This window comes from Citrobacter sp. FP75, assembly GCF_018342065.1.
Lineage (GTDB): Bacteria > Pseudomonadota > Gammaproteobacteria > Enterobacterales > Enterobacteriaceae > Citrobacter.
Map to the genome: position 1 here is coordinate 403,257 of NZ_JAFDOE010000002.1, position 57,671 is coordinate 460,927.

The 57,671-nt window shown below is 52.6% G+C and carries 53 protein-coding genes and 1 tRNA gene (2 of these 54 cut by a window edge); 37 read left to right on the forward strand and 17 right to left on the reverse strand.

The window, feature by feature from the left end:
• Nucleotides 1–454: the 5' portion of a MurR/RpiR family transcriptional regulator gene (locus tag JQ822_RS09600; protein WP_213133543.1), read on the reverse strand. It extends 275 nt beyond the left edge of the window; the window shows 454 of its 729 coding nt (coding positions 1–454); it begins with the start codon at nt 452–454; the stop codon falls past the left edge of the window.
• A gap of 52 nt (nt 455–506) precedes the next feature.
• Between JQ822_RS09600 and yqfB the strand changes: the two genes are divergently transcribed.
• Complete coding sequence (yqfB, locus tag JQ822_RS09605; protein WP_213133544.1) at nt 507–818, forward strand: N(4)-acetylcytidine aminohydrolase; 312 nt, start codon at nt 507–509, stop codon at nt 816–818.
• A 163-nt stretch (nt 819–981) separates the two neighbouring features.
• Entirely contained in the window at nt 982–1,641 is a 660-nt protein-coding gene (gene trhA, locus JQ822_RS09610; protein ID WP_213133278.1) for a PAQR family membrane homeostasis protein TrhA, read from the forward strand.
• Nucleotides 1,642–1,720: 79 nt separating this feature from the next.
• On the opposite strand, the gene ygfZ is transcribed toward trhA, so the two are convergent.
• Nucleotides 1,721–2,701 carry a tRNA-modifying protein YgfZ gene (gene ygfZ / locus JQ822_RS09615; protein WP_213133279.1) on the reverse strand — a complete coding sequence of 327 codons (981 nt, stop codon included), beginning with the start codon at nt 2,699–2,701 and terminating at the stop codon, nt 1,721–1,723.
• Between the two features lie 256 nt (nt 2,702–2,957).
• On the opposite strand from ygfZ, the gene sdhE reads away from it, so the two are divergent.
• On the forward strand, nt 2,958–3,224 hold the full coding sequence (sdhE, locus tag JQ822_RS09620; protein WP_096755798.1) for an FAD assembly factor SdhE: 267 nt from the start codon (nt 2,958–2,960) through the stop codon (nt 3,222–3,224).
• A complete protein-coding gene (locus JQ822_RS09625; protein WP_213133280.1) occupies nt 3,205–3,612 on the forward strand; it encodes a protein YgfX in 408 nt (135 codons plus the stop codon). The genes sdhE and JQ822_RS09625 overlap by 20 nt, the downstream gene beginning before the upstream one ends.
• A 45-nt stretch (nt 3,613–3,657) precedes the next feature.
• Here the strand turns inward: JQ822_RS09625 and fldB are convergent, their stop codons facing one another.
• Nucleotides 3,658–4,179 (reverse strand): flavodoxin FldB, encoded by a 522-nt coding sequence (fldB, locus tag JQ822_RS09630; protein WP_045447250.1) that lies wholly within the window; start codon nt 4,177–4,179, stop codon nt 3,658–3,660.
• Nucleotides 4,180–4,293: 114 nt separating this feature from the next.
• Here fldB and xerD point away from each other — a divergent pair, with 114 nt between their 5' ends.
• The 5 genes from xerD to lysS all read left to right on the forward strand — a co-directional run bounded on the left by xerD (nt 4,294) and on the right by lysS (nt 10,381).
• Entirely contained in the window at nt 4,294–5,190 is an 897-nt protein-coding gene (gene xerD / locus JQ822_RS09635; RefSeq protein WP_213133281.1) for a site-specific tyrosine recombinase XerD, read from the forward strand.
• Nucleotides 5,191–5,213: 23 nt separating this feature from the next.
• Nucleotides 5,214–5,927 (forward strand): bifunctional protein-disulfide isomerase/oxidoreductase DsbC, encoded by a 714-nt coding sequence (gene dsbC, locus JQ822_RS09640; protein ID WP_213133282.1) that lies wholly within the window; start codon nt 5,214–5,216, stop codon nt 5,925–5,927.
• Nucleotides 5,928–5,932: 5 nt separating this feature from the next.
• Nucleotides 5,933–7,666 (forward strand): single-stranded-DNA-specific exonuclease RecJ, encoded by a 1,734-nt coding sequence (gene recJ / locus JQ822_RS09645; protein WP_213133283.1) that lies wholly within the window; start codon nt 5,933–5,935, stop codon nt 7,664–7,666.
• Nucleotides 7,667–7,755: 89 nt separating this feature from the next.
• Nucleotides 7,756–8,854, forward strand: a protein-coding gene (prfB, locus tag JQ822_RS09650) for a peptide chain release factor 2 (RefSeq protein ID WP_213133284.1) whose coding sequence is annotated in 2 segments (ribosomal slippage) — nt 7,756–7,830 and nt 7,832–8,854 — 1,098 coding nt in all. Because the reading frame shifts where the segments join, the coding sequence is not laid out codon by codon here.
• A 9-nt stretch (nt 8,855–8,863) separates the two neighbouring features.
• On the forward strand, nt 8,864–10,381 hold the full coding sequence (gene lysS, locus JQ822_RS09655) for a lysine--tRNA ligase (RefSeq protein ID WP_213133285.1): 1,518 nt from the start codon (nt 8,864–8,866) through the stop codon (nt 10,379–10,381).
• Nucleotides 10,382–10,425: 44 nt separating this feature from the next.
• On the opposite strand, the gene idi is transcribed toward lysS, so the two are convergent.
• On the reverse strand, nt 10,426–10,974 hold the full coding sequence (gene idi / locus JQ822_RS09660; RefSeq protein ID WP_213133286.1) for an isopentenyl-diphosphate Delta-isomerase: 549 nt from the start codon (nt 10,972–10,974) through the stop codon (nt 10,426–10,428).
• A gap of 166 nt (nt 10,975–11,140) precedes the next feature.
• Between idi and actS the strand changes: the two genes are divergently transcribed.
• From actS to JQ822_RS24635, 4 genes are all read left to right on the forward strand, one after another.
• Nucleotides 11,141–11,899 (forward strand): amidase activator ActS, encoded by a 759-nt coding sequence (gene actS, locus JQ822_RS09665; RefSeq protein WP_213133287.1) that lies wholly within the window; start codon nt 11,141–11,143, stop codon nt 11,897–11,899.
• Between the two features lie 79 nt (nt 11,900–11,978).
• Nucleotides 11,979–12,052, forward strand: a tRNA-Gly gene (locus JQ822_RS09670).
• A 371-nt stretch (nt 12,053–12,423) separates the two neighbouring features.
• Nucleotides 12,424–12,660: a hypothetical protein gene (locus JQ822_RS09675; RefSeq protein ID WP_213133288.1), complete on the forward strand. Its 237-nt coding sequence runs from the start codon at nt 12,424–12,426 to the stop codon at nt 12,658–12,660.
• Nucleotides 12,661–12,734: 74 nt separating this feature from the next.
• On the forward strand, nt 12,735–12,863 hold the full coding sequence (locus JQ822_RS24635; protein WP_446715009.1) for a phage baseplate protein: 129 nt from the start codon (nt 12,735–12,737) through the stop codon (nt 12,861–12,863).
• 435 nt (nt 12,864–13,298) lie between these two features.
• Here JQ822_RS24635 and waaZ read toward each other — a convergent pair whose 3' ends face one another.
• A complete protein-coding gene (gene waaZ / locus JQ822_RS09680) occupies nt 13,299–14,057 on the reverse strand; it encodes a 3-deoxy-D-manno-oct-2-ulosonate III transferase WaaZ (protein ID WP_213133289.1) in 759 nt (252 codons plus the stop codon).
• Nucleotides 14,058–15,080: 1,023 nt separating this feature from the next.
• Nucleotides 15,081–18,620: an inverse autotransporter beta domain-containing protein gene (locus JQ822_RS09685; RefSeq protein WP_213133290.1), complete on the reverse strand. Its 3,540-nt coding sequence runs from the start codon at nt 18,618–18,620 to the stop codon at nt 15,081–15,083.
• An 820-nt stretch (nt 18,621–19,440) separates the two neighbouring features.
• Here JQ822_RS09685 and pgaA point away from each other — a divergent pair.
• From pgaA to JQ822_RS09715, 6 genes are all read left to right on the forward strand, one after another.
• Nucleotides 19,441–21,903 carry a poly-beta-1,6 N-acetyl-D-glucosamine export porin PgaA gene (pgaA, locus tag JQ822_RS09690; RefSeq protein ID WP_213133291.1) on the forward strand — a complete coding sequence of 821 codons (2,463 nt, stop codon included), beginning with the start codon at nt 19,441–19,443 and terminating at the stop codon, nt 21,901–21,903.
• 9 nt (nt 21,904–21,912) lie between these two features.
• Entirely contained in the window at nt 21,913–23,934 is a 2,022-nt protein-coding gene (gene pgaB / locus JQ822_RS09695) for a poly-beta-1,6-N-acetyl-D-glucosamine N-deacetylase PgaB (protein WP_213133292.1), read from the forward strand.
• The gene (pgaC, locus tag JQ822_RS09700) at nt 23,931–25,265 is read left to right on the forward strand and encodes a poly-beta-1,6-N-acetyl-D-glucosamine synthase (RefSeq protein WP_213133293.1); all 1,335 of its coding nucleotides are present in this window, start codon (nt 23,931–23,933) and stop codon (nt 25,263–25,265) included. The genes pgaB and pgaC overlap by 4 nt, the downstream gene beginning before the upstream one ends.
• Nucleotides 25,262–25,768: a poly-beta-1,6-N-acetyl-D-glucosamine biosynthesis protein PgaD gene (gene pgaD / locus JQ822_RS09705; protein WP_213133294.1), complete on the forward strand. Its 507-nt coding sequence runs from the start codon at nt 25,262–25,264 to the stop codon at nt 25,766–25,768. The genes pgaC and pgaD overlap by 4 nt, the downstream gene beginning before the upstream one ends.
• An 85-nt stretch (nt 25,769–25,853) precedes the next feature.
• A complete protein-coding gene (yjdI, locus tag JQ822_RS09710; RefSeq protein ID WP_135324427.1) occupies nt 25,854–26,084 on the forward strand; it encodes a 4Fe-4S mono-cluster protein YjdI in 231 nt (76 codons plus the stop codon).
• Nucleotides 26,085–26,095: 11 nt separating this feature from the next.
• Nucleotides 26,096–26,368 carry a GNAT family N-acetyltransferase gene (locus tag JQ822_RS09715; protein ID WP_016157396.1) on the forward strand — a complete coding sequence of 91 codons (273 nt, stop codon included), beginning with the start codon at nt 26,096–26,098 and terminating at the stop codon, nt 26,366–26,368.
• A 42-nt stretch (nt 26,369–26,410) separates the two neighbouring features.
• Here the strand turns inward: JQ822_RS09715 and JQ822_RS09720 are convergent, their stop codons facing one another.
• Nucleotides 26,411–27,340: a LysR substrate-binding domain-containing protein gene (locus JQ822_RS09720; RefSeq protein WP_135324429.1), complete on the reverse strand. Its 930-nt coding sequence runs from the start codon at nt 27,338–27,340 to the stop codon at nt 26,411–26,413.
• 393 nt (nt 27,341–27,733) lie between these two features.
• Between JQ822_RS09720 and JQ822_RS09725 the strand changes: the two genes are divergently transcribed.
• From JQ822_RS09725 to JQ822_RS09755, 7 genes are all read left to right on the forward strand, one after another.
• On the forward strand, nt 27,734–28,339 hold the full coding sequence (locus tag JQ822_RS09725) for an ankyrin repeat domain-containing protein (RefSeq protein ID WP_213133295.1): 606 nt from the start codon (nt 27,734–27,736) through the stop codon (nt 28,337–28,339).
• Nucleotides 28,340–28,354: 15 nt separating this feature from the next.
• A complete protein-coding gene (locus JQ822_RS09730) occupies nt 28,355–29,254 on the forward strand; it encodes a DUF2877 domain-containing protein (RefSeq protein WP_342344237.1) in 900 nt (299 codons plus the stop codon).
• A complete protein-coding gene (gene fdrA / locus JQ822_RS09735) occupies nt 29,232–30,779 on the forward strand; it encodes an acyl-CoA synthetase FdrA (RefSeq protein WP_213133297.1) in 1,548 nt (515 codons plus the stop codon). The genes JQ822_RS09730 and fdrA overlap by 23 nt, the downstream gene beginning before the upstream one ends.
• The gene (locus JQ822_RS09740; protein ID WP_213133298.1) at nt 30,779–32,197 is read left to right on the forward strand and encodes a DUF1116 domain-containing protein; all 1,419 of its coding nucleotides are present in this window, start codon (nt 30,779–30,781) and stop codon (nt 32,195–32,197) included. The genes fdrA and JQ822_RS09740 overlap by 1 nt, the downstream gene beginning before the upstream one ends.
• A gap of 117 nt (nt 32,198–32,314) precedes the next feature.
• A complete protein-coding gene (locus tag JQ822_RS09745; RefSeq protein ID WP_213133299.1) occupies nt 32,315–33,865 on the forward strand; it encodes a xanthine permease in 1,551 nt (516 codons plus the stop codon).
• Nucleotides 33,866–33,891: 26 nt separating this feature from the next.
• Nucleotides 33,892–34,842, forward strand: coding sequence for a carbamate kinase family protein (locus JQ822_RS09750; protein ID WP_213133300.1), 951 nt, complete (start codon nt 33,892–33,894; stop codon nt 34,840–34,842).
• A 12-nt stretch (nt 34,843–34,854) separates the two neighbouring features.
• Nucleotides 34,855–36,237, forward strand: a complete 1,383-nt coding sequence (locus JQ822_RS09755; RefSeq protein ID WP_213133301.1) for an amidohydrolase family protein — start codon at nt 34,855–34,857, stop codon at nt 36,235–36,237.
• A 42-nt stretch (nt 36,238–36,279) separates the two neighbouring features.
• Here JQ822_RS09755 and JQ822_RS09760 read toward each other — a convergent pair whose 3' ends face one another.
• Entirely contained in the window at nt 36,280–37,152 is an 873-nt protein-coding gene (locus JQ822_RS09760) for a nickel/cobalt efflux protein RcnA (RefSeq protein WP_213133302.1), read from the reverse strand.
• 119 nt (nt 37,153–37,271) lie between these two features.
• Here JQ822_RS09760 and rcnR point away from each other — a divergent pair, with 119 nt between their 5' ends.
• Entirely contained in the window at nt 37,272–37,544 is a 273-nt protein-coding gene (rcnR, locus tag JQ822_RS09765) for a Ni(II)/Co(II)-binding transcriptional repressor RcnR (protein WP_003825567.1), read from the forward strand.
• Between the two features lie 776 nt (nt 37,545–38,320).
• Here the strand turns inward: rcnR and JQ822_RS09770 are convergent.
• On the reverse strand, nt 38,321–39,550 hold the full coding sequence (locus JQ822_RS09770) for an amino acid permease (RefSeq protein ID WP_213133303.1): 1,230 nt from the start codon (nt 39,548–39,550) through the stop codon (nt 38,321–38,323).
• A 141-nt stretch (nt 39,551–39,691) separates the two neighbouring features.
• Nucleotides 39,692–40,147, reverse strand: coding sequence for a multidrug/biocide efflux PACE transporter (locus JQ822_RS09775; RefSeq protein ID WP_135324440.1), 456 nt, complete (start codon nt 40,145–40,147; stop codon nt 39,692–39,694).
• A 101-nt stretch (nt 40,148–40,248) separates the two neighbouring features.
• Between JQ822_RS09775 and JQ822_RS09780 the strand changes: the two genes are divergently transcribed.
• The 5 genes from JQ822_RS09780 (at nt 40,249) to JQ822_RS09800 (ending at nt 45,489) form a co-directional block, all read left to right on the forward strand.
• Nucleotides 40,249–41,133, forward strand: coding sequence for a LysR family transcriptional regulator (locus JQ822_RS09780; RefSeq protein WP_213133304.1), 885 nt, complete (start codon nt 40,249–40,251; stop codon nt 41,131–41,133).
• A gap of 103 nt (nt 41,134–41,236) precedes the next feature.
• Nucleotides 41,237–42,415: an acetyl-CoA C-acetyltransferase gene (locus JQ822_RS09785; protein WP_213133545.1), complete on the forward strand. Its 1,179-nt coding sequence runs from the start codon at nt 41,237–41,239 to the stop codon at nt 42,413–42,415.
• A 484-nt stretch (nt 42,416–42,899) separates the two neighbouring features.
• Nucleotides 42,900–43,736: a 5-dehydro-4-deoxy-D-glucuronate isomerase gene (gene kduI / locus JQ822_RS09790; RefSeq protein ID WP_213133305.1), complete on the forward strand. Its 837-nt coding sequence runs from the start codon at nt 42,900–42,902 to the stop codon at nt 43,734–43,736.
• Nucleotides 43,737–43,793: 57 nt separating this feature from the next.
• Complete coding sequence (gene kduD / locus JQ822_RS09795) at nt 43,794–44,555, forward strand: 2-dehydro-3-deoxy-D-gluconate 5-dehydrogenase KduD (protein WP_096755831.1); 762 nt, start codon at nt 43,794–43,796, stop codon at nt 44,553–44,555.
• A 241-nt stretch (nt 44,556–44,796) separates the two neighbouring features.
• Nucleotides 44,797–45,489 carry an aspartate/glutamate racemase gene (locus tag JQ822_RS09800; protein ID WP_213133546.1) on the forward strand — a complete coding sequence of 231 codons (693 nt, stop codon included), beginning with the start codon at nt 44,797–44,799 and terminating at the stop codon, nt 45,487–45,489.
• On the opposite strand, the gene JQ822_RS09805 is transcribed toward JQ822_RS09800, so the two are convergent.
• Nucleotides 45,476–46,411, reverse strand: a complete 936-nt coding sequence (locus tag JQ822_RS09805) for a LysR family transcriptional regulator (RefSeq protein ID WP_213133306.1) — start codon at nt 46,409–46,411, stop codon at nt 45,476–45,478. The genes JQ822_RS09800 and JQ822_RS09805 overlap by 14 nt on opposite strands.
• A 119-nt stretch (nt 46,412–46,530) precedes the next feature.
• Between JQ822_RS09805 and lysA the strand changes: the two genes are divergently transcribed.
• Entirely contained in the window at nt 46,531–47,787 is a 1,257-nt protein-coding gene (lysA, locus tag JQ822_RS09810) for a diaminopimelate decarboxylase (RefSeq protein ID WP_213133307.1), read from the forward strand.
• Nucleotides 47,788–47,849: 62 nt separating this feature from the next.
• Here lysA and galR read toward each other — a convergent pair whose 3' ends face one another.
• Together galR and JQ822_RS24360 are read right to left on the reverse strand one after the other, a co-directional pair.
• The gene (galR, locus tag JQ822_RS09815) at nt 47,850–48,878 is read right to left on the reverse strand and encodes an HTH-type transcriptional regulator GalR (RefSeq protein WP_213133308.1); all 1,029 of its coding nucleotides are present in this window, start codon (nt 48,876–48,878) and stop codon (nt 47,850–47,852) included.
• 78 nt (nt 48,879–48,956) lie between these two features.
• Nucleotides 48,957–49,418 (reverse strand): hypothetical protein, encoded by a 462-nt coding sequence (locus JQ822_RS24360; RefSeq protein ID WP_244848833.1) that lies wholly within the window; start codon nt 49,416–49,418, stop codon nt 48,957–48,959.
• A 62-nt stretch (nt 49,419–49,480) separates the two neighbouring features.
• Here JQ822_RS24360 and aas point away from each other — a divergent pair, with 62 nt between their 5' ends.
• Together aas and lplT are read left to right on the forward strand one after the other, a co-directional pair.
• Nucleotides 49,481–51,640 carry a bifunctional acyl-ACP--phospholipid O-acyltransferase/long-chain-fatty-acid--ACP ligase gene (aas, locus tag JQ822_RS09825; protein ID WP_213133309.1) on the forward strand — a complete coding sequence of 720 codons (2,160 nt, stop codon included), beginning with the start codon at nt 49,481–49,483 and terminating at the stop codon, nt 51,638–51,640.
• On the forward strand, nt 51,633–52,826 hold the full coding sequence (gene lplT / locus JQ822_RS09830; protein ID WP_213133310.1) for a lysophospholipid transporter LplT: 1,194 nt from the start codon (nt 51,633–51,635) through the stop codon (nt 52,824–52,826). The genes aas and lplT overlap by 8 nt, the downstream gene beginning before the upstream one ends.
• 76 nt (nt 52,827–52,902) lie before the next feature.
• Here lplT and JQ822_RS09835 read toward each other — a convergent pair whose 3' ends face one another.
• From JQ822_RS09835 to mutH, 4 genes are all read right to left on the reverse strand, one after another.
• Complete coding sequence (locus JQ822_RS09835) at nt 52,903–53,943, reverse strand: NADP(H)-dependent aldo-keto reductase (RefSeq protein WP_213133311.1); 1,041 nt, start codon at nt 53,941–53,943, stop codon at nt 52,903–52,905.
• A 106-nt stretch (nt 53,944–54,049) separates the two neighbouring features.
• Nucleotides 54,050–54,268: a lipoprotein YgdR gene (gene ygdR / locus JQ822_RS09840; protein ID WP_000758660.1), complete on the reverse strand. Its 219-nt coding sequence runs from the start codon at nt 54,266–54,268 to the stop codon at nt 54,050–54,052.
• 144 nt (nt 54,269–54,412) lie between these two features.
• Entirely contained in the window at nt 54,413–55,126 is a 714-nt protein-coding gene (locus tag JQ822_RS09845; RefSeq protein WP_213133312.1) for a TerC family protein, read from the reverse strand.
• A 74-nt stretch (nt 55,127–55,200) separates the two neighbouring features.
• Nucleotides 55,201–55,896, reverse strand: coding sequence for a DNA mismatch repair endonuclease MutH (mutH, locus tag JQ822_RS09850; protein ID WP_213133313.1), 696 nt, complete (start codon nt 55,894–55,896; stop codon nt 55,201–55,203).
• A 684-nt stretch (nt 55,897–56,580) separates the two neighbouring features.
• Between mutH and rppH the strand changes: the two genes are divergently transcribed.
• Together rppH and ptsP are read left to right on the forward strand one after the other, a co-directional pair.
• Nucleotides 56,581–57,111 (forward strand): RNA pyrophosphohydrolase, encoded by a 531-nt coding sequence (gene rppH / locus JQ822_RS09855; RefSeq protein ID WP_135324454.1) that lies wholly within the window; start codon nt 56,581–56,583, stop codon nt 57,109–57,111.
• Nucleotides 57,112–57,123: 12 nt separating this feature from the next.
• Nucleotides 57,124–57,671: the 5' end (the start) of a phosphoenolpyruvate--protein phosphotransferase gene (gene ptsP / locus JQ822_RS09860; protein ID WP_213133314.1), read on the forward strand. The gene runs 1,699 nt beyond the window's last position; 548 of the gene's 2,247 nt are visible here — the first part of the coding sequence; it begins with the start codon at nt 57,124–57,126; its stop codon lies beyond the right edge, outside the window.

A 57,671-nucleotide genomic window follows, 5' to 3' on the forward strand; every position in this document is an offset into this window, starting at 1 on the left:
TGGTTACCGGGAAATAGGGATCATCAATATGATTGCTGAATTTTCCGACGTTTGAGAAAAAACGTGCGCCGTATTTAGCCAAAGACCCGGATGTGCCCGCGCCGACGAATATAATACGCTCGGAAGATAATATAATATCAACAGCCTGATCGAGCAGTTTATCGAACTCGTCGTTATTGACGCCTTTAAAGAAGCTGATAATTTCGCTGGCACCGAAATTAGCCTGTTGCGGTTCATTCTGCTCTAAATATAATTTAAAGCGTATGCGAAACTCAGAGTAGCCTTCACAGTTAAGCTTGCGGCAAAAGCGCAGCACGGTGGTGGTGGAAACTCCTACGGCATCAGCCAGTTCGCGAATGGTCATATACATGACTTTGTCACGGTTCTTGATGACATAGTTGTAGACCAACATCTCAAGATTGTTGAGACTGGCGATGGCGGCGTGGGAGAACATACTCACAATGGCAAAACTCACTCATCAGACTTCATCTACAGGGAATAATAACATGCAGCCAAATGACATCACTTTTTTTCAGCGTTTCCAGGATGACATTCTGGCCGGACGCAAAACCATTACTATTCGCGATGAATCCGAATCCCACTTCAAAACCGGTGATATTTTGCGGGTTGGACGCTTCGAAGATGACGAGTATTTCTGCACTATTGTAGTGGTCGGCACCTCGACAGTGACATTGGACTCGTTGAATGCAAAACATGCTCAACAGGAAAATATGACCCTCGATGAGCTTAAACGTGTGATTACAGAGATCTACCCAGGTCAGACGCAATTTTATGTGATTGATTTTAAATGCCTTTAACTTTAACAGTACGCATGTTAGCTGAAAAATAAAAGTTAATTGCATGATTTTTATTAATTATTTATTTTTTAGAGATTATTTTAGCTAACAGGTGTTCACTGGAACCATTCTCAGTTACGCTAGAGACGTAATCACGAAAGTGTTCGTCTCTTGGGAGTAAGCTATGGTTCAGAAGCCATTAATAGCGCAGGGATATTCGCTGGCAGAGGAAATAGCCAACAGCATCAGTCACGGTATCGGGCTGGTGTTTGGGATTGTTGGACTGGTGCTGTTACTGGTTCAGGCAGTGGATACCAATGCCAGTGCTATGGCTATTACCAGCTACAGTCTTTACGGCGGCAGCATGATCCTGCTGTTCCTCGCTTCCACCTTGTATCATGCGATCCCCCATCAGCGAGCAAAAATCTGGCTGAAAAAATTCGACCATTGCGCTATTTATCTGCTGATTGCCGGGACCTATACACCATTTCTGCTGGTAGGGCTGGATTCACCGCTGGCACGCGGACTGATGATTGTTATCTGGAGTCTGGCGCTGCTCGGTATTCTGTTCAAACTGACTATCGCACACCGCTTTAAGGTTCTGTCGCTAGTGACCTACCTGACTATGGGTTGGCTGTCATTGATTGTGGTGTATCAACTGGCGATTAAGCTGGCGGCTGGGGGCGTAACGTTGCTGGCAGTTGGCGGCGTGATTTATTCACTGGGCGTCATTTTTTACGTCTGCAAGCGTATCCCTTACAACCATGCTATCTGGCATGGGTTCGTGCTGGGCGGCAGCGTGTGCCACTTCCTGGCGATCTATCTGTACGTGGGGCAGGCGTAATCATCATTGCCCGGTGGCGCTGCGCTTACCGGGCCTACAAAACCCTTGACCCGGTAAGATGAAGTCGCCACCCGGCGATTTACTCTTCCAGCGAATACGGCAGCGGTGCAATATGTAGTGTTTTCGCGTCGTCGCGAACGCGGAACACGCTGTCGGCTTCCATGTCGTTATTCATCACGACCTGCACCAGTACCTGACCATCCGCCAGCTGCACTGCAGCAAGTACGGTGCCGGTACGGCGCCAGTTCTCGCCCATTTTCAGCTCCAGGTCTTCACCCGCTTCCGGTACTCGACTGGCAGAACCCGCCAGTGACCACAGTGCGCGTTTGTTAGCGCCGCGGAATTTCGCACGAGCCACCATTTCCTGCCCAGTATAGCAGCCTTTTTTGAAGCTGATCCCACCCAGCGCCTGCAGGTTGGTAGCCTGCGGAATAAACTGACCGCTGTTGGGGGTATCAATCACCGCGATCCCGGCTTCGATATCCAGCGCCAGCCACTGCTGGCTGTTGTTCAACTCCGCTTCACCGCGCAGTTTTTCTACCAGCGTTTCCGCCGTGGCGGCATCGGTAATCAGCAGGAAGCGTTCGGCCGGGTGTTCGAACCACAATATTGCGGAAGCACCTTCGGTAATTACCTGCTTATCGCGTGTTGGCAGCTCGCTAAAGAGATTATCCAGTGCGGCACGCGCCTGGAATCCGGCAACGCCCAACAGCACGCGCTCATCGTCAGGCGCAATGACCACTTTGGAGAAGACGGCATATTTTTTCAGTTCAGTAAGCTGGGCATCGCGCAGGCTACGGCGTTCAAGCCACGCAAAGCCGTCACTCAGGCGAAACAGGCGCAGATTGCTCCACATTTTGCCTTTGGCATCGCAGTGGGCAGCCAGCACATGCTGATGTTCGGTCAGCAGACTGACATCAGCAGTGACCTGGCCCTGAATATACTTCTCACTGTCTGTACCGGTGATGGTCGCGAGCGCCCAGTCATCCAGAGTCATCAGCGTCAGAGGCAAACGCGTTGACGCACAAGGCTGACGAGGAGGAAAAGAGATAAAAGCCATAATAATGTCCTGATTTGCTTAACGCAGTGATAATGACTAATGGTAAAAGAGCTATGGCCCATTGCAAGCGGTTTAAACATCCTATTTGTGCCATATTTAAAGCTTTGCGAGGAGACATCCACAATTGATGAACCCTTTGACTTAATGTGGTTTTATTTAGCGATCGTGCTTCCGTTTACTGATATTCCCGCAAAAGAGCGTGAAAAACACGTTACAATAGCCGGGTACTTCGTTTTCGCGAGACAGGAAGAAGAACATGGATATTAACAACAAAGCACGTATTCATTGGGCATGCCGTCGCGGTATGCGCGAGCTGGACATTTCTATCATGCCGTTTTTCGAACATGAATATGACAACTTAAGTGATGACGAAAAACGCATCTTTATCCGTTTGCTGGAATGTGATGACCCTGATTTGTTTAACTGGTTGATGAATCATGGGAAGCCGGCTGATGCACAGCTTGAGCAAATGGTGCGACTCATCCAGACACGGAATCGGGAACGTGGTCCAGTGGCAATCTGATTTACGCGTCTCCTGGCGCGCACAGTGGATTTCGCTGCTCATTCACGGGTTGGTGGCGGTGCTTATTTTATTAATGCCCTGGCCACTGAGTTACACCCCCTTATGGCTGATTTTGCTCTCTCTGGTGGTGTTCGACAGCGTGCGCAGTCAGCGCCGTATCAACGCTTGTCAGGGAGAGATTAGACTATTGATGGATGGTCGTCTGCGTTGGCAAGGGCAAGAGTGGGCGATCGTTAGCGCGCCCTGGATGATGAAAACGGGCATGATGTTACGTTTGCGGTCAGGTACAGGAAAACGTCAGCATCTGTGGTTGGCGGCGGACAGTATGGATGATGCCGAGTGGCGGGATTTGCGTCGGTTAATATTACAACCGACGATGCAGAAATAGCGCTGACGGTAAGGTTGTAGACCTTAACCGTCAGTCAGCGGACGATCAGGACCAGTGTTCGGCCATTTCGCCGAGAATTTGTTCACACCACGCCTGGATGCGTTCATCGCTAAGGTCGTACTGGTTAGTTTCATCTAGCGCAAGGCCGACAAACAGCTGCCCATCAGCAATAACAGGTTTATCGCTGGTAAATTCATAGCCTTCTGTGGGCCAGTAACCGACAAACTTCACACCTTTCGTGACTAGCTTGTCGTGCAGCATTCCCAACGCATCCAGGAACCACTCGCCGTAGCCCAGTTGATCGCCCATGCCGTAGAGCGCAACAATTTTGCCTTCCAGGTTAAGGTTATCCAACTGATCCCAGACGGCTTCCCAGTCCTCCTGAATTTCACCGAAATCCCAGGTTGGGATACCCAAAATGAGCACGTCGTACTGCTCCATTAAGGTTGGGGAATCATCCTTGAGGTTGTGTAATGTCACCAGCTCGGGACCAAGAATATCGCGGATTTTCTCTGCTGCCATCTCGGTGTAGCACGTGCTGGAACCGTAAAAAAGACCCATGTTCATTACTAAACGTCTCAATTCTGCTGTAGCGTTGCGCGTAGTGTATCAGAATCCCCGCAATCACGGCACAATGAGGCATAATGCATCAAAAATGTGAGAGTGGAATAAGGGGCGCGAGTGGAACAAGATCTGGCGCGCATCGAGCAATTTCTTGATGCCCTGTGGCTGGAACGAAATCTGGCGGAAAACACGTTAAGTGCGTATCGTCGCGATCTGACCATGCTTATTGAATGGCTACACCATCGCGGTGTTTCTCTGGCGACGGTACAGAGTGATGACCTGCAAGCACTGCTGGCCGAGCGAATGGACGGGGGGTATAAAGCCACCAGTTCCGCGCGTTTGCTGAGTGCAATGCGGCGATTTTTTCAGCATCTGTATCGCGAGAAATTTCGCGATGACGATCCCAGCGCTTCGCTGGCTTCACCTAAGCTACCGCAGCGTCTGCCAAAAGATCTCAGCGAGGCGCAAGTAGAGCGATTGCTGCAGGCGCCGCTTATAGAGCAACCGCTGGAACTCCGAGACAAAGCCATGCTCGAAGTATTGTATGCCACCGGTCTGCGCGTTTCTGAACTGGTGGGGCTGACGATGAGCGATATCAGTCTGCGCCAGGGGGTTGTACGGGTCATCGGTAAAGGCAACAAAGAGAGATTGGTGCCGTTGGGGGAAGAGGCTGTGTACTGGCTGGAAACATATCTGGAGCACGGGCGGCCATGGTTGCTGAATGGCGTCTCTATTGATGTGCTGTTTCCCAGCCAGCGCGCGCAGCAGATGACGCGCCAGACCTTCTGGCATCGAATTAAACACTATGCTGTGTTAGCGGGAATCGACAGTGAGAAGCTGTCGCCACACGTGCTGCGGCATGCTTTTGCCACGCATTTGCTTAACCATGGCGCTGACCTGCGCGTGGTGCAGATGTTGCTTGGTCATAGCGATCTCTCTACCACACAAATTTATACCCATGTCGCAACGGAGCGCTTGCGTCAATTACATCAACAGCATCACCCTCGTGCGTGAGTGCTGACAGGAAAGGATAGGTTATGAAAAAAAGTTTTATGATGTTCACCCTGCTGGCGACGGCGTTTTCAGGCATGGTGCAGGCAGATGACGCGGCGATTCGTCAGTCATTAACTAAGCTGGGCGTACAAAGCACTGAAATTCAACCCGCTCCGATTGCGGGAATGAAAACCGTACTGACCAACAGCGGCGTACTGTACGTTACTGAAGACGGTAAGCACATTATTCAGGGACCGATGTATGACGTAAGCGGTGCAAGTCCGGTGAACGTCACCAATCAACTGCTGATGAAGCAGCTGAACGCGCTGGAAAAAGAGATGATCATCTACAAAGCGCCGCAGGAAAAGCACGTTATTACTATTTTCACCGACATCACCTGTGGCTACTGCCACAAGCTGCATGAAGAGATGAAAGACTACAATGCACTGGGGATCACCGTGCGCTATCTGGCCTTCCCGCGTCAGGGACTGGAAAGCCAGGCTGAGCAAGACATGAAGTCCATCTGGTGTGCGCAAGACAAAAACAAAGCGTTTGATGATGCTATGGCGGGTAAAAGTGTGAAACCGGCAACCTGCGATGTGGATATCGCTAACCACTACGCGCTTGGCGTGCAGTTTGGCGTTAGTGGCACACCTGCAATCGTCCTGAGCAATGGCTACGTTGTTCCGGGTTACCAGGGACCAAAAGAGATGAAAGCGTTCCTGGACGCACATCAAAAACAGACCAGCGGTAAATAATTCGCGTGAAACAGCAGATACAACTTCGTCGGCGTGAAGCTAACGAGACCGCCGACCTGCCTGCAGATCTGCCGCCACTGCTGCGTCGTTTATACGCCAGTCGTGGTGTGCGCAGTGCACAGGAGCTTGAGCGTAGCGTCAAAGGCATGTTGCCGTGGCAGCAATTGAGCGGTGTCGAAAAGGCGGTTGAGATCCTCTATAACGCCTTTCGTGAGGGAACCCGCATCATTGTGGTGGGGGATTTTGACGCTGATGGTGCGACCAGCACGGCGCTGAGCATCCTGGCGATGCGGGCGTTGGGCTGTAGCAACATTGACTACCTGGTGCCCAACCGTTTTGAAGACGGCTATGGCTTAAGTCCGGAAGTCGTGGATCAGGCGCATGCCCGGGGCGCTCAGCTGATCGTCACCGTCGATAACGGCATCTCTTCCCATAGCGGCGTTGAGCATGCCAAAACGCTGGGGATCCCGGTAGTAGTTACCGATCACCACCTGCCTGGCGATACCCTGCCTGGCGCAGTGGCTATTATCAACCCGAACCTGCACGACTGTGCGTTCCCGTCGAAATCACTGGCAGGCGTCGGCGTGGCTTTTTACCTGATGCTGGCGCTGCGTACTTTTCTTCGTGATAAAGGCTGGTTTGATGAGCGTGGTATCGTCCCGCCAAACCTCGCGGATCTGCTTGATCTGGTGGCGCTGGGTACGGTGGCGGATGTCGTTCCGCTGGACGCTAATAATCGCATTCTGACGTGGCAAGGTTTAAGCCGTATTCGTGCGGGGAAATGCCGTCCAGGCATCAAAGCGCTGCTTGAGATTTCGAATCGAGACCCGCAAAAGTTGGCCGCCAGTGATTTAGGTTTTGCGCTGGGGCCGCGTCTGAATGCGGCAGGTCGCCTGGATGATATGTCCGTTGGCGTGGCGCTGTTGCTGTGCGACAACATTGGCGATGCGCGCGTGCTAGCCAGTGAACTCGATGCGCTCAACCAGACGCGCAAAGAGATAGAACAGGGCATGCAGACGGAAGCGTTGACCCTTTGCGAGAAGCTTGAACGCAGTAGCGAAACGCTGCCTGGCGGGTTGGCGATGTATCATCCCGAGTGGCATCAGGGGGTGGTGGGGATACTGGCGTCACGTATTAAAGAGCGCTTTCACCGCCCGGTGATCGCTTTTGCCCCGGCTGGCGACGGTACGCTCAAAGGGTCGGGGCGTTCGATTCAGGGGCTGCACATGCGTGACGCGCTCGAGCGGCTGGATACCCTGTATCCCAACATGATCCTCAAATTTGGCGGACATGCCATGGCCGCGGGATTATCGCTGGAAGAAGCGCAGTTTGAGTGCTTCCAGCAGCGTTTCGGCGAGCTGGTGACCGAGTGGCTCGACCCTGCCTTATTGCAAGGTGAAGTGGTGTCTGATGGCCCGCTGACCGCGGCGGAGATGACCATGGAGGTCGCGCAAATGCTGCGTGATGCCGGGCCGTGGGGACAAATGTTCCCGGAACCGCTGTTTGACGGGCGTTTTCGTTTGCTTCAGCAGCGTCTGGTTGGCGAGCGTCATCTGAAGGTAATGGTAGAGCCCGTAGACGGTGGGCCGCTGCTGGACGGTATTGCGTTTAACGTCGATACCAGTTGCTGGCCTGATAACGGCGTACGTGAAGTCCAGCTTGCCTATAAGCTGGATATTAACGAGTTTCGCGGCAACCGTAGTTTGCAGATTATTATCGACAATATCTGGCCAATTTAGCGCCAGTATCGCTATAAATAAGGGCGCAGATCCGGTAAAATCTCGCCCTTACACCGCATTTTGATTCGTCCAATAAAAGAAAACAGACCATGTTTGAAATTAATCCGGTAAATAACCGCATTCAGGACCTCACGGAACGCTCTGACGTTCTTAGGGGGTATCTTTGACTATGATGCCAAGAAAGAGCGTCTGGAAGAAGTAAACGCCGAGCTGGAACAGCCGGACGTCTGGAACGAACCCGAACGCGCGCAGGCGCTGGGCAAAGAACGTTCCGCCCTTGAGGCCATCGTTGATACGCTCGATCAGATGAGCCAGGGCCTGGAGGATGTCTCCGGCTTGCTGGAACTGGCTGTAGAAGCCGACGACGAAGAAACCTTTAACGAAGCCGTTGCCGAACTCGATACGCTGGAAGAAAAACTGGCACAGCTGGAATTCCGTCGTATGTTCTCCGGTGAATATGACAGCGCAGATTGCTATCTCGATATTCAGGCAGGTTCTGGCGGCACCGAAGCGCAGGACTGGGCCAGCATGCTGATGCGTATGTATCTGCGTTGGGCTGAAGCTCGTGGCTTTAAGACCGAAATTATTGAAGAATCTGAAGGTGAAGTTGCGGGTATTAAATCCGTGACCATCAGAATTGCTGGCGAGTATGCTTACGGCTGGCTGCGTACCGAAACGGGTGTGCACCGTCTGGTACGTAAGAGCCCGTTCGACTCCGGCGGCCGCCGTCATACGTCGTTCAGCTCTGCGTTTGTCTACCCGGAAGTTGACGACGATATTGATATCGAAATTAACCCGGCGGACCTGCGCATCGACGTTTACCGCGCTTCAGGTGCGGGTGGTCAGCACGTTAACCGTACGGAATCTGCGGTGCGTATTACCCACATTCCAAGCGGATTAGTGACGCAGTGCCAGAACGATCGTTCCCAGCACAAGAACAAAGACCAGGCCATGAAGCAGATGAAAGCAAAGCTTTATGAACTGGAAATGCAGAAGAAGAATGCCGAGAAGCAGGCGATGGAAGATACCAAGTCCGACATCGGCTGGGGTAGCCAGATTCGTTCTTATGTCCTTGATGACTCCCGCATCAAAGATCTGCGTACCGGGGTTGAAACCCGTAACACGCAGGCGGTGCTGGATGGCAGCCTGGATCAATTTATCGAAGCAAGTTTGAAAGCAGGGTTATGAGGAACCAACATGTCTGAACAACACGCACAGGGCGCTGACGCGGTAGCCGATCTTAACAATGAACTGAAAACGCGCCGTGAGAAGCTGGCTAACCTGCGCGAGCAGGGGATCCCGTTCCCGAACGATTTCCGTCGCGATCACACCTCAGACCAACTGCATGCTGACTTCGACGCGAAAGAAAACGAAGAGCTGGAAGCGCTGAACATTGAGGTCTCCGTTGCGGGTCGTATGATGACCCGCCGCATTATGGGTAAAGCCTCATTCGTTACGCTGCAGGACGTTGGAGGTCGTATTCAGCTGTACGTTGCACGTGACGATCTGCCGGAAGGCGTCTACAACGAGCAGTTTAAAAAATGGGATCTGGGCGATATCCTCGGCGCGAAAGGTAAGTTGTTTAAGACTAAAACCGGCGAGCTGTCCATCCATTGCACCGAGCTGCGTCTGCTGACCAAAGCGCTGCGTCCGCTGCCGGATAAATTCCACGGCCTGCAGGATCAGGAAGCACGCTATCGTCAGCGCTACCTGGATCTCATCTCTAACGATGAATCCCGCAACACTTTTAAAGTGCGCTCACAGATCATGGCGGGTATCCGTCAGTTCATGGTTGGTCGTGGCTTTATGGAAGTGGAAACCCCGATGATGCAGGTGATCCCAGGCGGTGCTGCTGCACGCCCGTTCATCACCCATCATAACGCGCTGGATCTGGACATGTACCTGCGTATCGCGCCGGAACTGTACCTCAAGCGTCTGGTGGTTGGCGGCTTCGAACGCGTGTTCGAAATTAACCGTAACTTCCGTAACGAAGGTATCTCCGTTCGTCATAACCCAGAGTTCACCATGATGGAACTCTACATGGCTTATGCGGACTACAAAGATCTGATCGAACTGACCGAATCTCTGTTCCGTACGCTGGCGCAGGACGTGCTGGGAACCACCGAAGTGCCTTACGGCGAAGAAGTCTTCGATTTTGGTAAACCGTTCGAAAAACTGACCATGCGTGAAGCGATTCAGAAATACCGTCCGGAAACCAATATGGCGGATCTGGATAACTTCGATTCTGCAAAAGCGATTGCTGAATCTATCGGCATCAAAGTTGAGAAGAGCTGGGGCCTGGGCCGTATCGTGACTGAGATTTTTGAAGAAGTGGCGGAAGCGCACCTGATTCAGCCGACCTTCATCACCGAGTACCCGGCAGAGGTTTCTCCGCTGGCGCGTCGTAACGACGAGAACCCGGAAATCACTGACCGCTTTGAATTCTTCATCGGTGGACGTGAAATCGGTAACGGTTTCAGTGAGTTGAACGATGCAGAAGATCAGGCGCAGCGTTTCCAGGATCAGGTTAACGCCAAAGATGCTGGTGATGACGAAGCGATGTTCTACGACGAAGACTATGTTACCGCTCTGGAACACGGTCTGCCGCCGACAGCTGGCCTGGGTATTGGTATCGATCGTATGGTCATGCTGTTCACCAACAGCCACACCATCCGCGACGTGATCCTGTTCCCGGCGATGCGTCCGGTTAAATAAGCCTTAAAATGTAGAGCAAAGCCCCGGCCACTTGTCGGGGTTTTTTATTTGCGACGAGCGTAATTCAGCAGTAATGCTCTTGCTGCAGGATTTGCTGTCTGCAGCACCATCCACGGGCTGAAGGCCCACGGAGTGGCATCCAGCGCACGTAACACATCCTCAAGTTCACTCCACTGGTAATCCATTACTTCATCCGTATTCGGCTGTAGCTGACTCACGACCCGTGCGGCATAGACCGGGCAAACTTCGTTTTCCACAATCCCACCGGGATCCGCGGCGCGGTAACGAAAATCAGGGTACACGGGAGTGAGTTCGGCGATCTCTGTGCCCATTTCGAAATGAGCGCGGCGGATAATGGCGTCAGTAATTGTTTCACCGGATTGCGGATGGCCGCAGACTGAGTTGGTCCAGACGCCCGGCCAGGCTTTTTTGTGCAGCGAACGGCGGGTAACCAGCAGTTGGCCCTGATCGTTAAATAACCAGCACGAGAAGGCTGAGTGCAGGGGCGTTGTCGCGGTATGCGCCGCATACTTTTCCAGTGTTCCACAGGGCTGACCCTGCTCATTCAACAAAATGATGTGTTCCTGTCGCATAGCGTCCACCATTAATCTTAAGCGTCACTATTATAAGCTTAATTGCGACAGATTGATTATCCGTCGGTGTGAAATGCCTGAACAGACGATTCGCGTCGCGATATGATTTGGCATCCGGCATCTGGCTGCTATGATAAAGCGTCTTAAAATGTTGCGAGGAATTGTTTTGAGTGCAGGACGCCTGAAGAAAAATAGCTTAGGTATTGCGATGGTGCTGTGTGCTGGCCTGCTGTTAGCAGGGTGCTCCGGGAGCCAGTCGTCTGATACAGGAAGTTATTCCGGCTCCGTGTATACCGTGAAGCGGGGAGATACGTTATATCGTATTTCACGCGCGACAGGGACTAGCGTCAAAGAGATCGCTCGCCTGAACAACATTTCACCCCCTTATACCATTGAAGTCGGGCAAAAACTCAAGGTTAGCGGTGGCGCGAAAACCAGCACGGCATCGGCTAAAACAAAATCGAAATCCTCCACCAAAACGGCAGCAGCCAGACCGTCTTCCTCTGTGCCACAGTCATCCTGGCCGCCGGTGGGGCAACGCTGCTGGCAGTGGCCTGCCAGTGGGAAGGTGATACTGCCTTACTCCACGGCGGAAGGTGGCAATAAGGGGATTGATATCTCTGCCGCGCGCGGCACGCCAGTTTATGCGGCTGGAGCGGGTAAGGTAGTCTATGTCGGCAATCAGCTGCGCGGCTACGGTAACCTCGTGATGATTAAACATGGTGAAGATTACATTACTGCCTACGCCCATAACGACACGCTGTTGGTAAACAACGGACAAAACGTGAAGGCAGGGCAGAAAATTGCCACCATGGGCAGCTCTGATGCGGCTTCAGTACGCCTGCATTTCCAGATCCGCTATCGCGCGACGGCTATCGATCCGTTGCGCTATCTGCCGCCGCAGGGCAGCAAGCCAAAATGCTGACGGTGAATTAATCGCCAGTCAGACGGTCAGCCCCTTGCCAGGAAGTGTGTAAGGTTTATAATCCCTTACGCACTTCAATGCGGGCGTAGTTCAATGGTAGAACGAGAGCTTCCCAAGCTCTATACGAGGGTTCGATTCCCTTCGCCCGCTCCAAACTCAAGTCTCCTGAACTCGACTCAAGTCAACTACCTCATGATTTACATGAATTTTTTGACATTTTCTTGTCAATGGAATTCAACCTGTTTTACCCCAAATCAATAGCCTATGTTGCATAGAAATATGTATAGCTTCTCCTGTACACTCTGAAACTATACACACGGGGGAAATCTTTAAGAAGAAAACTATACATATGCCTCTTACAGACCTTGAGATACGCCGAGCGATGCCTTCTGAGAAAGCGTATATAACTGGCGGGTGTGTCGGTCATGCCAGCCATAAAACCGGTATACAGCACCGCCCCCACTTGGTTTACAGAAGGTGATGGTGAGCACCAGCCAACGTACCCGGGGCCGGATACGTATAACATGATCATTGCAGAAATGATGAATGTGCTTTCTACTGCCAAAAGTGTGCCAAAGAAAGACAGTCTGACTCAATTATCGGAATCTATTCAGGCTATTGTCTCTGCAGGTATTTCTGGTGCATTTCCCGACGGAAAATATCTTGCAACTGCGAATAACTTCTCTGAAATCGCTGCTGCTGGTACTGATGCGCAGGCTGCTGGTCGTCAGAACCTTGGACTGGGCGGTGCAGCCCCCTGAACGTCGGAAAAACCGCAGGAACCGTTGCAGCAGGTGATGATCCCCGCTTTGGTACAGGTTTAACCTGGGACGATATTTACCCGGTAGGCAGTGAATTCTCCAGCTATACCGATAGCCGCAACCCCGCAGATATTATCGGAGTTGGCACATGGTCGCCTGTAGTTGGTCTGATTGCTGGCGTGGGTGCGGCAACGGATAACTAGGGACTCACTGCAAACTACACAGCAGGCTATCAGGCCGGGTGGTGGCGCATACAGAACGGGTATATTGTTGCTCAGAGTTAGGTGTCACTCTGACTATGAACCCTGTAGACGATCATGTACACGGTGTGCCGGTTACCCATATTGAGACGTCAAATCAGATCTATACAAATATTTCAAATGGCTCCTTTGATGTTGTGGGTGGATATCCGGCAACACCCTGCAGGTGGGCATGCACCAACAGGTACGGGTTCGGTAGCAATTGACTCAGGAGCGGCAACGGAAGGCGTAGCATTTTTTAACCCGTATTACGGGAAATATATTTAGATGTGCATGTCGTAATACACATGAGGTTTATTCATTGCAATAAAAATGATAACCAGATATATAACTGGTTATCATTTAATGAGAACGTTGGTATATCGTAGCGCAAAGTCATTAACTTATTTCATCCGCACTTATGAAAGGTATTATGTCATAAGGGATGGCTGTTTTCTTTGAAAGGTTATAAATCTCACCATGATATTTTTCTTTTAAAAATGAAAGTGACTTAAGAATAAACTTCAAATCTGATGGCAATGTTGTTGGTTGAATCCGAGCTTCATTATAAAACCGCTCACACTTGTTATTTAAATCTAATCCAGAAAAAATTATTCTCTTAAAATTAAATGAAATAGCTATTTGTAAGGCACTAAATGCGACTGTTGCACTACCAAAATGACCATAAGACACATCTGTCGAAAACGCTATGGTTTTGACTTTTCGATATACTGAGCATTTAATGAATATGCTGCTGTTAAATGTTGATTTAATAGCGTATCTTATTTTTCTACCTAACCCACCTCTGGATTTACAAAAATCGCGCAAAATAAAGAAATTATTAATGAGAGTTTCTTTTTCTTCACCATGAACTTGCTCAAGAATATTTTCACTAATAAAGGTATATGTTGCATAAGATGAATATTTATTAAAAAGATCTTTGCAGTTCCGGTAAAATGAACCGTCGCAAACTATATACGCAAAGATAGGTATGTGATTATCAATTAAGTATCCGGCACTACCATTTACGCTAAAGACGCATTTTTCATTCATCAAATCTATTGGTGTTTCTAGCGATGATGGGCCCGACAAATAAATTATGCAATCATTTGAAATGTTTTTTTTCATTTCATCTATTTTTTGTTTGGTGATTATCATTTTTATTTCCATAAGAAAATCAATGAGTTGATGTGATTTAAATCACAAACTATCAATAAATTATTTCAAATGCTGTTTCGCGGAGGGCATATATCCGCAATATGAATGTTTTTTATCTGACTCAGATAAATATTAATTGCAGAGGATTTATTTTTAGTGATGTTTAGTGCTATAAATGACATTCTTGGTAAATTTATTATCAATGATTTTCTTAGCTTTTTATTGCAAAGCCAAACAATGTCATCCATCTAACCAATTGATTTATTTAAAAAATAAAATGAGTAATATAATCGCATCATATACCATATGAAATGTGTCAGACTAAATATGCTTAATGAATAGTTGAACTGACAAAAGCTGAACATGCCGATGTTAGGGATAAAGACAGTCATCCCGGGATGCCAGAACGAATATTACAGAGTGGATGAGGTCAGGCCGAAATGATCTGATTGCAGGTATCATTCATGAGAGTAATGGTTATATCTACGAAAGTTGTATGTAAGTAATTTACTGCAAATACTAACTAATCACAGAATACACGATTTGCGTATAAGTATGTGATATTGATCAGCATTTAAGCCATGGGAGTGATTGAAATGCAGTTGCAGAAAAATCGCTGTGTACATTTTTGAAGCGGAATATTTATCGGGTTACATTTTTGAGAGTGAAAATGCAAGACTCCGAATTGATGATATATGTTATGTGTTATTAATTTTATGTAAACGGTAGTGCCGGATCTTCGATTCAACTCTCCCTGCGTAGTTTGTCACGTGATAAATTAATTTTGATAGCATGGTTGTCAGGCTGTAAATATTTTACCTGAGGATTTATCGATATTTCTAGCCCCATTTATTATATTGTTGCTCGTTTTCAAATCAATGGGGAAGGGGGACGTTGAGGGTAAGTTTTGTCGTGTTAATATTATTACAACTCTGAGCCAGAGTGAGCAGAAGAGTCATGGACTAAATATAGAAGAGGAGGTAGCCACTCGCACAGTGACTACCCCCCTGCTTATCTCCCGAATCAGGATTTCGGTTTATGGTTCTCAACCACCCAGATGGTTAACTCTTTTTCCAGTGTTTGAGTGCCTGTTGTTGCCTTCACTTTCACCCAACTTTCACCTGCGGTATCCGTTCTCAGTTCAGAGTAGGCATTCCCTAACTTAAAGCTGGTTTTATCCGGCGTCATCGTAAAGGTTCCGGTACCGGGATGGGTTTTGCTGCCTGCGCTAAATTCGACACTGCCGTTTAACGGATTGCCAAATTTATCCCGCAATCGGGCCATAAAGCCCACCGGTTCAAGATCGGCAACGACATAACCAAAATCCTGCTCCACAGTGAGCACCGGATTCTGGGCATCGGCATTCAGTGTCAGCGAAGCATTTGCCGAGACGTTACTACCGTGTTCAGCCAATGTGGCGGTTAGCGTGTAATTACCCGCCTTTTTACCGTGGACATTCACGGTCGCAGTACCGGATTCATCGGTGGTGACAAGCGTATTGTCAATCACCAGAGGATCCCTTGATGATGGGCCTGTGGCCGTAATTTTCAGCTTACGATTGCTGACGTTGTTCCCAGAGGTATCGGTCAGATGCAGGGTAAACGTCACGTTGTCCACGTCACTTACCACGGCCGATGTCACTGATGGCTTGATCGCCAACGACGCATTTTGCAGATCTGACAACACTTCAATGGCCTGACTGGTGGTAACGGGCCGACTCTCTTTCTCGAAGGTTGCCCGCAATTGATAATTTCCGGCCTCAGAGGCAATGAAGGTTGTTGATGCCATTCCCTTTTCATCCAATGTCAGCACGGATTGCTCCAGTTTCAATCCGCGGGTTGGTTCACTGGTCAGGCGCACGTCTCCACTAAACGGATTATTTTGACCGTCTACAACCCGAACCTGAATCGCATGCGCAACTGAAGCGTTGGCCACGATGCTCTCTTCAGGTGCGGTCAGATTCACCACCGCGCTGTTGATATCAGGCACAAAACCCAGTTCAACGCCCGAGGACTCAATGCTATGTTGCCCATCGGTAGCCCTCGCTTTAACGGTGTAATTGCCTGCCTTAACCGTGGTTAATGTCACTGTGGCATAACCGTCTTTATTGGTGATAATTTTGTCTGGGTACACGAGTCCCTGCGGCTCGACGATAAGCTCCACTTTCTGTCCTGCAACTGACATGGTTGCATTGTCGAGCTTGATCTCAAGCGTGGCGCCATCGCGACCGTTTGCAGCAATATTGGTTATTGCGCCATTATCTTTGGCGGCCAGAGATAATGTTGCGTCCTTCATTGCAGAGGCAAATGTCGCACTCAGTGATGAGGTGATGTTTCCTACGTTCAGCGTAAGCTCATAGGTTCCCGGCGTTGAACTGATCAGTGAGAATGTTGCTTCCCCCCTGGTATCGGTGGTGGCAGCGCTTTCCCCATTCGCAACCTTGACCTGTGACGGTAACGCCAGCGAGACCGTGTACCCGGACAGCGCGTTGCCATAGCGGTCGGTCAGGGCAACCTTCACGACGTTAGTCTGCTTGCCATCCGCCAGCGCATTGTCCCTGGTCAGGTTAAAGGCCTGAATCACCGGTTGCGTTTTGTCGGCAATCCAGTTGGCCGGTTTTTCCAGACCGGAGAAGTCGTGCTTTTGTGATGTCACACCCAGACGCGTCGCCTGAGCCAGTTCGGACGTTGCTTTGGCGGTATACACCCCGTCTTTTTCTTCTACGGCAGTAAAACGAACCTCGCCGCTGGCGGAAACTGCATAAAAACGTAAGCTGTCATCGCCGGTGATGGCATTCCCGTCTTTATCCCTGGCGTCTAACGCCAGGTTGATGGGATATCCAACAACCTGTTCCACGGGCGCTACCGTCAGTGTCGATTTCGCCGCCTCGGCGGTAATAGCCGTCAGCTTAACTGTCAGGGTTTCTGTTTTACCCAGTACTTTAGCGGTGATGCGCGCGGTACCCGCAGTTAAGCCCGGTGTCAGCATCGCGGTATACACCCCGGAACGGGTTTCCTGAACGTCGCCCAACGTCGGGGTCTGGGCAGAACGTTGATGGTTTACCTGCGCGTCGGGCGTAAATGCCAAAGCCAGTTCAATGTCATGTGCAAGTCCTGTTAACGGTTGGCTATTGGCATCTTTTAATACCAGCGTCACCGGATGCTGTGATTGCCCGTCAGCTGCGATGCTCGGTTCACGTTCGCCGTTCAGCGTGAAATCCAGCGTTCCGACAGAAGCTGAATTCCCCGTCACCGTCACGTTCATCACCGCATAGTTAGAGACGTTTCCTTTTACATCTCGCGCCGTCGCGCCAATCTGCCAATGATTGGTGCCGCCTGGCGTATAGGCCGGCAACGTTAGCTGCCATGAAGTGCCGCTACCGGAAATGCGTCCCCCGGCGGCGGTAAATGCGCTATCGTTCCACTCTACCGACTGAATGCCCCAGCGGGATTTATCCAGTGAAATGGTCACCGGGATGACGGTTCCGCCTTCCCCCTGAACGCTCTCGGGCAGGCTAATTTTCAGCACCGATTTTTTGCGGTATTCCAGAACAATATTGTTATTACGTTCGACAAAATCGTAGCGCCCGTGCTGAACCTCGCGCATCACCGCAACGTTGTCACTGTCGAGTTGCTTCGCCAGCGGGATGCCGGGACGATAGTTAATCTCAATGCCAAAGCGTGAATCATGCGTATTGCTCTCCCCCTGCTTGTGCTCAGCAGAGAACGTCACCAGTGGAACCGGCGTATAGGTGATCCCGCCCGTAAAGGCGTATGGATTTTCCTGCAGGTGGTTGCTGCCAAAAAGACCGACATTCTTGCCGTAATATTTTTCATATTTAAGCGATGCCCCCAGCTGCGGGTACGACGGTAACCAACCTTCGGTATAGATATCCCAACCATCCGCCGGACGTTCCTGATAATCATCCAGGGTATGAGAATCTTTCCATTTTGATAGCCTTAAATAAGCATTCGCACCTGCGTGTAAATAATCGCGCCAGTATTCAATACCCGCGCCCATACGAGCATGATGGCGACTTAAATCGTAATCATAAAACAGGTTTGCACCCAGCATGGAATTATCGGGTGTGAAGTAGCGATAACCCATACCAATATTGGTTTGGGTTCTGTCATCTGTACGATGAAGCGATGTCTGGCTAAATAAGACATGCTGTTTTGTATCAACCCACGGATAAAGGAAATCAAATGCGGAATCCTTCAAAGAGAAAGATTCATCCACGTTGAGTTGAATACGCGCATTACCGTACTGCTGCAGCCACTCTACCACTTCCTTCGTTGCCTGCGCTGAAACGGTATTTGCAGCAAAACTGCCTGCATGGCCGTTTTCAATGCTCCTTCCCGCTTGGGCTGCGAAGGAAGACAGGCCGCGCAGCTCTTGCTGTTCGGCGGTTTGCGGTGCCTTAACGGCTGAGGCATGGCTGATTGTTGGCGTGAAGCTGAGAAGCGCAGGATACAGGGCCTGCAAAGCGATCGTTGACCATGCTACAACCTTGTTAACGGAGCCCGTTGCCCCAGTATTCCGCGAAATTTTCTTATTTGACATTCGTAACTCCAATATCAATTAAAAAAATCAAAGGTTATTCCAGGTAATGAACGAGATGCGTACTATATGTATTTAATGGAAAATTTCAAGAGGTGTTCAGAGAACAGTTAACTGGATGTATTTACACTGTAAAAGCTTCTATTTTCCCTATTGGTGATACGTGGTTTTGAAATCTGAAATTATAATGGTTGATGGATGTGGCTATGCTTTTTTATATAGAGTGTTAGTGGTTGTGTTTTATTTTTTTCATGTAATGGTTTTCTGATAAATAAAATATAGAATCTCGCGGGAATTAATCTGCAGACTTGTATCTTAATGTGTGTCCTATGATGCGGTATCTTTTACCCAATAGCAGCCGCAGCGCCGCTCTTACGTGCAGGTTGGTCCGCAGAGACATCCCTGGCATTTTTCTGTTTACTGCTTTCAAGATAGTTAACAGGCAAACAGTTACATGGTGGTTTTATATTTATTGGTAATAATAAATGGCGTTGCATGGTTTTGCTGCCCCAAATTATCTAAACGCAGTATTCGATCCCAAGAGTATTAGGAGAATTTAGTCTAAAATACTTTTTTTGCTTAAGAGTTTTCCTATCGCGTAGCCACCGTGTTCGCGTAGTGTTAAAATTCATGAGTTTCTGACCTCTTCTTTGTGCTAGTGGATGAGGTGCTGGTCGTCAATAAGACGAAAGAGTTAAATGGGTTACAACCACATTGCTAAATAAGCTGCACTGTTTTTTTACATGGTCGGCAACCGTCAGGGAGTGACAATAACCTATTGATAATGCTTGTTTTTAATCTGGTGTAAGATATAAGGGAAGATATGTTCAGTATGCGTCGACATGCCAATTTCATTAAACGCTTTAAGTCTGTAAGTTGCTTATTTACGGCCAGCGTTCTTTTCCCCATGCAAATCTCTGCGGCAGTATCAGATTATGATGCTTTGATTATTGAAGCTCGGGGTGGGAATAGCGCGCCGCTATTGCGCTACCTCGAGGATCAGGGAAAGAAAAGTGCGCTCACACCCAATCAGGTTGCCGACTGGCTGCAAGTCTCCGGCTGGGTCGATAACAACGATAAAGCAACGATTGCTATCTGGCAGCAGTATCGCGGAAAGATGGATGTACCTGCGCGTGGCAAAGTCGCCGCTGCGCGTGCGTATCGTAATCAGAAAAGCTGGAATGATTCGTTAGCTATCTGGGAAAGCGTCTTACAGGAAGAACCTGACAACGCTGATATTCGTACCGGCTGGATAATGACGCTGGCCGATGCCCGTTACAATCAACAAGCCCTGACCGAAGCGAATAAATGGGCGCGGGCGCATCCGGGGGCCGATTCTGATGCCTTGCTTGCCTACGTGTATCATTCGCAGAATAAAAACTGGGATGCGTTGCTTGTCGCCAGTCAGGCGGTTGAAGTCGATCCGGGCAATAAAAATGCAAAATCTACGCTGTTGTCTGCGCTGTCAGCCAACCGCATAGCCGAACCTGCGCTGGGACTGGCGGAAGAGGTTCCAACATCCGATCCCGTTAAACGTCGTCTTGCACTTGATGCCGCCGCCGAAAAAGTGCGCTCCTCTTATACTACCGCGCGCAACGAAGAAGAACGTTTTATCGTGGCGGATAAAGCCCTTGCCCGGTATGACCAACTGCTTACCGCGTGGAAAGATGATCCCTCTGCCCAGGGCGATGTACGCCGGGCGAGAATTGACCGCATGGGTGCCTTGCTGGTACGCAAGCGCACCGCTGAAGTCATTACGGAATATGAGTCACTTTCTGCCGAAGGTGAAATTCCCAACTATGCAAAACGCTGGGTGGCTTCCGCATGGTTAAGCGAACGTCAGCCGGAAAAAACCGAAGCGATGCTGATGAGCATCTACTACCCGAACGGGCCGTTACCCGTTACGCCGCTCAGCCCTGAGGATCAGCAGGATCTGTTCTATGCGCATATTGATAATGAAAACTTTGTTGATGCCAAAAAACAGGTCGATACGTTAATTAAAGACAGTCCGTATCTGCGACGGATCTATGGTTCGCCCACGCCGCAGCCTAACGATAACTGGCTGCTTGGCCAGACGTTGCTTGCACAATATTACATTGCCGCCAATGACCTGCCTGAAGCCGAAAAGCTGACGGAGCATCTGGCGCGTACAGGCTCGGGAAATCAGGGGCTGCGCATACTTTACTCTTCTGTGCTAGAAGCCCGCGGCTTGCCGCATGCGGCTGAGAAAGAGCTGAAGCTTGCGGAAGTGATCGAACCAAGTAACCTGGAGCTGGAGCGCCAGCAGGCTTATGTGGCGCTGGATCTTCAGGAATGGAAGCAGGCCGATGAACTGACTGATGACGTCATCGTCCGTAGCCCGGATGATGAAGCGACGCTGCGCCTCGCCCGCATCCGCGATGTGCACAAAATGTCGGAAGTGCGGATCAGCGGAACACAGGGGATCTCCTCTGATAGCCCGGTCAGCGGCAAGAATGACTTCAACATCAATACCGCTATTTACAGCCCGCCGATCAACGACAACTGGCGACTGTTTACCGGATTCAACTTTGCCACTGGTGAATTTGAAGAAGGTAAGGGCATCAGCCGCGATCTGGCTGCCGGTGCGGAATGGACTTCCCGTGATTACTGGGCGGAAATGGAAGTGTCTGGTCGAAATTATGGCGATGGTCAGAAGATTGGTGGCCGTCTTTCCGGTTGGCACGACTTCAATGATAACTGGCGCGTAGGCGGTTCCGCCGAGCGCTTGTCGCGTAATACGCCGCTGCGCGCGTTGCGTAGCGGGGTGTATGCAAACGGCGGGGATATGTTTGTCCGCTGGTATCAAAACGAACGACGAGAGTATCAGTTGTCGTTTGCCGCATCACATTTCTCGGATGGTAACGATCGTATCGAGTACGGGCTTAGCGGAAAAGAGCGCATCTGGACGACCCCGCGCTTCACGCTGGACTTCACTCCGGGCATCGGCGGAAGTACCAACACCAAAGAGAATGTGCCGTATTACAACCCTAAGAGTGATTTTTCCGCTGTACCAGGGCTTGCCGCAGAGCAGGTTCTTTACCGCCACTATGACACCGTGTGGACGCAGCAAGGTGTGGCTGGTGTAGGTGGCTACTGGCAGCAAGGTGAAGACGTGGGCGCCATCGTTCAGGTGGGATACGGACAGCGGCTTAAATGGAACAACGTCGTGGATGGCGGGGTGATGCTGGTGTGGGATAAACGCCCCTACGACGGTAAACGTGAGCGGAATATCTCCCTCGCTTTCGATTTGAATGTCAGGTTTTAAGGATTGTTCATGCTGAAAAGATGCCTGTGGCTTAGCGCACTCATCGCTGGCTGGTTAATGATTACCGCGTGCAGTAGTGCGCACAATACGACGCCTCGCTATGTTCCTCCGGGAGAGAGGACCGCGCTGACGGCGGACCATCCGTGGCCAAAAAATAGTTTCCTGGTGCTGGGCTATCACGATGTCGAGGATGGCGCAGCCGATCAGCGCTACCTCTCTGTGCGCACCAGTGCGTTGAGCGATCAGATTGGCTGGCTGCGTGACAATGGCTATAACCCGATCAGCGTGCAGCAAATTCTCGATGCCCATGACGGTAAAATCGTGCTGCCGGAAAAAGCCGTGTTACTCACCTTTGATGATGGCTATAGCAGTTTTTATACCCGCGTCTGGCCGCTGCTGAAAGCCTACAACTGGCCTGCACTATGGGCACCGGTGGGAAGTTGGGTGGATGCCCCCGCTAACAAAAAAGTGGATTTTGGCGGCCTGATGACGGCCCGAGACAAATTCGCCACCTGGAAAATGGTGGAGGAAATGGGCAAGTCACCGTTGGTGGAGGTCGGGGCGCACACATGGAACTCGCATTTCGGTGCTGAGGCGAACCCGCAGGGCAGTAAAGAACCGGCGGTGGCTAACCGTCTGTATGACAAGAAAACCGGGACTTATGAAACGGACGAGCAGTACTATCGCCGCATTAATACCGATATCTCATTGATCACCAACAAAATTAAGTCCGTAACCGGGAAATCGCCGCGCGCGTGGGTCTGGCCGTACGGTGCGGCTAACGGCACGACGTTAAATTTGGCCAAAGAGCATGGCTATAAGATGGCGTTTACGCTCAACGAAGGGCTGGCGAATGCGGCGTTTCTTGATGATATTCCGCGTGTACTGATATCGGATAACCCTTCTCTCAAGCGTTTTGCCAGTCAGGTTGCCCAGGTGCGTGAACCGCAGACGATGCGCGTGATGCATGTCGATCTGGATTACGTGTATGACAAAGATCCTGCCCAGCAGAAGAGAAACATTGATAAGCTGATCCAGCGTGTTTACGACATGCGCATTTCACATGTCTTCCTGCAGGCGTACGCCGATCCTAAAGGCGATGGGAATATTCGCGAACTCTATTTCCCTAACCGCTGGCTGCCGATGCGTGCCGATCTCTTTAACTACATCTCCTGGCAATTACAAACGCGTGCAGGCGCTACCGTCTACGCCTGGATGCCGGTGCTGGCCTTCGATCTCGACGCCTCTATTCCGCGCGTCACAGCGTGGGATCCGAAAACGGGGCGCAGTGCAATCAATCGCGAGAGCTATGTCCGTCTGTCCCCCTGGGATAGCGAAGCGCGTAAGCGTATTACCGAGATCTATGAAGATCTGGCGAAGCACGCCAGCTTCAAAGGCATATTGTTCCATGATGACGCGTTCCTGACGGACTTTGAAGATGCCTCACCGGAGGCGTTAGCAGCCTACCGCGCTGCGGGCCTTCCGGATAGCATTGAGAAAATCCGTAACGATCCGCAGGCATTTGAGCGCTGGACTCGCCTGAAAAGTAAGATGCTGATCGACTTTACCCAGCAGCTGACGCGGTCGGTGCGTAACATTCGCGGTCCGCAGGTACAAACTGCGCGCAATATTTATGCAATGCCGGTCCTGGAACCTGAAAGTGAAGCCTGGTTTGCACAGAATCTGAATGACTTCCTCAATACCTATGACTGGACGGCGCCGATGGCGATGCCATTGATGGAAAATATTCCAGCCAAGGATGCCAACGCCTGGCTCGACAGACTGGTGAATGCGGTTGCGCAGACCCCTGGCGCGCTGGATAAAACCGTGTTTGAACTGCAGGCACGTGACTGGCGTAAATCCGGTGAACAGGCTGAAATCAGTGGTAAACAGATAGCCGAATGGATGCGTCAGCTTAAATTAAGCGGCGCAGGTAACTACGGTTATTACCCGGATGATTTCATCAACGACAAACCCGAGATGTCAGAGATTCGTTCGACGTTCTCCTCATATTGGTACCCGCAAAAATGACAGATCGCATTATTGCTTTTCTGATACTTTGCCTGATGTTCAGCCTGCCGTTTGGCGTGGCGGTCGTCTTTACGGGTGAAGTGATGCTGAACTTCGTCTTCTTCTGGCCCTTGTTCATGTCTGCATTATGGATAAGCGGCGGGGTGTACTTCTGGTTTTACCGTGAACGCCACTGGAAATGGGGAGACGATACACCGCCACCGACGCTGGAGGGGAATCCGCTGGTTTCGATTCTGATCCCGTGTTTTAACGAAGGGATCAACGCGCGTGAAACCATCGGTGCAGCGCTGGCGCAGCGTTATAAAAACATTGAAGTCATTGCCATCAACGACGGTTCGACGGATGACACCCACGACGTGCTGGAACAGCTGGCTGTGGAACACCCGAACCTGCGGGTGATTCATCTGGCTGAGAACCAGGGCAAAGCGCTGGCGCTCAAAACCGGTGCGGCGGCGGCGCGCAGCGATTACCTGGTGTGTATCGATGGCGATGCGTTACTGGATCGCGATGCGGTTGCGTATATTGTGGCTCCGCTGATCCAGTTCCCGCGCGTCGGTGCAGTCACCGGGAATCCGCGTATTCGCACCCGTTCCACGTTAATTGGTCGCGTGCAGGTCGGCGAGTTCTCGTCGATCATCGGCCTGATTAAACGTACCCAGCGAGTCTATGGGCAGATCTTTACCGTTTCTGGCGTGGTTGCCGCGTTTCGTCGTCGTGCGCTGGCTGAGGTCGGATACTGGAGCCCGGACATGATCACCGAAGATATCGACATCAGTTGGAAGCTGCAGTTGCGCCACTGGTCGGTATTCTTTGAGCCGCGCGCACTGTGTTGGATCCTGATGCCTGAAACATTAAGAGGCTTGTGGAAACAGCGCCTGCGCTGGGCGCAAGGTGGTGCAGAGGTGTTTATCGTTAACATGCGTCGCCTGTGGTCGTGGGAATTCCGCCGCATGTGGCCGCTGTTCCTCGAGTTCTGTTTTTCGACCGCCTGGTCCTTTGCCTACGCGATCAGTATCGTGCTGTTCCTGTTGGGATTAATGATCCCAATGCCCGATTCGCTGTATGTGCAAAACTTGTTCCCACCGGCATTCACCGGGTTAATTCTCGGCGTGGTCTGCCTGCTCCAGTTTGCGGTAAGTCTGATGATCGAACGACGCTATGAAAAAGGCATTGGCGCCTCGTTGTTCTGGATTATCTGGTTCCCGGTGGTGTACTGGATGCTGAGCCTGTTCACCACGCTGGTGGCATTCCCCAAAGTCATGCTCAAACGCAAACGTGGTAGGGCGCGCTGGGTGAGTCCTGACCGTGGAATAGGGAGGATCGAATCATGAATCAGCCACTGATCTTTACCGAACAGCGTTTTCTGCCACGGGCCATCGACGTGCTGTTAACGCTGGTTGCCTGGGTTGGGTTTTTATACCTGATTTATAAAGGACTGATCACCGCGCTGGCGCACTCGCCATATATGGGCGTACGGCCCTTTTTCACCACGCTGGATACAGTGACGTTTTACATCCTTGTCGCTCTGGTCAACGGTCTGGTGCTGATTGGCTGGGCAAAGTACAACCAGTATCGTTTTCGAGTGGAACGACGCAGCCGTAGACCTGGACTGGAAGACCATGAACTGGCGGAAAGCTTACGCATTACCCGGGAACTGGTGACGGAACTGAACAAAGCGAGGGTGCTGACGGTCCACCATCATGAGAACGGTGAAATCAGCCATGTTGATGTGGATAAGCACATCGCCGATAACCGATTGCCGCCGCCAACGCCTGCGATGCTGGAGTATTTGTCGCCAGAGAGGGAGCCGTCGTTGCAAACCAGGCCTGAGTGATATTATTTCTGCCGCCAGTGGCTTCCTTCAGACTCGCAGAGGTCTATGATTAGACCCAGACAATAAAAAAATGCGAGGCAATGTCGTGGATAAGGAACTACTGGATGCAGGTTACCGGGCCTATACCGGCGAGAAGATTGACGTCTACTTCAACACGGCGATGTGTCAGCATTCGGGCAACTGCGTGCGGGGAAGCGCGAAGCTTTTTAACCTGAAACGTAAGCCGTGGATAGTCCCGGATGAAGTAGACGTCGCGACGGTTATTAAGGTCATTGATACCTGTCCGAGCGGTGCGCTGAAATATCGCCAGAAATAAGTGAGGGAACCATGGAAATTCTTGCAGGCCACAATAAATTTTATGTGAACGATGCTGAGGGCAACCAGGTCGCTGAGATTGTCTTCGTGCCGACGGGCGAGCATCTGAGCATCATTGAACATACCGATGTCGATCCCAGCCTGAAAGGTCAGGGCGTCGGCAAACTGCTGGTGGCGAAGGTGGTGGAGAAAATGCGCGCTGAAAACCGCAAAGTTATTCCGCTGTGCCCGTTTGCCAAACATGAGTTCGATAAAACCCGCGAGTACGACGATATCCGCGCCTGATAATCCTGATTTCGCCGGAAGGCATCGCCGCCATCCGGCGCATCACTCCCGATGCAGCAGATCCTGATAAATCCCCGTCAGCACTCCCTGCGGACCAAACTCTTTTTTGATCCACTGAGTCACCCGACCGGTTGCCGAATGCTGGGTCGCCAGCAGCATGCGTGAATCCTGACGCGGGTTGTGGATCTGGCGCATCACCAGCAGCGACTTTTCCATCGCCTCACGCACCATGTAGTCCGGCAAAAAGCCAATACCTTCACCGAGGATCTGGCACTGACACTTGGTATTAAAATCGGGGACCAGAATAGACTCCTGTCCGTGCAGCAGCCAGCCGACCTTCTTGTTAATCGTGTGCGCCGTGTCTTCCACCATGATATTCGGATACAGCCGCAGCTGGCTCTCTGAGATCGGCTCGGGCATAAAGGCCAGCGGGTGATCCGGGGCGATGGCAAACGACCAGCGGATCGCTCCAATCTCGGTGTAATCAATGCCACCGCCGTCCAGTAACGTATCCGGTGCGCCGATGGCGATGTTGGCCAGGTTATTAATGATGGAATCCCAGACGCCGTTATAGACCTCGGTGGTCACGGTTATCTGACAGGTTGGAAACTGCTTTTTGAGGGCCTGCAGCAGCCGCGCGGTATGCTGTGGGGTGTAGAGCAACTGGTTAATGCAGATGCGTACCCGCGCCTCAATGCCCTGGGCGATGGTATCAATGCTGCGCTTGATGGCGTGGAAGTCGTTCAGCAGATCGGTCGCCTTACGGAAGAAATAGCGCCCGGACTCGGTCAGCTCAATGCTGCGGGTACTGCGGGTAAACAGCACCACGTCCAGTCCTGTTTCCATTCGCTTAATGGTGTAGCTAATGGCTGAGGTGGTTAAACCCAACTCCTCGGCGGCCTTGCTGAAACTGCTGTAGCGCGCAACCATGGTGAACGCCAGCAGGTTCTCCTCGGTAAAAATTGAATTCATCCTCTCTCCCCTCAGACCTCAAGACTACCGCCCGCCATATGATGATTGTTGAATGTATTTGTAATCCTTATACAGAGCAATCAGTTTTGAACAGAATTTAACACTAAGATTACATTTGATTTGAAGGCAATCACACTTCTGTTCTTTAGTTGCAGGCCGCTGTCCGTGCAGCATACCGCTTTATTACCCGGATGACTGATTAGCGCGTAAAAGAGCGTCAGCTATAAGAGAAAGATTGCACTACAGCACGTTTTGCTCTCATTATTAAATACTATTCAACAATCGCCTCGCTAACGATGAATGAAATTTAAGCGGATGTTTTTCTCATCACTCTGTTGCTATTCTCAGGTTATCGGATATTTAAAAAGCCTTAAAAACTGCAGGAGAAGGATTATGTCAGAGAAAGAACTTATTACTGAATTTCTGCTGGCGGCAGAGCAGGGCAATGTGCAGGGATTAAAATCCTGCCTGACAAAAAATGTGGATATTAATGCGACCAATCGCCAGGGGCGTACCGCCATAATTATTGCCAGCCTGAATAAACATTACGATTGTGTCTCTTTATTGATTGAGGCCGGCGCTGATATTAATAAACAAGATCAAACCTGCTTTAACCCATTCCTGATTAGCTGTCTGACGAATGATTTAACGCTACTGCGTTTGGTATTACCGGCTAACCCCGATCTTAATTGCCTGAGCCGTTTTGGTGGTGTTGGCATTACGCCTGCCAGCGAAAAAGGTCATGTGGAGATCGTGCGCGAGCTGCTTCTGCGTACCGAAATCAACGTCAACCATACCAATTTTGTTGGCTGGACGCCGCTGCTGGAAGCCATCGTACTCAACGATGGCGGCGCGAAGCAGCAGGAAATCGTCAAGCTGCTGCTTGAAAATGGCGCTAACCCGCACATGACCGACAAATACGGCAAAACCCCGCTGGAGCTGGCGCGGGAGAAAGGGTATCACCAAATCGCCGAGCTGCTGATTGCCGCCGGAGCCTGACCGAGGAGCGCCACTATCGCCACGCTACCACGGCGATGCGTAGCGGCGCTAACCGCCGACGGCGCGCTTCTTGAATTTCGGGGAACGGGGCGAGTAGAACAGGTTTTTTCCCGCGCGGTGAACCTGTTCATACCAGAACAGCAGCGATTGTTCACTTTACTGAGTGAGAGCGGCGATAACGCGCCTAACAGCTGTCGGCTGGCGCTGACGCATTGTGAAGACTTGTTTTACCCCGGTGAGCCGGTGTGTTTTACCGGGATGGGGATAGCCGTTGGTACTGATAAATGGATAGCAACCTCCGATTGCCAGACGTGGCAAATGCCGGTCTGGTCGCCAGATGCCAACCGCTTCGCGGAAATTTCCTGGTGTGGCTGGTCTGAGGCTATCCGCCAACAGCTTAATCACCACGACACATTATTTTTGTACCAGGGAGATAACCCGTTTTATCAGGAAATCGCCCGTGAATTACAGCGACGCCGCCGGGCATTAATCGCCGCACTAAATAGCGGTGAAAATATTTCTGCCGCGGTCGGCCAGTTAATCGGTTTGGGAATTGGCTTAACGCCATCGTCCGATGATTATTTGGTGGGCTTAAGTACGATTTTATTTATTGACCAGCAGCCATTAAAAAAATATCGACAAGATTTTTTAGCCGCCTTACAGAGTGCGGGGAATAACACGACATTACTCAGCAAAATAACACTGGAAGAGGCTTTTCATCAGCGTTATCGGGAAAGCGTCGCGCGGCTGATAACTCACATTATTACTCAGCAACACCACGTTGCTACGCAATATATTACTGACATTAAAAATATCGGCTCAAGTTCTGGCTGCGACATGCTGTACGGCATGGCGGACGCCTGCGCCCTGAGCCACCGGTCCGGAGGGAATTATGTCGATCAGGATAGTTGTTAAAAAGAACACGTATTTTGATTCTGTGTCACTGATGTCTATCTCAACGCGCGCTAACAAGCTCGATGGCGTGGAGCAGGCGTTTGTGGCGATGGCAACGGAAATGAACAAAGGAGTGCTGAAGAATCTCGGCCTGCTGACGCCTGAACTGGAAGAGGCGAAGAGTGGCGATCTGATGATTGTCATCAAAGGCGCGAGCGAGGCGGCGAACGAGCAGACGCTGGTGGCTATCGACGAGCTGTTCACGCATAAAGAGCAGAGTGGTCAGCATGAAGCGCGATATGCCACGCTTGCCAGTGCGAAGAAGCACGTTCCCGACAGCAACCTGGCGGTGATTTCCGTCAACGGCCTGTTCGCGGCCCGCGAAGCGCGTCAGGCGCTGCAAAACAACCTCAACGTGATGTTGTTCTCTGACAACGTGTCCCTCGACGACGAGTTGGCGCTGAAACAGCTGGCGCACGAAAAAGGGCTGTTAATGATGGGGCCGGACTGCGGGACCGCCATTATTAACGGCGCGGCGCTGTGTTTTGGTAACGCGGTGCGTCGCGGCAATATCGGGATTGTTGGTGCGTCCGGTACCGGTAGCCAGGAACTGAGCGTGCGTATTCATGAATTTGGCGGCGGTATTTCCCAGTTGATTGGCACCGGCGGGCGCGATCTGAGCGAGAAGATTGGCGGCCTGATGATGCTTGACGCGATTGGTATGCTGGAAGCCGATCCGCAAACCGAGATCATTGCGCTGATCTCCAAACCACCTGCATCTGCGGTAGCGCGTAAAGTGCTGGATCGTGCACGTAACTGTCATAAACCGGTGGTGGTGTGCTTCCTCGGACGTGACGCCGCGATGGCGGATGAAGACGGGTTGCAGTTTGCCCGTGGCACCAAAGATGCGGCGCTGCGAGCGGTCCTGTTAAGCGGCGTGAAAAAAGAGAGCCTGGATCTGCATCCGCTCAACTGGCCGCTGATTGAAGAAGTGCGCGCCCGCCTGACACCGCAGCAAAAATATATTCGCGGCTTGTTCTGCGGCGGCACGCTGTGCGATGAGGCGATGTTTGCCGCCATGGAAAAACATGCGGAAGTTTACAGCAACATTCATCCGGACCCGGCGTTCCGCCTGCAAGATCTCAACCGCAGCGTGGCGCATACCTTCCTCGATTTCGGTGATGACGACTTCACCAACGGTAAACCGCACCCGATGATCGATCCCACCAACCGCATTAGTCGTCTGTTGCAGGAAGCGCGCGATCCTGAAGTGGGCGTGATCGTGATGGACTTCGTGCTTGGTTTTGGATCGCATGAAGATCCGGTCGGTGTGATGATCGAGGCGATCGCTGAGGCGAAAGCGATCGCCGCCGCAGACGGTCGTCCGCTGGAGATCCTCGGTTACGTGCTGGGAACCGATTTGGATACGCCGGCGCTGGAAAAACAGTGCCAGATGCTGACCGATGCTGGTGTCATCTGGGCGAGCAGCAGCACCAACACCGGATTGCTGGCGCGTGAATTTATCTGTAAAGGGGAGGAAGCCTGATGAGCCAGACGCTGTTTACCCAGCCGTTGAACGTGATTAACGTTGGCATCGCGATGTTCAGCGATGATCTGAAAAAGCAGAACGTACCCGTGACTCAGCTCGACTGGACGCCGCCGGGCCAGGGCAACATGCAGGTGGTTGCTGCGCTGGACGAGATTGCCGATTCGCCGCTGGCAGACAAAATCGCTGCCGCTAACCAGCAGGCGCTGGAACGTATTATCCAGTCGCATCCGGCGCTGATTGGCTATGACCAGGCGATCAACGTGGTGCCGGGCATGACCCGCAACACCATCCTGCATGCCGGGCCGCCTACCCGTTGGGAAAACATGTGCGGCGCAATGAAAGGCGCAGTCACCGGTGCGCTGGTGTTTGAAGGGCTGGCGAAAGATCTGGATGAAGCCGCCGAACTGGCCGCCTCCGGCGAAATTATCTTCTCGCCGTGCCATGAGCACGACTGCGTCGGGTCGATGGCGGGCGTGACGTCGGCGTCGATGTTTATGCACATCGTCGAGAACAAAACCTACGGCAACCGCGCATATACCAATATGAGCGAGCAGATGGCGAAGATCCTGCGCATGGGCGCGAACGATCAGAGCGTTATCGAAAGGCTGAACTGGATGCGTGATGTGCTGGGGCCGATGCTGCGCGATGCCATGAAGCTGGCGGGCGAAATCGACTTGCGTCTGATGCTGGCGCAGGCGCTGCACATGGGCGATGAGTGCCATAACCGTAATAACGCCGGGACGGCGCTGCTGATTCAGGCGCTGACCCCGTGGATCATCCAGACCGGTTATCCGGTCGCGCAGCAGCGTGAAGTGTTTGAGTTTGTCCTCAGTAGCGACTATTTCTCCGGACCGACGTGGATGGCGATGTGTAAAGCCGCGATGGACGCCGCGCACGGCATTGAGTACAGCACTGTCGTGACGACGATGGCGCGTAACGGCGTCGAGTTCGGTTTGCGCGTCAGCGGCTTACCAGGGCAATGGTTTACCGGTCCGGCGCAGCAGGTGATTGGCCCGATGTTTGCGGGCTACAAGCCGGAAGATTCAGGGCGCGATATCGGCGACAGCGCGATTACCGAAACCTACGGCATTGGTGGTTTCGCCATGGCGACGGCTCCCGCCATCGTGGCGCTGGTCGGCGGTACGGTTGAGGAAGCGGTCGATTTCTCTCGCCAGATGCGTGAAATCACGCTGGGCGAAAACCCGAACGTCACCATTCCGCTGCTCGGTTTTATGGGTGTACCAACCGCTATCGACATCACGCGCGTGGGCAGCACCGGCATTCTGCCGGTGATCAACACCGCGATTGCGCACAAAGATGCGGGGATCGGCATGATCGGCGCGGGAATTGTACATCCGCCGTTTGCCTGCTTTGAAAAGGCGATCCTCAGCTGGCGCGATCGCTACTGCCAATAACAACAACCGGGGCTAACGCCGTTAGCCCCGGGCTCGCAAAGCGAAAAACGTTGCTTACCTGCAGGGCTGGGCGATCTCCGCGATCGCAAACGATGCTTAACCTGTAAAGGATATTCCATGAACAGCATAAAACTAGAATGGAAACGCGGTGACTGGGCGGCTTACTTTGGGCTGATGACCAACAACCTGACTAACCTGCTGACAATGATGGGGCTGCTCATTTTTGTCGTCGGGATCCCTACCGAAATTGTTTATGGCCGTATTGCGCCTGCCTTTGGTCTGGCGGTGCTGGTGGCCAGCGTCTGCTATGCCTGGTTTGGCCTGCAGATGGCAAAGCACACCGGGCGTAAAGACGTGACGGCGCTGCCGTCCGGGCCGAGCGCGCCGTCAATTTTTACCGTCACATTCCTGGTGCTGATGCCGGTTTATCAGCAAACCAAAGATGCCAACTTTGCCATCCAGATAGCGCTGGTGTGGTGTTTTGTCGAAGCGTTGATCCTGGTCGGCGGCTCGTTCCTCGGCGAGACTATCCGCAAGATGATCCCGCGTACGGTACTGCTCTCTTGTCTGTCCGGCCTGGGACTGCTGCTGCTGGCGATGAACCCGATGCTGCAGGCGTTTGAAGCGCCGACCGTCTCCTTCATCGTCCTGCTGCTGATCTTCATTAACTGGTTCGGTAAGAAGCCGATTTTTGCCCGTATCCCGACCGGTTTGCTGCTGCTGATTGCCGGTACGGCTCTGGCATGGATCTCCGGTTTACAAAGCCCGGAAGCCATTAAAGCGTCGATGTCCTCCTTTGGTTTTAACCCGCCGGAAATTCACGTCGACAGCTTCCTGCAAGGCCTGCCGCACGCTCTGCCGTATCTGGCTTCTGCGGTTCCCCTGGGACTGGCGAACTACATTTTTGACCTCGAGAACATTGAAAGTGCGCACGCCGCAGGCGATGAGTACAACACCCGTAAGGTCATGATGGCGAACGGTTTTGCCTCGATGCTCGGCTGTATGCTGGGTAATCCATTCCCGGTGACCGTGTATGTCGGGCATGCGGGCTGGAAAGCGATGGGAGCCAGCATCGGTTACACCCTCGCCTCGGGTATCACCATGTTCCTGGTGCCGCTGTTTGGCCTGGGAGCGTTTATGCTCGCCATTATTCCGATGACCGCGATCGTGCCGATTCTGGTGTTTATCGGCGTGGTGACCGCCAACCAGGTGGTACGAGAAACGCCCAAAGTCGAGGTGCCTGTCATCTTCATCTGTCTGTTCCCGTGGATAGCCAACTGGGCGTTGACCATCGTTAACAGCGTGATGGGGGCGGCTGGAACGTCAGCGGCGAAACTCGGAACCGATCTGCTACACAGCAAAGGCGTGTACTACGACGGGCTGGTGCATCTCGGTAGCGGCGCGCCGCTGGCCAGTATGCTGTGGGGCTGTATCGCCATCTTTGCCATTATAAACAAGCCATTACGCGGAGCTATTGCCGCCGCCGGTGGGGCGCTGCTGTCACTGTTTGGGGTGATCCACTCCCCGGCCGTTGGGTTTGCTGAAGGCAGCTCGCTGATGTTTGTCATGGCCTACCTGATGATGGGCGGTATGTTCGTGATAAAGCATGTTCTCGACAGCCGTGAAGCGGTGACTGCTCTTGAGCAGCAACCGACCAAAACCTCCTGAATCGTTTAGCTGTGGAAGATGACGCTATGAAAGAACTTGTGGTCGTTGCCATTGGCGGCAACAGCATTATCAAAGATAACGCCAGCCAGTCGATTGAGCACCAGGCTGAAGCAGTAAAGGCGGTTGCGGATACGGTGCTGGAGATGCTGGCATCCGACTACAACATTGTGCTGACACACGGTAACGGGCCGCAGGTGGGACTGGATCTTCGACGCGCGGAGATTGCCCACGAGCGTGAAGGCTTACCGCTGACGCCGCTGGCAAACTGCGTAGCCGATACCCAGGGCGGCATCGGCTATTTGATCCAACAGGCGCTGAACAACCGCCTGGCGCGGCGCGGTGAGCAGAAGGCGGTCACCGTGGTCACGCAGGTGGAGGTCGACAAAAACGATCCAGGATTTGCTAACCCGACTAAGCCCATCGGGGCGTTCTTCAGTGAAGCTCAGCGTGATGCGCTGCAACAGGTCAATCCGGGCTGGCGCTTTGTTGAGGATTCTGGGCGCGGCTACCGTCGGGTAGTCGCCTCGCCGGAGCCGAAGCGCATTGTTGAGGCGGAGGCGATCAAAACGCTGACTCAGCAAGGATTTGTGGTGATTGGCGCGGGCGGCGGTGGGATCCCGGTGGTGCGTAGCGATCAGGGGGATTATCAGAGCGTGGACGCGGTGATTGATAAAGATCTCTCCACCGCATTGCTGGCGCAGGAGATCCGCGCTGACATTCTGGTGATCACCACCGGCGTTGAGAAAGTGTGTGTGCACTTTGGCAAGCCCAACCAGCAGGCGCTGGACACGGTGGATGTCGCAACAATGACCCGCTACATGCAGGAAGGGCACTTCCCGCCGGGCAGCATGTTACCCAAAATCATTGCCAGCCTGACGTTTCTGGCCCGTGGCGGCAAGCGGGTGATCATCACCACGCCGGAATGCCTGCCCGCCGCGCTGCGCGGCGAAACGGGCACTCATATTGTCCATTCCTGAAAGGAGATGCGAATGAAGGAAAACAACAGCCGCCGTGAGTTTTTAAGCCAGGGCGGAAAAATGGTGACCGCTGCCGCGCTGTTTGGCGCGGTAGCCCCGGTCGCGTATGCTGCTAATCCTGTCGGGAATACCTGTGACACGAAGAGCACCATGACGATTAACGATAAACACTACTACCTGGATAACGTCCTGCTGGAAGCGGGGTTCGATTACGAAAACTCGGTGGTGGTACATACTCGTACCGCGCTGCAAACCGTTGAGATTCAGGACGGGAAAATTGTTGCGCTGCGCGAGAATAAGCAGCATCCGGATGCGACGCTGCCGCACTACGATGCGGGTGGAAAGCTGATGCTGCCCGCTATGCGCGACATGCATATCCATCTGGATAAAACCTTTTATGGCGGCCCGTGGCGCTCACTGAATCGCCCGGCGGGTACCACCATTCAGGATATGATCCGCCTGGAGCAAAAGCTGCTGCCTGAACTCCAGCCCTATACTCAGGAGCGTGCCGAAAAGCTTATCGACCTGCTGCAATCAAAAGGCACCTCGATTGCCCGCAGCCACTGCAATATTGAGCCGGTTTCCGGGCTGAAAAATCTGGAAAACTTACAGGCGGTTCTGGCGCGTCGTCAGCCGGGTTTTACCTGTGAAATCGTGGCGTTTCCGCAGCATGGTCTGCTGCTCTCGAAGTCTGAACCGCTGATGCGCGAAGCGATGCAGGCCGGGGCGCAGTATGTGGGCGGGCTGGATCCGACCAGCGTGGACGGGGCGATGGAGAAATCCCTCGACACCATGTTCCAGATTGCACTCGATTACAACAAAGGCGTGGATATCCATCTGCATGAAACCAGTCCGGCAGGCGTGGCGGCGGTGAATTACATGGTGGAAACGGTAGAGAAAACTCCGCAACTGAAAGGCAAGCTGACCATCAGCCACGCGTTTGCGCTGTCTACGCTGAACGAGCAGCAGGTGGATGAACTGGCAACCCGTATGGTGGCGCAGCAAATTACCATTGCCTCGACGGTGCCAATTGGCACGATGCACATGCCGCTGAAACAGCTGCGCGACAAAGGCGTGGTGGTGATAACCGGCACCGACAGCGTGATCGACCACTGGTCACCGTATGGGCTGGGGGACATGCTGGAGAAAGCGAATCTGTACGCGCAGCTCTATATTCGCCCGAACGAACTCAACCTGTCGCGGGCGCTGTTCCTCGCCACTGGCGATGTGCTGCCGCTCAACGATAAAGGTGAACGTGCCTGGCCGAAAGCGCAGGATGAAGCCAGCTTTGTGCTGGTGGATGCTTCCTGTTCTGCGGAAGCGGTCGCGCGAATCTCCCCACGTACCGCAACCTTCCATAAAGGCCTGCTGGTGTGGGGAAATGTGGCGAGCTAGCCGTGCTTCACGCGCAGCGACAAACGTCGCTGCGCTCTGCGATTACCCTACGATCCCCAGATAGCCGTGGATCCCCATATACAAGCCGACCATGCCGATCAGCACGCTGGAAAAATACGGCGCTTTGCGCGCCATCGCGTTAAATCCACTCCAGCGTTTGGCGGCCTGCTGTACGCTGATTGCCGCGCCTACGCCCACCGTCACCAATGTCAACGCCAGCCCGAGGCTGAAGCACAGCACCATAGTCGCGCCCAGGGTGAAGGCTTTGAGCTGGATACAAATCAGCAGTACCGTAATGGCGGCAGGGCAGGGGATTAATCCGCCGGTCAGGCCAAACAGTAAAATTTGCCCATTGGTGACCTCTTTGCCCGCAAAGCGACGCTGGATGTCGGTGGCATGTGCCCGTTCGTGGGCATCCTGATACGCTTTTGAATCTTCGCTCAGTCCTGCCAGTGCGGCATGGTCATGAGTGTGTTCGTGATGATGGTGGTGATCGTCATCGTGGTCGTGGTGGTGATGAGTATGATGGTGATGTTCGTGACCATAGTCGTGATGCGTCTGAGCCAGCCAGTTTTGTTCGCCGCGCCAGGTGCGCCAGAACATCCACAATGCGGTGCTCAAGATAATGATCGCTGAGACAAATTGCAGCCAGGGTTCAACCGCCTGTGCGGTAAACGCTTTACTGATATACATCCCGCCGAGCGCAATTAACCACACCACAGCGGTATGCGATAACGTGGCCGCCAGCCCCAGCATCACCGCCTGTTTAATCGTGCCCTTAATGGCGATGATAAAGGCCGCCATCATCGTCTTGGAATGCCCCGGCTCCAGACCGTGTAACACTCCCAATAAAATCGCGCTGGGAATGAAAAACCAGGCGTTGCCCTGCTGAAGAAGTGTAGAAAATTCACCCATGAGAATGATTCTTAGTTGTTTAATTTCGTTTGATTCTACTCCCCCCCAGTACCGAATACTACCCCCCAGTAGATCGGCACGGTATAGTGAGTCATGATTTATGCAACCGGGACAGAACGATGTCACACACGATCCGCGACAAACAAAAGCTGAAAGCCCGAACCAGTAAGATTCAGGGACAGGTAGCGGCGTTGAAAACCATGCTGGATGAACCGCATGAATGCGCGGCGGTATTGCAGCAAATAGCGGCGATCCGCGGGGCGGTAAACGGATTAATGCGTGAAGTGATTAAAGGTCATCTGACCGAGCATATTGTGCATCAGGGCGATGAAATCAAACGCGAAGAGGATCTGGACGTGGTGCTGAAGGTGCTGGATTCTTACATCAAGTAAGGTTGAATGCGGCTCATCCACGTTCAATACCGTCCAGTTAAGCACGTAGGGTGAATATGTGATTCTTGCTCAGGGTTCCGTTCACTTCAGCAGTGTCATTTATCTGAAGCACAGATACCCGTGAACGTGTAAAGGGCGTTCTTCGCCACGCCCTTTACAATTCCGGCTCCCGGCGGGAAAATTGTTGCTGCGCAATACCCTCCGCTTATTCCTTCAGGCTACCGGGCCGGGCGCGAGGTAGCATCCCTGCAAAACGCGCCCTGAGCCAGCATCCATGCTGGCTCTCCCGGCCTTACGGAAACACGTCGGCAATTTTCAGCCGGATCAGCCACGCCTGGCCTCCTGTATTTTTATTTGAATATGCTTGAACAGCAAAAAGATTTAACTGAAAGTCAGAGCGTTGAAGCGGTGACCTTGGTCCGGCTGAAAATCGATGAGGCGTTGACGGCTGACCGGGACTGCCCGCAGGGATGCGGGCAGAGGGGACGGCCTGCAGGGACGCAGGCTCGGCCCCGACCCGACAGGCAGACGGAATAAGTCGAATGACAAAATTGCCGGGAGCCTTGGTTGCAAGGGAGGCGGCGGTGAGCCTCCCTTGCACGTTCACAGGAATTGGTGCTTCAGAGAAACGATGAACATGAGGTGAACGGAACCCTTTCTCTGAGATAGCATACTCATTACCTCCGCCAACACAGGTTGATACTTTCTGAAACTGAGTCGTTAACTGAACGACATTGCGCCCACGCTCAGGAGAATGAGTCGTTAAACAACACGTCCTAGCCGAAAAACATCACCGAAACACACAGTAAACCGACAGTCAGGGTAATCAGATTACCCACTGAACGATACGGTTTGAGTGCTGGGATCAGATAGGTAGACAGCGTTGGCATGATGAACAAAATCATGGCAATCAGCGGCCCACTGATAGCGTAAATCATTGAAATGGCATTAGGGTTAATGCAGCAAACGATAAACGTGATGGTTGAGACCAGCATAATAGACAGGGCGCGGTTAAAGGCCCGGCTTTTCTTCACTCCCACCTGATGCAGCGATGTTTTCACCACCTCTGTGGCCCCTTCAATCACGCCAAAGTAGGTACCGAGGAACGATTTTGACATCGCTACCACGGCGACGATGATCCCGGAAATCGACAGCCAGGCTGGCGCGTTGGGCATCATCGACAGCGCTGACAGAATGGTCACGCCCTCGTGTTTAGCATCTTCAATGTAATTTACGGGAATCGACAACAGGCAACTGAAGACGAAAAACAGCACGCTCAGGCAGATGATGATGTAGGCTACCTTCATGATTTTTTTGCATTTACCCATGGCCTGCTCGCCGTATTTCTCACGTCTGTCGATAGCAAACGTGGAGATAATGGGCGTATGGCTAAAAGCGAAAACCATCACGGGAATAGATATCCAGACCTGATGAAGCGTGTGCTGATCGAAAGACATTTGGCCGGTGAGTAACGTCGGCTGCCAGCTTCCGGTCAGGTAGAGCGACAGGAACAAAAAGTACGCGATGAGCGGGAACACCAGAAAGCCCATCACCCGGATGGTGATTTGTCGACCCATCAGAAAAATCAAATTCAGCACCAGCACCACGCCCAGGCTGACCAGCATGCGCACGCGAAGATCTATCTCGATATGCTTTGCCAGCTGTTCGGTGAGTGAATTGGTGATCGCCACGGCGTAGATCAGCACCACCACAAAGAAGGCAATAAAATAGAGAGTGGTGATCAGGCTGCCTATTTTTTTGCCGTAATAGTGGTTGACCGCACCGGTGATCCCTTCACCCGCAGAGGTTTTTGACGACAGGATAAACTGGCACAGCGCCTTGTGCGGCCAGTAGGTTAAAGGCCAGGCGACGAGTGCAGTGATAAACAGCACCACCGCACCCGCAGAACCCAGCTGGATGGGGAGGAAAAGGGTTCCTGCGCCGACGGCAGTCCCATATAACGCGAAGCTCCAGAGAGTCTCTTCTTTTGACCAAATTTTCGACATTATTTGAACGTATCAACTATAAAATAAACAAAAAGAAGCGCAATTTACCACAAATGAGAGGGGCTGGGGGAGGTGCGAACAAGTGGGTGGTGAATGGATGAATAGCCGGAATGGGGAAAGTTCCGACTATTCATTGGATTATCAGGCAGTAACGCGCTGCTGGCGACGCTTCATCACGCGCTCGCGCAAGGTGTCATATGCCCAGTTATAAAACATGGTGTACGGCAGGAAGAACAGGAAGAAACCTATTTCCAGTGTGAATGCCTGTAGCAGGCTGACGTTCAGCACATATGCCACAATGCTCACCCCGATAACGATAAAACCACTCTCAAAACCTAACGCATGAAATGCGCGTACTTTAGCCGTACGTTTCACCAGATGTGACGGCCACAAGCGGTCAAACAGAGCGTTATAAATGATATTCCAGATCATCGCCGTAGTCGCCAGAAGTACGGTCAATCCGCCCATTTCCAGCACCGAGCGCTGCATCAACCATGCGGTGGTTGGCGCGAGAACCGCGGTAGCAATGCCCTCAAAACAGACGGCGTGAAAAATACGCTCCAGTAACGAGCGGCGTTGGACTGTATCGTGTTGCATAACCTAAAACCTTCTTTGATGCCCGGATAACGGAATGGTGGCAATTTTATCGTTTTATGTGATATCTAAAAGATAGAATCCATCGATAAAGTAGATACTTCATGCGCTACTCCCCTGAGGCATTAACGGCATTTGTTGAGACCGTGTCCTGCGGTTCGTTTTCTGCGGCGGCGCGGCGGTTACGCAAAAGCCAGTCCACCATCAGCACGGCGATAGCCAATCTGGAAGCCGATCTCGGCTTTGCGCTGTTTGACCGCACTTCGCGCCAGCCAGTGCTCACTGAACAAGGTAAGCGGGTACTCGGTTATGTGCAGGCGATTCTGTCGGCGAGCGATCGGCTGGACGAAGCGGCAATTTCGCTGTCGGGCGAAACGGAAGCACGTCTGACCTTTGTGCTTTCGGACACGCTGCACCCTGATGTGCTGGAAGAATTGATGGTGCAGTTTGACCGACTGTTTCCGCATACCGAATTTGAATGTCTGATTGGCGAAGATGAGGACGTGATCGATCTGCTGCAAAAGGGGCGTGCGCAGGTTGGTCTGATTGAAGCGCGAGAGGATTACCCCACGGACATGGGCGTCACGCGCCTGCCGATGCAAACCTTGATGGGGTTGTACGTTGCGGCTTCGCATCCGCTGGCGGCGCAGGAAAAACTGCAGTGGGAGCAGCTGCATACCTGGCGCGAGCTGCGTCTGAATACCTATCTGGAAAGCGGCACCAACGTGGCGCGCGGTCCCGTGTGGTCCGCTCCCAACTATTTATTATTACTGAGTATGGCAGTGCAGGGGTTTGGCTGGTGCACGCTGCCTTGCGCGCTGGTGGAGGAATTTGCCGCGGAGAAGCCGCTGGTGCAACTGAAGGTCCCCGGCTGGCCAAAAGCTATCTCTATCGACCTGCTGTGGAACAAGAAATCCCCGCCTGGCGTGGCGGGAAGCTGGCTACGCGATCATTTACAGCAGGGTGGCATCACGATGACAGATAAATGATACACATTTCCTTTGTGATAAAAATCACCATTTTTTAAACAACTAAGATAACTATTCTTAACAATCATCTACTATGACGCTGTTATTTTGCGCTGAGGTGGTGATGAAAGAGGTTGTGATAGTGGGGGCGTTACGGACACCGATTGGCTGCTTCCAGGGAACGCTGGCGCGTCACTCTGCCGTTGAGCTAGGCAGTATGGTGGTCAGGGCGTTAATGGAACGCACCGGAGTGGATGTTCACGCAATTGATGAAGTCATCCTCGGTCAGGTGCTCACGGCGGGTGCAGGGCAAAACCCGGCGCGCCAGTCCGCTATCAACGGGGGGCTACCTAATACCGTTTCAGCCATCACCATTAACGATGTTTGTGGCTCGGGCCTGAAAGCGCTGCATCTGGCGACCCAGGCTATCCAGTGTGGCGAAGCCGATATTGTGATTGCCGGCGGGCAAGAGAACATGAGCCGCGCGCCACATGTCCTGACTGACAGTCGTACCGGGGCACAGTTGGGTAACAGTCAACTGGTCGACAGTCTGGTGCATGACGGGCTGTGGGATGCCTTCAACGATTACCATATGGGCGTTACTGCAGAAAACCTGGCGCGGGAATACGGTATCAGCCGTGAATTACAGGATGCCTACGCGCTTCATTCGCAGCATAAAGCACGGATGGCAATCGATGCCGGACGCTTTAAAGATGAAATTGTGCCGGTGGTGACGCAGCGTAACGGGCAATCGATCGTGGTGGACACCGACGAACAGCCAAGAACCGATGCCAGCGCTGAAGGACTGGCGCGTCTGGATCCTACCTTTGACAGGCTCGGTTCCGTTACGGCAGGTAATGCGTCATCCATCAACGATGGTGCCGCTGCCGTGATGATGATGAGCGAATCCAGGGCCAGGGAACTGAATTTACCCGTGCTGGCGCGTATTCGCGCCTTTGCCAGCGTCGGGGTCGATCCGGCATTGATGGGCATTGCGCCAGTGTATGCGACCCGGCGCTGCCTTGAGCGAGTTGGCTGGCAACTGGCGGATGTCGACCTTATCGAAGCCAACGAAGCCTTCGCCGCGCAGGCGCTTTCCGTCGGGAAAATGCTGGAGTGGGATGAACGGCGGGTGAATGTGAACGGCGGAGCCATTGCGCTGGGTCATCCGATTGGCGCATCGGGTTGCCGTATTCTGGTTTCGCTGGTTCACGAAATGGTTAAACGTCGGGCGCACAAGGGCCTGGCAACGCTGTGTATCGGCGGTGGTCAGGGCGTCGCGCTCGCCATTGAACGCGATTAACGACCTTAGGTTTCCCTTCTCAAACGCCTTCCCTGCTGTATCACTTCTGCACCTGTAAAAAAGCCCTCCAGCGGGAGGGCAAGGCCAGTGGCAGAAACATACATTCTAAAACCTCGTCAATTTATCAAAACAATGTTTCATTTCATGTGGTTGACAGCGCAATTTGTTAGAAATGGCGTGTGAACGTGTCTTTAGCACGACTGTATTTTCAGTGCGTTATCCCTGCCGCTACTGCGTTACTCTTTTGATTTATCACATATCTAATTGTTTTAAATGATTTTATTTGAATCAATATTGCTATTTATAGACGCTAGCGTGATCGCAGCTACACTTTTGATATTAACTTACATAAAAAGTGAAACATCGTTTTAGTTATAATTGAAAACGTGTTCCGGGAGGGATATCATGAACGCATTAGGCAAAAACGGAACAGCGTTTTGCTATCGTTCAAGAATTCACGGTCAATTTATCACTGGAGGTAAATGTGGACGTAAGACAAAGTATTCACAGTGCGCATGCTAAAACCCTGGACACTCAGGCGCTGCGTAATGAATTTTTGGTAGAGCAGGTATTTGTCGCAGACGAATACACCATGGTTTACAGCCACATCGACCGCATCATTGTTGGTGGCATTATGCCAGTGGCCAAAACTGTTTCCGTTGGCGGTGAAGTCGGCAAACAGTTGGGCGTAACGTATTTCCTCGAGCGTCGTGAATTAGGCGTGATCAACATCGGTGGTCCGGGCACGATTACCGTTGACGATCAGTGCTATGAGATTGGTCATCGCGATGCGTTGTACATCGGGAAAGGGGCAAAAGAAGTCGTTTTTGCGAGTCTTGATGCAGCGAAACCGGCGAAGTTTTACTACAACTGCGCGCCAGCACACACGACTTATCCAACCAAAAAAGTCACGCCAGCAGACGTTGCGCCAGTTACTCTGGGTGATGACCTCACCAGTAACCGTCGTACCATCAACAAATACTTCGTGCCGGATGTGCTGGAAACCTGCCAGTTGAGCATGGGGCTGACCGAACTGGCGCCGGGCAACCTGTGGAACACTATGCCATGCCATACCCATGAACGCCGTATGGAAGTCTATTTCTACTTCAACATGGAAGAAGACACCTGCGTATTCCATATGATGGGGCAGCCTCAGGAAACGCGTCATATTGTGATGCATAACGAGCAGGCCGTCATTTCCCCAAGCTGGTCTATTCACTCTGGCGTTGGCACAAAAGCCTATACGTTCATTTGGGGCATGGTCGGCGAAAACCAGGTCTTTGATGACATGGATCACGTCGCAGTAAAAGATCTGCGCTAGTCGCGGGCGGCAACTCAGCCTGTCGGTGATGGGCAATATGATAAATAAGGATTAACAATGATTTTGAATGCATTCTCTCTTGAAGGTAAAGTCGCCGTTGTGACCGGTTGTGACACCGGTCTGGGCCAGGGTATGGCGCTGGGTCTGGCGGAAGCGGGCTGCGATATCGTGGGTATCAACATCGTTGAACCGACCGAAACCATCGAACGCGTTACCGCGCTGGGTCGTCGCTTTTTAAGCCTGACCGCCGACCTGCGTCAGATTGACGGCATCCCGGCGCTGCTGGAGCGCGCAGTGGCAGAATTCGGCCATATAGACATTCTGGTCAACAACGCGGGTCTTATTCGTCGTGATGATGCGATCGATTTCAGCGAAAAAGACTGGGATGACGTGATGAACCTGAACATTAAGAGCGTATTCTTTATGTCCCAGGCGGCGGCGAAGCACTTTATCGCTCAGGGCAACGGCGGCAAAATTATTAACATCGCCTCCATGCTTTCTTTCCAGGGCGGCATCCGCGTTCCGTCTTACACCGCATCAAAAAGCGGTGTGATGGGCGTCACCCGTCTGATGGCGAACGAGTGGGCAAAACACAATATCAATGTCAATGCGATTGCACCGGGCTACATGGCGACCAACAACACGCAACAGCTGCGGGCTGATGAGCAGCGTAGCGCAGAAATCCTCGATCGCATCCCGGCGGGCCGCTGGGGTCTGCCTGACGATCTGAAGGGACCGATCGTGTTCCTGGCATCCAGCGCATCTGACTACATCAACGGCTATACCGTTGCGGTAGACGGTGGCTGGTTGGCGCGTTAATTCGCCCTCCCGTATCAACGAACCCTGCCAACTGGCAGGGTTTTTCAGTTTAGCATTATAGAGAACATGTGATACCGGCTGAGGATTCTGTTCACCTCAGTTGCATCATTTCTCTGAAGCGCAGATACCCGTGAACGTAGCGATACTCAGAAAATTAAAAAAGAAATGCTGGCCAACAGATATGGAAAGTTGATCACATCTTTGGTTCACTGGAGTCACGGTAACGAACGCGAGAACAATGATGAAAACGATCGGTCTGTTAGGCGGTATGAGCTGGGAATCGACCATTCCTTATTATCGACTCATTAATGAAGGCGTGAAGCAGCGTTTGGGCGGTTTGCATTCGGCGCAGATCCTGCTGCACAGCGTGGATTTCCATGAGATTGAGCTGTGTCAGAGTCGCGGTGAGTGGGATAAAGCGGGCGATATTCTGGCGCAGGCTGCGCTGGGGTTACAGCAGGCGGGCGCAGAAGGAATTGTGTTGTGTACCAACACCATGCATAAGGTGGCCGGGGCGATTGAAACCGCCTGCGATGTGCCGTTTCTGCACATTGCTGATGCGACAGGACGCGCCATCAGCCAGCAGAAAATGAGCAACGTGGCGCTGCTCGGCACGCGCTACACCATGGAGCAGGATTTCTACCGCGGGCGCTTACAGACTGAATTTGGCATTAGCACGCCGATCCCCGAACAGGCTGACCGCCAGAAGATTAACCAGATAATCTTTGATGAGTTGTGTCTCGGCGAATTTAGCGATGCCTCGCGCGATTATTACCTCAGCGTGATTAACGCGCTGGCGCGTCAGGGCGCACAGGGGGTTATTTTTGGCTGTACCGAGATTGGTCTGCTGGTTCCCGCAGAGTTAAGCCCGATCCCGGTGTTCGATACGGCGGCCATTCACGCAGCGGATGCGGTGGAGTTTATGCTGTCGTAGGCCGGTCTAAAATAGCGTCCAGCGGATCGAGCAGATGCGGAAGATGGGTTTGCAGATGTGTCGTGAACGCATCAACCAGCGCTGATGCGGGTCGATGCAATGGGCGGATCAGACTCACGGTAAACGGTACGTTGATACTGAAACGGCGGACGACAACGCCGCTGGCGGCATAATCCAGAGCCGTGAGAGGATTGACCACCGAGATCCCCGCCCCGGCACGCACCATCGCACAAACGGAGGCGGCGCTATGCGTCTCTACGACCATACGCCGTTTTACCTCATGCTCGAGGAACAGGGCATCCAGCAGTTGGCGGTAGCTATCCGTTCGTGACAGGCTAATATAGTTTTCACCCTGAAAATCCTGTGGCGTTAAAACCGATTTTTCAGCCAGCGGGTGCCCTTGCGGTAATACGCAGACTTCATCTAATGAGAGCAGCTCCGTGCGTTGGGTTCCTGCAGGGGTATGCAGCGTTTCTGTTATGCCTAAATCGTGACGCTGTGCCGACAGCCACTCCTCCAGCAGGGGGGACTCCTGCGGCACAATCTGAATATTGACCTGCGGGAAGCGCGCCAGAAACGGGTGTAGCAGCGATGGCAAAAAGGATTGCGAAAATACCGGCAGACAGACGATAGACAGCTCGCCCTGGCGGAACTCGCGCAGGCTTTCGGCGGCGCTCACGATCCGCTCCAGACCGTACCAGGAACGCTGTACCTCTTCAAATAACCGCAGCCCTTGCACCGTGGGGTGGAGACGTCCACGGCTGCGCTCAAACAGCTTTAATCCCAGTACCTGCTCAAACCGCGCCAGCTCGCGGCTGACGGTCGGCTGTGAGGTATTCAGCATCCGCGCGGCTTCCGTGAGATTTCCTGCCGTCATGATGGCGTGAAAGATTTCGATATGGCGCAAGTTAACGGCAGGCATGGGCAATCCTCGAGTCAGTTAGTCCATATCATTTTTGCATAGACTCACGATAAAACGATATTTTTTATTCTCTTCTGGCTGTGGCGTAATCATAAAAAAGATAATGACTGGAGTCCGCTATGCCACGCCCGCTCAATAATACCGACACCGACCTGACCGCCGATAACCTGCTACGCCTGCCTGCTGAATTCGGCTGCCCGGTGTGGGTTTATGATGCGCAGATTATCCGCGCGCAAATTGCCAAACTGAGCCAGTTTGACGTGGTGCGTTTTGCTCAGAAGGCGTGCTCGAATATTCACATCCTGCGCCTGATGCGCGAGCAGGGCGTGAAGGTCGATTCGGTATCATTAGGTGAGATTGAACGTGCGCTGGCGGCGGGCTATAAGCCGGGCGGTGATGAGATCGTCTTTACTGCCGATATGATTGATGCGGCAACGCTCGCACGAGTGCATGAACTGCAAATTCCGGTCAACGCCGGGTCGGTGGATATGCTCGAGCAACTGGGCCAGGTGTCACCGGGCCACCGCGTGTGGCTGCGTGTTAACCCAGGCTTCGGTCACGGGCACAGCCAGAAGACGAATACGGGCGGTGAAAACAGCAAACACGGTATCTGGTACAGCTCACTTCCGGCGGCGTTGCAGGTGATTCAGCGCTACCAACTGAAACTGGTCGGTATTCACATGCATATTGGCTCTGGCGTGGATTATGGACACCTGGAGCAGGTGTGCGGTGCGATGGTGCGTCAGGTCGTTGAGTTTGGTCAGGATCTGGAGGCGATCTCGGCGGGCGGCGGTTTATCCATTCCGTATCGCGAAGAGGAAGAGGCGATTAACACCGATCACTACTTCGGTCTGTGGAACGCCGCGCGTGAGCAAATTGCTAAACATCTGGGGCATCCGGTGAAGCTTGAGATCGAACCGGGACGTTTCCTGGTGGCGGAAGCGGGTGTGCTGGTGGCGCAGGTGCGCAGCGTGAAGGCGATGGGTAGCCGTCACTTTGTGTTGATTGACGCAGGTTTTAACGATCTGATGCGCCCGGCAATGTACGGCAGCTATCATCATATTTCGGCGTTGGCGGGGGACGGTCGTTCGCTGGAACAGGCTCCGCAACTGGAAACCGTGGTTGCCGGGCCACTGTGTGAATCGGGTGACGTGTTTACCCAGCAGGAGGGCGGCAAAGTCGAAACCCGTCTGTTGCCAGCTGTCGTGCCCGGGGATTATCTGGTGCTGCACGATACCGGCGCCTATGGTGCGTCGATGTCGTCGAACTATAATAGTCGTCCGCTGCTGCCGGAAGTGCTGTTTGACAACGGCGCTGCGCGGCTGATTCGCCGTCGCCAGACCATTGAAGAGCTGCTGGCGCTGGAACTGTTTTGAGTGAATGCCCGATGGTGTTCATCGGGCTTACGCTGCTTTGAGGAGGAATCTGGAGAATCTGGTTAATCGTTTGACGACGAATTGCCTGATTCTGTCAACGTCGAGACGGAGTGTCGACGTACCAGGGTGGGGTTAAAGACGTGAGTGATTTCCGGCAGCGGACGGTTTTCTGCCAGCGCCAGCGCCAGTTCGGCGGCCTGGGTTGCCATCGTCACGATAGGGTAACGTACCGTCGTCAGTCGTGGACGCACGTAGCGGGAAACCAGCACATCATCAAAACCAATTAGTGAAATCTCGCTCGGCACATCAATGCCATTATCATTTAATACGCCCATGGCGCCAGCTGCCATCGAATCGTTATAGCAGGCGACAGCGGTGAAGTTTTTGCCACGTCCCAGCAGCTCCGTCATCGCCTGTTCGCCGCCGCTTTCATCCGGCTCGCCGAAGGTCACCAGCCGATCGTTAACCGGGATATTGCTTTCTGCCAGTGCATCGTAATAGCCCTGCAGACGATCTTCTGCATCCGAAATGCTGTGATTGGAGCACAGGTAGCCGATGCGCGTATGACCCTGCTGGATGAGATGGCGGGTTGCCAGCCATGCGCCGTAACGATCATCCAGGGCAACGCAGCGTTGTTCGAAACCCGGCAGGATGCGGTTGATTAGCACCATGCCGGGGATTTGCTTCATTAATGAGGCCAGTTCCGCGTCCGGGATAATTTTAGCGTGGACCACCAGGGCCGCGCAGCGGTGGCGGATAAGCTGCTCAATTGCCTGCCGTTCTTTCAGTTCGTTATGGTAGCCGTTGCCAATCAGTAAAAAGTTACCGGTGTTATAGGCCACCTGCTCGACAGCTTTAACCATTGCCCCAAAGAATGGATCGGACACATCACCCACCACCAGACCGACGGTTTCTGTGGATTGTTGTGCCAGCGCACGCGCATTGGCGTTGGGGTGGTAGCTGAGTGATTCCATTGCACTCATTACAGCCAGGCGCGATGCTTCGCTGGCTTTGGGGGAATGGTTGATCACTCGAGAAACGGTGGCGACTGATACACCGGCTAGTCGGGCTACGTCCTTTATGGTCGCCATGATAGTACCTGTTGTGGGTAAACGCTTACATTCCGTCAGTGTTACGGAAAACGGCTGGTTGTTCAAGCAGATTGCCCGTCAGGACTTCGCAAATGTGAGCACGGACGAGCGAAGTAAGACAGAAATAGAAAATGAAAATCTTTGCTTACACTTTGCGATGTGCTGTTGCGATTGTTCGCTGGTGAGGGTGTAGACCCGATTGCTAGAGTTGGGGTCCCAGAGGTATTGATAGGTGAAATCGACTTTCGGGTTGATCACAAGATTTACACCAACCTGCGCAGATGCGCAGGTTTTTTTTTGCCTTACGCGTATCTGTAACAGTAAGGGATAATTTACACAACTGGTTGCACTTGGGTTCATTCCTTTGCGTTTTCGAACTGGCATATCAGGCATGTGCAGACCACAATCAAGATCCCAGAGGTATTGATTGGTGAGATTATTCGGTACGCACTTCGTACCCTGTCTCTTGCACCAACCTGCGCGGATGCGCAGGTTTTTTTTCGCCTCTTTTTTCGGATTCCATTTACCTGTCGCGCCCATCTCCCAACTCGTATAATCTGCCAACATTCATCTTTAGATAATCGATGGTACAGGGAGTTGAGATGCTATTAGGGTTTTTTCGGAATGTGTTCCGCGTGCTTTTCCGCGTTCGCCTTACGGGTGATGTCAGTGCGCTACGGGGAGAACGCGTCTTAATCACTCCCAATCATGTCTCTTTTATCGATGGTATGCTGCTGGCGCTGTTCTTACCGATTCGCCCGGTTTTTGCGGTTTACACCTCGATAAGCCAGCAATGGTACATGCGCTGGCTCACCCCGCTGATTGATTTCGTGCCGTTAGACCCCACCAAACCCATGTCGATTAAACATCTGGTACGTCTGGTTGAGCAGGGACGCCCGGTGGTTATCTTCCCTGAAGGCCGTATTTCGACCACCGGTTCATTGATGAAAATCTATGATGGTGCCGGATTTGTCGCTGCGAAATCGGGCGCGACGGTGGTGCCTGTACGCATTGAGGGTGCGGAGCTGAGCTACTTTAGCCGTCTGAAAGGTCTGGTTAAACGACGCGTCTTCCCGCGCATTCAGCTACACATCCTGCCGCCTACCCAGTTACCGATGCCGGAAGCGCCGCGCGCACGCGATCGCCGTAAGATCGCCGGTGAAATGCTGCACCAGATTATGATGGAAGCGCGCATGGCCGTGCGACCGCGTGAAACGTTGTATGAATCATTGCTGTCGGCGAAATACCGCTTTGGCGCAGGCAAAAACTGCATTGAAGACGTTAATTTTACCCCGGACAGCTACCGTAAACTGCTGACCAAAACGCTGTTTGTCGCGCGCATTCTGGAAAAGTACAGCGCAGAAGGCGAGAAGATTGGCCTGATGCTGCCCAACGCGGGGATCAGCGCCGCCGTGATTTTTGGCGCTATTGCCCGTCGACGTATTCCGGCGATGATGAACTACACGGCGGGCGTGAAGGGATTAACCAGCGCCATTACCGCCTCCGAAATCAAAACCATTTTTACCTCCCGCCAGTTTCTCGACAAAGGTAAGCTCTGGCATCTGCCGGAACAGCTCACCCAGGTGCGCTGGGTTTACCTGGAAGATTTAAAAGCCGATGTTACCTTTGGCGATAAGCTGTGGATTTTCTCTCATCTGTTGATGCCACATCTGGCACAGGTGAAGCAGCAACCTGAAGAAGCGGCGGTGATCCTCTTTACCTCAGGCTCTGAGGGCCATCCAAAAGGCGTGGTGCACAGCCACAAAAGTATTCTGGCGAACGTCGAGCAAATTAAAACCATTGCCGACTTCACTGCTGACGATCGCTTTATGTCGGCGCTGCCGCTGTTCCACTCTTTTGGCCTGACGGTGGGGCTGTTCACGCCGCTACTGACCGGTGCAGAAGTCTTTCTCTATCCCAGCCCGCTGCATTATCGCATCGTGCCGGAGCTGGTTTACGACAGGAACTGCACCGTGCTGTTTGGCACCTCGACGTTCCTCGGCAACTATGCGCGCTTTGCCCATCCTTATGATTTCCACCGTCTGCGCTACGTGGTGGCCGGAGCAGAAAAGCTGCAGGACACCACCAAACAGCTGTGGCAGGAGAAGTTTGGTCTGCGCGTGCTTGAAGGTTATGGCGTGACGGAGTGTGCGCCAGTGGTGTCGATTAACGTGCCGATGGCGGCAAAATCGGGCACGGTTGGGCGCATTCTGCCCGGTATGGATGCCCGACTGTTGGCGGTTCCGGGCATTGAAGACGGCGGACGTTTGCAACTGAAAGGCCCAAATATTATGAGCGGCTATTTGCGCGTCGAAAAACCGGGCGTGCTGGAAGTACCGACGGCAGAAAATGCGCAGGGTGAGATTGAACGTGGCTGGTACGACACCGGAGACATTGTGCGCTTTGATGAGAACGGCTTCGTGCAGATTCAGGGGCGTGCCAAGCGCTTTGCGAAAATTGCCGGAGAGATGGTCTCGCTGGAAATGGTGGAGCAACTGGCGCTTGCGGTCTCCGCTGACAAAATGCACGCCACGGCCATCAAAAGTGATGCCAGCAAAGGTGAGGCACTGGTTCTGTTCACCACCGACAGCGAGCTGACGCGTGAAAAACTGCTGCAGTATGCCCGTGCACACGGTGTGCCTGAACTGGCCGTGCCGCGTGATATTCGCCACCTGAAACAACTCCCTCTGCTTGGCAGCGGTAAGCCGGACTTTGTTACTCTGAAAAGCTGGGTTGATGAAGCGGAAAAACAACATGCGTGAGTCAGTACACACTAACACTTCAATCTGGTCAAAAGGGATGATGTCCGTTATCGCCGCGCAGTTTCTGTCGGCGTTTGGCGATAACGCGCTGCTGTTTGCCACGCTGGCGTTGCTAAAGGAGCAATTTTATCCGGACTGGAGCCAGCCGATACTACAAATGGTGTTTGTAGGTGCTTACATTCTTTTTGCCCCGTTTGTCGGGCAGGTGGCGGACAGCTTTGCCAAAGGCAGGGTGATGATGTTTGCCAACGGCCTTAAGCTGTTGGGTGCGGCAAGTATCTGCTTCGGCGTTAACCCTTTTCTGGGGTATACGCTGGTGGGGGTCGGCGCTGCGGCGTATTCCCCGGCCAAGTATGGCATTCTCGGTGAACTGACCACCGGCGACAAGCTGGTAAAAGCCAACGGTCTGATGGAAGCCTCAACCATCGCCGCAATTCTGCTGGGCTCTGTTGCTGGCGGCGTGCTGGCCGACTGGCATGTGATAGCCGCACTCTCTGTCTGCGCGCTGGCCTATGCGGGTGCCGTGGTGGCTAACTTGTCTATTCCAAAACTGGCTGCTGCGCGTCCGGGGCAGTCCTGGCATCTGGGGAAAATGACGCGCAGTTTCTTCTGTGCGGCGTCTTCGCTGTGGCGCAACGGTGAAACGCGTTTCTCGCTGGTGGGAACCAGCCTGTTTTGGGGCGCGGGTGTAACGCTGCGTTTTCTGCTGGTGCTGTGGGTGCCGGTGGCGCTGGGTATTACCGATAACGCCACGCCGACCTATCTTAATGCCATGGTGGCAATTGGGATTGTGGTTGGGGCCGGTGCGGCAGCGAAGTTGGTGACGCTGGAAACCGTGTCTCGCTGTATGCCTGCGGGGATCCTGATTGGCGTCGGCGTACTGTTCTTGTCTCTGCAACATGCGCTGCTGCCGTCCTATGCACTGCTGATGCTCATCGGTGTGCTGGGTGGTTTCTTTGTTGTGCCGCTGAATGCGCTCCTGCAAGAACGCGGTAAAAAAAGCGTCGGTGCAGGCAATGCGATTGCAGTGCAAAATCTGGGTGAAAACAGCGCCATGCTGTTGATGCTCGGGATTTATTCGCTGGCGGTGCTGGTGGGTATTCCGGCGGTTGCTATCGGTATTGGCTTTGGTGGACTGTTTGCGCTGGCGATTACGGCGCTATGGATCTGGCAGCGCCGTCATTAATATAAAGTACCTGTTGTCTGAGTAAGCCGGATACGGCGTTTACGCCGCCATCCGGCAGGATAACCGCATTACACCATCATGGTGCAGGATAGGTATAAACCTGATGCACCGCTTCAATCTCTGCCAGCACCTCTTCGCTTAACTGCAGATGCAAACTTTCAACGTTGGTTTTGAGCTGTTCCATGGTCGTCGCTCCCAGCAGGGTGCTGGCGACAAACGGCTGGCGACGCACAAATGCCAGCGCCATCTGGGCAGGATCCAAATTATGACGTTTAGCGATATCCACGTAAGCCGCGACGGCTTTTTGCGTCTGCTCACCGCTGTAGCGCGTGAAGCGGCTAAACAGCGTATTGCGCGCACCGGCAGGTTTTGCGCCGTTCAGGTATTTACCGGTTAATGTGCCAAAACCCAGGCACGAGTAGGCCAACAGCTCAATACCTTCGTACTGGCTGACTTCCGCCAGTCCCACTTCAAAGCTGCGGTTCAGTAAGCTGTAAGGGTTCTGGATGGTTACAATGCGCGGCAGATCGTGTTTATCCGCAAGATGCAGATAGCGCATCACGCCAAACGCGGTTTCATTGGAAACACCAATGTAGCGAATTTTCCCGGCGCGCTGAAATTCGGTCAGGGCTTCCAGCGTTTCCAGCAGGGTGATCACCGGGGCGGAGTCTGTCCAGCTGTAGCCCAGCTTGCCAAAGCAGTTGGTTGGGCGCTGAGGCCAGTGAACCTGATACAGGTCCAGATAATCGGTTTGCAGGCGTGTGAGGCTGTCGTTAAGCGCCTGACGAATGTTTTTACGGTCCAGTGCCTGATTTGGTCGAATACCGCTGTCATTGTTACGTGACGGACCGCTGACCTTCGAGGCCACGATCAGTTTTTCACGGCTGCCGTGTTTGGCGAGCCAGTTGCCGACGTAGGTTTCCGTGAGCCCCTGGGTTTCAGGGCGCGGCGGGACCGGATACATCTCGGCAACGTCGATTAAATTGATGCCTTGTGCAACGGCATAGTCAAGCTGTGCATGTGCGTCGGCTTCGCTGTTTTGTTCACCAAACGTCATTGTGCCCAGCCCCAGTGTACTGACTTCCAGCGAGCTGTGGGGTATACGGTGATATTGCATAGCCGTTTCCTTTTTATAATCACAACATAAGGATTATAAAAATGGCTGAGGGAAGGGAAAAAGGGAAGCAAAATTGTTAAGGCCAGCGCGCTGCTGACCTCAACCATCAACGCTCAATAATTTGAGACACATCGTCGCGGTTAATCTGCATCGCATTGCCTTGCTGATCGTGGTAGCTCACCAGACCGGTATCGTCATCAATTTCGGGTTTACCGTCGGTCAGGATCATACGACCATCTTTTGTCGCCATCACATAATCACTGCTGCAACCAGAAACGGCAAAAGCCAATCCTACGGCGGAAATTAAAACTGCCCATTTTTTCATCTGTTTATCCTCACATGACCTGCGTCTGACTCTAGTTTAGTAATAACGCGAAGTTATGCAGGGTGAAAGCAGGAAAATCTTAATCTGTGAGAAGGGGAAGGTTAGGAGGTGGTTCGCTCCCCTTGCGAGGAGCGACAAATGCCGTCAGAGAGGATTTTTTTTATTGCGCCACAGGTTCAGTGTCTCTACCGCGATAGAGAAGAACATGGCGAAATAAATATATCCTTTCGGAATATGCACATCGAAACTTTCCAGAATCAGCGTGAAGCCGACCAGAATCAGGAAAGAGAGCGCCAGCATTTTTACCGACGGGTGACGATCCACAAACTCGCCTATTGGGCGCGCTGCAAACATCATTACACCGACGGCAATCACCACCGCCGCCATCATGATAAACAGATGATCGGACAAGCCTACTGCGGTGATGACGGAGTCCAGGCTGAAGATAATGTCTAACAACATGATCTGTACAATCGCCCCAAGGAAAGAAGACACGCGCGTTTTCAGCCCTTCTTCTTCACCTTCAATCGACTCATGGATCTCTTTACTGGCTTTCCAGATTAAGAACAACCCACCGAGCAGAAGGATCAGGTCACGTGCTGAGATCGCCTCGCCAAACACCTCAAACAGCGGATTTGTCAGACGCGTTACCCAGGCGATAGAGGCCAGCAGCGCCAGACGCATGATCATCGCGGCTGCCAGCCCAATACGTCGGGCATGACTGCGTTGCGCGGTCGGGAGTTTGGCTACAACCAGAGAGAGGAAAATAATATTGTCGATCCCAAGAACGATCTCCAGCAGCGTCAGCGTACCGAGCGCTAGCCAGGCGTTAGGATCGGTTATCCATGCAAATAACATCGAACAAAGTCCTGCCAAAAAAAGAAGCGCTAATTATAGGCCCGTAACGCGGCGGGTGAAAGGCCAGGCAGTGCCTATTGTGTCTGGAATAAAAAATGTCGTTCCAGCAGCGCGCGCGTGAAGTTCTTTTTCAGATAAAAACCGCGCGGCAGGGTCAGGATAGGCTCGCCATGTGCGCCAATGGCTTCGGTAAGCGCTTTCGCATTGGCGGCTTTAGGGCGCAGCTGTAACACTTCCCCATGGCGGGCGGTGATACGTTCGACGTGGCCCAACACGATCATGTCCATCAATTCTTCCCAGTCCTGGCGCAGTTGCTGGTCTTCTTCTTCATTTGGGCTCCACAGCAGCGGAGAACCCACGCGCCGCTCTGCTAACGGAATGCTGCGTTCCCCTTCAACCGGCACCCACAACACGCGTTTAAGCTTGTGGCGGACATGGCTGGTTTCCCACGTTACGCCGGTATTGCCGGTTAACGGTGCTACGCAAACGAAGGTGGTTTCTAACGGTTTGCCAAGACTGTCCACAGGGATCGTTTTCAGCTCCACGCCCAGCGTGGCAAAATCCTGTTCCGGCTTGCTGCCCGCGCTGGCCCCAAGCCAAATCTCCAGCAGCACGCCGATCCAGCCTTTATCCCGCTTCAAATCCTGGGGCGTCACGATCCCCGCCATTGCCGCCAGTTCCCCCAACGCGTAGCCCGAGAGCTGCCGTGCCTGGGTAAGCAGTTGAGCCTCAGATTCAGGGGGGGAAAGCAGTGGCTGGAGTTCTGGCATGGCGTTGACCCTTAGGTGAAAAAATGAGCAATGATTTTATACCGAGTGAACAAAGTTTATCTTTTTCCACATGCTTTATTCAATTGTCTGATTTATATTGGTTTTTAAATTTTACCACGCAGAGTTGCGCAACGGTCGATTGGGTTTTCCAATTCTGGTCACTGACAATGAACAGGATCTTACACCATGTTATCCACAGAAAGATGGGATAACTGTGAAAAACCCCCACTACTGTTTCAATTTACAGCCTTGACGTGCGACGAAAATCGAATTTTCACACAAATTGTGCCTAACTTATTGGCACAATCTGTGGATAAAACCAACGCTGGTTGATCTTTCATCAGATCGAAGATCGCATGCGTGACGCATATCACGTTTCTGGGTGTTTATTGGTTGTAAATGATTTTAACTAAATGAATTTATAGGATTAATTTTTATATGTGATGGAGGTCTTATTCAGACTGTTCTGGGTTTTCCCATAGTAATTCCGTACTTCTTCACAACTATATCCACAGAAAAGGTGAATAAAATCTCCTAAGTCGTCCTTCCTCTGTTTATAACTCAGTCCTTTGCTGTGAGTTATTCAGTTGTTATTAGAGTCCCGTGCGCTTCACAGAGTGGTTTACCGCCTCTCAGGAGTGTGAAACAATCGTTTATATATAAGGTTTATGTTGAGGTAGTCCGGTGATTGATGACGATGGCTACCGCCCGAATGTAGGGATAGTAATTTGTAACCGCCAGGGGCAGGTCATGTGGGCCCGGCGATTTGGTCAGCACTCCTGGCAATTCCCGCAAGGCGGGATAAACGCGGGAGAGACAGCAGAGCAGGCGATGTACCGGGAACTGTTTGAAGAAGTGGGCCTCAGTCGTAAAGATGTCCGGATCCTTGCTTCTACTCGTAACTGGTTGCGTTACAAGTTACCGAAACGTTTGGTGCGTTGGGACACGAAGCCGGTTTGTATCGGCCAGAAACAAAAATGGTTTCTTCTGCAATTGATAAGCAGCGATGCTGAGATCAATATGCAAACCAGCAGCACGCCCGAGTTTGATGGCTGGCGTTGGGTGAGTTACTGGTATCCGGTTCGACAGGTGGTGTCATTTAAACGCGATGTCTATCGCAGGGTGATGAAAGAATTCGCAAGTGTTGTGATGGCGCTTCAGGAGAGTACTCCAAAGCCGCAAAGCGCACCTGCGTACAGACGTAAAAGAGGTTAAGCTACGCAAATTATGCTCACCCGCCTGCGCGAAATAGTCGAAAAGGTCGCCAGTGCTCCGCGTCTTAATGAGGCGCTGAATATTCTGGTTACCGACATCTGTCTTGCGATGGATACAGAGGTCTGCTCGGTTTATCTGGCCGATCACGATCGACGTTGTTATTACCTGATGGCGACCCGGGGACTCAAAAAACCACGTGGTCGCACCGTTGCACTTGCGTTTGATGAAGGTATCGTTGGCCTGGTTGGCAGGCTGGCGGAACCTATCAACCTTGCCGATGCGCAAAAACACCCCAGCTTTAAGTACATTCCTTCGGTAAAAGAAGAGCGGTTCCGCGCCTTCTTAGGCGTGCCGATCATTCAGCGCCGCCAGCTATTGGGCGTGCTGGTGGTTCAGCAGCGTGAGCTGCGCCAGTACGATGAAAGCGAAGAATCATTTCTGGTGACGCTCGCCACGCAAATGGCGGCCATTCTTTCTCAGTCGCAGTTAAACGCGCTATTTGGGCAATACCGCCAAACGCGGATTCGTGCGCTGCCCGCAGCGCCAGGCGTGGCGATTGC

Excerpts from the sequence above, each read along its gene's own strand:
- yqfB (WP_213133544.1), top strand. The coding sequence starts at position 507 with ATGCAGCCAAATGACATCACTTTTTTTCAGCGTTTCCAGGATGACATT.
- trhA (WP_213133278.1), top strand. The coding sequence starts at position 982 with ATGGTTCAGAAGCCATTAATAGCGCAGGGATATTCGCTGGCAGAGGAA.
- ygfZ (WP_213133279.1), bottom strand. The coding sequence starts at position 2,701 with ATGGCTTTTATCTCTTTTCCTCCTCGTCAGCCTTGTGCGTCAACGCGT.
- sdhE (WP_096755798.1), top strand. The coding sequence starts at position 2,958 with ATGGATATTAACAACAAAGCACGTATTCATTGGGCATGCCGTCGCGGT.
- fldB (WP_045447250.1), bottom strand. The coding sequence starts at position 4,179 with ATGAACATGGGTCTTTTTTACGGTTCCAGCACGTGCTACACCGAGATG.
- dsbC (WP_213133282.1), top strand. The coding sequence starts at position 5,214 with ATGAAAAAAAGTTTTATGATGTTCACCCTGCTGGCGACGGCGTTTTCA.
- lysS (WP_213133285.1), top strand. The coding sequence starts at position 8,864 with ATGTCTGAACAACACGCACAGGGCGCTGACGCGGTAGCCGATCTTAAC.
- idi (WP_213133286.1), bottom strand. The coding sequence starts at position 10,974 with ATGCGACAGGAACACATCATTTTGTTGAATGAGCAGGGTCAGCCCTGT.
- JQ822_RS09675 (WP_213133288.1), top strand. The coding sequence starts at position 12,424 with ATGATCATTGCAGAAATGATGAATGTGCTTTCTACTGCCAAAAGTGTG.
- waaZ (WP_213133289.1), bottom strand. The coding sequence starts at position 14,057 with ATGATAATCACCAAACAAAAAATAGATGAAATGAAAAAAAACATTTCA.
- JQ822_RS09685 (WP_213133290.1), bottom strand. The coding sequence starts at position 18,620 with ATGTCAAATAAGAAAATTTCGCGGAATACTGGGGCAACGGGCTCCGTT.
- pgaA (WP_213133291.1), top strand. The coding sequence starts at position 19,441 with ATGTTCAGTATGCGTCGACATGCCAATTTCATTAAACGCTTTAAGTCT.
- pgaB (WP_213133292.1), top strand. The coding sequence starts at position 21,913 with ATGCTGAAAAGATGCCTGTGGCTTAGCGCACTCATCGCTGGCTGGTTA.
- pgaC (WP_213133293.1), top strand. The coding sequence starts at position 23,931 with ATGACAGATCGCATTATTGCTTTTCTGATACTTTGCCTGATGTTCAGC.
- pgaD (WP_213133294.1), top strand. The coding sequence starts at position 25,262 with ATGAATCAGCCACTGATCTTTACCGAACAGCGTTTTCTGCCACGGGCC.
- JQ822_RS09715 (WP_016157396.1), top strand. The coding sequence starts at position 26,096 with ATGGAAATTCTTGCAGGCCACAATAAATTTTATGTGAACGATGCTGAG.
- JQ822_RS09720 (WP_135324429.1), bottom strand. The coding sequence starts at position 27,340 with ATGAATTCAATTTTTACCGAGGAGAACCTGCTGGCGTTCACCATGGTT.
- JQ822_RS09725 (WP_213133295.1), top strand. The coding sequence starts at position 27,734 with ATGTCAGAGAAAGAACTTATTACTGAATTTCTGCTGGCGGCAGAGCAG.
- fdrA (WP_213133297.1), top strand. The coding sequence starts at position 29,232 with ATGTCGATCAGGATAGTTGTTAAAAAGAACACGTATTTTGATTCTGTG.
- JQ822_RS09740 (WP_213133298.1), top strand. The coding sequence starts at position 30,779 with ATGAGCCAGACGCTGTTTACCCAGCCGTTGAACGTGATTAACGTTGGC.
- JQ822_RS09745 (WP_213133299.1), top strand. The coding sequence starts at position 32,315 with ATGAACAGCATAAAACTAGAATGGAAACGCGGTGACTGGGCGGCTTAC.
- JQ822_RS09750 (WP_213133300.1), top strand. The coding sequence starts at position 33,892 with ATGAAAGAACTTGTGGTCGTTGCCATTGGCGGCAACAGCATTATCAAA.
- JQ822_RS09755 (WP_213133301.1), top strand. The coding sequence starts at position 34,855 with ATGAAGGAAAACAACAGCCGCCGTGAGTTTTTAAGCCAGGGCGGAAAA.
- JQ822_RS09760 (WP_213133302.1), bottom strand. The coding sequence starts at position 37,152 with ATGGGTGAATTTTCTACACTTCTTCAGCAGGGCAACGCCTGGTTTTTC.
- rcnR (WP_003825567.1), top strand. The coding sequence starts at position 37,272 with ATGTCACACACGATCCGCGACAAACAAAAGCTGAAAGCCCGAACCAGT.
- JQ822_RS09770 (WP_213133303.1), bottom strand. The coding sequence starts at position 39,550 with ATGTCGAAAATTTGGTCAAAAGAAGAGACTCTCTGGAGCTTCGCGTTA.
- JQ822_RS09775 (WP_135324440.1), bottom strand. The coding sequence starts at position 40,147 with ATGCAACACGATACAGTCCAACGCCGCTCGTTACTGGAGCGTATTTTT.
- JQ822_RS09780 (WP_213133304.1), top strand. The coding sequence starts at position 40,249 with ATGCGCTACTCCCCTGAGGCATTAACGGCATTTGTTGAGACCGTGTCC.
- JQ822_RS09785 (WP_213133545.1), top strand. The coding sequence starts at position 41,237 with ATGAAAGAGGTTGTGATAGTGGGGGCGTTACGGACACCGATTGGCTGC.
- kduD (WP_096755831.1), top strand. The coding sequence starts at position 43,794 with ATGATTTTGAATGCATTCTCTCTTGAAGGTAAAGTCGCCGTTGTGACC.
- JQ822_RS09800 (WP_213133546.1), top strand. The coding sequence starts at position 44,797 with ATGAAAACGATCGGTCTGTTAGGCGGTATGAGCTGGGAATCGACCATT.
- JQ822_RS09805 (WP_213133306.1), bottom strand. The coding sequence starts at position 46,411 with ATGCCTGCCGTTAACTTGCGCCATATCGAAATCTTTCACGCCATCATG.
- lysA (WP_213133307.1), top strand. The coding sequence starts at position 46,531 with ATGCCACGCCCGCTCAATAATACCGACACCGACCTGACCGCCGATAAC.
- galR (WP_213133308.1), bottom strand. The coding sequence starts at position 48,878 with ATGGCGACCATAAAGGACGTAGCCCGACTAGCCGGTGTATCAGTCGCC.
- JQ822_RS24360 (WP_244848833.1), bottom strand. The coding sequence starts at position 49,418 with ATGGGCGCGACAGGTAAATGGAATCCGAAAAAAGAGGCGAAAAAAAAC.
- aas (WP_213133309.1), top strand. The coding sequence starts at position 49,481 with ATGCTATTAGGGTTTTTTCGGAATGTGTTCCGCGTGCTTTTCCGCGTT.
- lplT (WP_213133310.1), top strand. The coding sequence starts at position 51,633 with ATGCGTGAGTCAGTACACACTAACACTTCAATCTGGTCAAAAGGGATG.
- JQ822_RS09835 (WP_213133311.1), bottom strand. The coding sequence starts at position 53,943 with ATGCAATATCACCGTATACCCCACAGCTCGCTGGAAGTCAGTACACTG.
- ygdR (WP_000758660.1), bottom strand. The coding sequence starts at position 54,268 with ATGAAAAAATGGGCAGTTTTAATTTCCGCCGTAGGATTGGCTTTTGCC.
- JQ822_RS09845 (WP_213133312.1), bottom strand. The coding sequence starts at position 55,126 with ATGTTATTTGCATGGATAACCGATCCTAACGCCTGGCTAGCGCTCGGT.
- mutH (WP_213133313.1), bottom strand. The coding sequence starts at position 55,896 with ATGCCAGAACTCCAGCCACTGCTTTCCCCCCCTGAATCTGAGGCTCAA.